Below are 57542 nucleotides of genomic sequence, written 5' to 3' on the forward strand. Positions count from 1 at the left end.
CGAACGCCGACAACTGGTCGACCATCGTGTTGATGGTGCTCTTCAGCTCCAGGATCTCACCACGAGCGTCCACGGTGATCTTCTGGGAGAGATCGCCCTTGGCGACGGCGGTCGCCACCAGCGCGATGTTGCGGACCTGGCCGGTGAGGTTGCCCGCCATGAAGTTCACCGAGTCGGTGAGGTCGCGCCAGGTGCCCTTGACGCCCTTGACGTCCGCCTGTCCGCCGAGGCGTCCCTCGGTGCCGACCTCGCGGGCCACCCGCGTGACCTCGTCGGCGAACGCCGACAACTGGTCGACCATCGTGTTGATGGTGCTCTTCAGCTCCAGGATCTCACCACGAGCGTCCACGGTGATCTTCTGGGAGAGATCGCCCTCGGCGACCGCCGTGGTCACCTGGGCGATGGAGCGGACCTGGCTCGTGAGGTTGCCCGCCATGTGGTTCACGGAGTCGGTCAGGTCGCGCCAGACACCGGCCACACCCGGCACCTGCGCCTGTCCGCCGAGGCGTCCCTCGCTGCCGACCTCGCGGGCCACCCGCGTGACCTCGTCGGCGAACGCCGACAACTGGTCGACCATCGTGTTGACGGTCTCCTTCAGCTGCAGGATCTCACCGCGGGCGGGCACGTCGATCTTCTGGGAGAGGTCGCCCTTGGCCACGGCCGTGGCCACCTGGGCGATGTCGCGGACCTGGGTGGTCAGGTTGCCCGCCATGGCGTTGACCGAGTCGGTGAGGTCGGCCCAGGTGCCCGAGACCCCCGGTACCTCCGCCTGCCCGCCGAGCGTCCCCTCGGTGCCGACCTCGCGGGCCACCCGGGTGACTTCGGAGGTGAACACGGACAGCTGGTCGACCATGCCGTTGAAGACCGTGGCGATGTCGCCCATGAGGCCGTCCGCGTCGTCCGGCAGCCGGGTGCCGAAGTCCCCGTCGCGAACGGCTGTCAGGCCGGCCAGCAGTCGGCGCAACTCCTGGTCGCCCGGCACCGCATCGACAACCCCAGTGCTGTCGCTGGTCATGCGCACCCTCGTTCCGCTCCCCTAGAGTCCTCGCGACGAGGACTCGGAACCCGCCGGACCGATGGGCGGCCCGGTTGTCGTGCATCATCTCCGCATTCACGGACGTGTATGCGATGTGGAAATACGCCGCAGGTTAACCCACGCTTCCAAACCTGAACAAAGCCGGAGCCGCCATCCTGACCGAACAGCGCGGCCAGGTCACGAGCTCCGTGGAGCGGCGGCGACGGGAACCCCCGTGGCAGCGCCGTCCGCCCTGAAGAAGCCCTGGTCACGCCCCGTGTACCGGGGGGAGGCCCGGCTCAGGGGGCGGCGTCGTCGACCGTGTCCCTGATCTCCAGGATGCCGTCGACCCCGGTGATCGCACAGAGCCGCCGCAACTGCGGTGACGGGGCGACCACGCGCAGCCTGCCCGCCTGGTGGGTGAGGATCAGCAGATTCAGCAGCGTCGAGTCCGCGAACGTGATCCCGGAGGCGTCCAGGATCACCTTCGGATGCCTCCTGATCGCGGTCCGCAGCGCATTCGCCAACGGTGTGATCGTGTCCATGTCGTAGGAGCCACGGGCGTTGACGACCCGGGCACCGCGCCAGTCGTACTGTGACACCGCGGCCGCTTCCGGGCCGTGCGCGGCGGCCGGTTCCGGCAGTGGCTCACCGCCGATGTCGCGCGTGAGCGCGGGCATGCCGGCATCGTCCCAGGGCACCTTGGGCTCCTTCTGCGCTTCTCCCCCAGGGGAGCACGTCATCTGTTGCATGAAAAGTATGTCACGTATCTACGTTCCGGCAATGATGGACCCCTAAAATGCCGCGCATGGTAGGAGTGCCCGAGTCCCACACCGGATGGACGTTCATCACCAGCCACGCTCGCGTCCTGGCCGTCATCGCCGACAATCCGAACGTCCGCATCCGTGACATCGCCGCCCGCTGCCGGCTCACGGAGCGCGCCGTCGCGCGGATCATCGCCGATCTCGAGCAGGACGGTTACCTGTCTCGCACCCGGGACGGGCGCACGAACACCTACCGCATCGAGCCGGACAAGGTGCTGCGCCACCCGGCCGAAGCGGGCCTCTCCGTGGCTGCGCTGCTCTCCCTGCTCGTGCAGGACGAGTCCGACCGCACGAGGAATCCCGTCGGCTCGTGACCGCCGACGACCCGGGCGGGCCCATCCGGACCGGCGCCCTCGTTCCGCTGACTCGGCCGGGCTGGGTCCAGGCGGGGCAGCACCTGCTCGCTGGGCTCGAATCGGCCGTACGGGACGTCGACGAGGACGGCGGTATCGCCGGAAGGCGATGTGAGGCTACGGCGAGGACAACACGGCCGACGTGATACGCGTCAATCGGGCCGCCACCGGTTCGGTGCTCATACTCCTCGCGGCCGCCAGCACGTTCCTCGCCCTGCGATCGCGTTCCTCTCCCGCACCCCGCTCCGACGACGACTGACACAGCGGCCGGCTGCGCAGGCGGCACCCCGGGCGTGTGCGGCGCGCGTCAGGTGGCCGTCGCCCCGAGGACGAGGGCGGCCGTGGATTCCGGATCGCTGTAGGGGAAGCCATGGGCTCCGGGCAATGTCACCGCGCGGCCGGAGGGAGTCTGCCGCGCCGCGTGTGCGATCCAGTCGGGCGGCGCCAGCGGATCGTGCGCACCGGCGGCCAGCAGGACAGGACAGCTCAGTTCCGCCAGGGCCTCCTCCGGGCGGTCGCCGAGGGCCGAGTCCAGATAGCGGGTCAGGCGCAGCGGGCCGGCCCTGAAGTAGTCCGGTACGACGGCGCCGAGCAGTCCGGCGGGTTCGCGCACGGCGGTGCGGGTCGCGGCCCGGAGCAGGGGTGCGGTGTGGCGCAGGTGGGGTGGGAAGGTCATCCCGAGCAGGACCAGAGCGCGCACCCGGCCCGGGGCGCGGGCCGCTGCGCGGAGCGCCACCTGGGCGCCGGTGGAATGCCCGGCCAGCACGACAGGGCCCTCGGGGACACGGGCGAGCCAGTTCGTCACGGTCTCGGCGAGCGGGCCGACCAGTGGCGGGGTACGGGCCCGTCTCCCGGGGGCCGAGAAGCCCGGGAGGTCGAGCAGATGGCAGGTGGTGTGCTCGGCGCATCGGCTGAACGAGGGAAGCAGAGCGTTCACCGCTCCCAGCCCCGGTATCCAGACCACGGGCAGGCGGTCACTTCCCACGGGGCCTGCGGCGTACAGGCGCCGTACCGGCCGGGTCCGCCGCACCGGACGAGCGGTGCGCGCACTGTGGTCGCTCGCGCCGGAGCTCACGGCCGTCGGCCGGCTCACCGGTGTCCTGCCGGGCCTGTGGCAGCCTGTTCCCGTTCGCCCCTCAGGCATCCGCCACTCCTTCCGGACACGCTCTCCGAGTCGGCCGTCGGCTGGATCAACAGCCCGGCCGATGCCCGTCACCGTCCTGTGCCGTACTCCCCCGCGACGGCAAGGCTCAGGATCGGTGGGGAAAGCGCGGCGCGACGTAGCCGGCGGTCCAGAAGGGGACGTAACCGTAGTGCGTGTAGAGGCGGTCGTAGAACACGTCCTGGTCGACGAGTTCGGGGTCGTATGCGGGGGCGTCGGCCGCCTCGTCCCGGGTTCGGTCGATGCGCACCGCGTCCTCGCTCACGTCCGCCACGGCGTCGACCGGGACGTAGCTCTTCTTCTCGCCGATGCCCAGGAAGCCACCGTGTTCCAGAAGGAGGAAACGGACTTTGCGTTCCCCCTCGTCGACGATCAGGTCGCCGACCTTGCCGAGTTCGTTCCCGGAGCGGTCGGTCGCCTTCCGGCCCCGGATGTCCTCATCGGCGGCGGGGATGACCTGCGGCGCATCGGAAAGCCTGGTCAGGACGGGGATGTCGCCGGACTTCATGGATTCTCCCAACATCACGACATGCAGAACAGCGGGCTCTCAGGCCCCGTTCTGCCCTTTCCGTCCCGGTTCCCTCCACTGACCGTGTCATGCCCTGTCCGGGGAAGCCGGGACGACTACGCCGGGAACCGGTTCTTCGTCGTCCGGGAGGCGGGCAAGGCGTCGCCACTCCGCTGCCCGTCGCCGCCGTCCAGGGCGCCGACCTCGTCTTCGCGGAAGGGCGACGACAGCCGACCCGCGCGGCATCCGGCCACACCGGTGTTCTCCGGTTGCCACCGACGCCGAGGTCTATAGCCTGAAACCGTGCCGAAGCCTGAGATCGCGCTGTCACCGCAGCGCTCCCTCCGCCTCCCCCGGCCGGCGATCCGCTCGCCCCGGTCCGGATGCCCGGCCCGCGTGACGCATGCCGATGCGTGACACGCTCCGGGTCCAGCTGTGGCCGCTGCCTACGCTGGGGATCGCACTCGCCGTCGTCGCCGGGGTGGGGCTGCCGCGGCTCGACAAGCGGATTCAGTACGACCTGCCGACCTGGTTGAGGGACTACCTGTTCGGCGGCAGCCCGGATGCCGCGCGCTCGGTGCTGGCCGCGATCGCCGGTTCCCTGGTCACGGTCACGGCGCTGACCTTCTCGCTCACCGTCTTGACGCTTCAACTGGCGAGCAGTCAGTTCTCCCCGCGCGTGTTGCGGACCTTCTCCGCGGACCGGTACGTCCAGACGACGCTGGCACTCTTCCTCACGACGTTCACCTTCGCCCTGACCGTGCTGCGCACCGTGCGCACCGGAGAGGACGGGCAGAGCGGTTTCGTGCCCCGGGTATCGGTCACCGCGGCCTTCGTGCTCACCCTGGCCAGCCTGCTCGGCCTGGTTCTGTTCCTGTCGCACCTTGCACGTGAGATCCGCATCGAGACGATGATGGGCAGTGTCCACTCCGCCGCCGACCACTCCATCAGTCACCTTCTCTCCATGAAGGAGGACGGTGACCGCGCGGATCCGGACGCGGGCGGACCTCCCGCCGCGCTACCGGAGCCACCGGACGACGCGCAGGTCCTGACCGCCGACCGCTCCGGCTTTCTCACGTCCGTGGACGAGGCGGCCCTGGTGAAGGCCGCTGTCGAAGCCGACGCGTTCCTGGTCCTCGACCGCTCCCCCGGGAGCTCACTGATCGCCGGCACACCCATCGGAGCCGCCTGGCCCCGCGCCGGGGAGCCGTTCTCGTCCGGTACACGTGAGGCGCTGGCCGAAGGAGTCGCCGAGGCGGTGCGGACCGGTCCCGAGCGCACCGAACTGCAGGACGTCGCCTTCGGGCTCCGGCAACTCACCGATATCGCCGCCAAGGCGCTCTCCCCGGGCATCAACGATCCGACCACCGCCGTGCACGCCCTGTCCCACTCCTCCGCCCTGCTCTGCGCGTTGGCGCGCCGTGACCTCGGCCCTCGTCCGCTGCGCGACGACCACCAGCAGGTCAGAGTCGTGCTGCGCCGTCCGGACCTGCGGGATCTGCTGGATCTGGCGGTGGACCAGCCCCTGCGCTACGGAGCCGCCGAGCCCGCCGTCCTGGTCCGTATCGCCATGCTGCTGCGCGAACTGGCCTGGCACGTCACGCCCGTTCAGCACCCGCCCGTCACCGCCGCACTCACCCGGCTGCGCTCCACCATCGACGCCCAAAACCTGCACGCCACCGAGCACTTCAAGCTCACCGAACTGACCCGGCTCGTCGACGACGCGCTGGCCGGGCGTTGGCCCCGCGGGCCCGGCAGCTGACCGCAGCACGTCACGAACACGGCCCGGGTATGGGGGCGTGTGGAGGCGGGGGCGGCCGGCGCCGATCGATCACGCCGCTCGTTGCGCGCAGGCCGCTCCTGGTGGGCAGGGCGGCCGGTGCATGCGCCGGGGCGTGCGCGACGGGGCGGGGGCGGCCGGCGCCGATCGATCACGCCGCTCGTTGCGCGCAGGCCGCTCCTTGTGGGCAGGGCGGCCGGTGCATGCGCCGGGGCGCGTGCGACTGCTGCATCCGCCATCGGAACCCGTTCGTCGGCTTGCCGCCTGGTGAGTCGTGATTCTGTTGGTCGCAGGGATCACCCATGTCGCGGTCCGGGTGTGCGTGGCGCTCCGGCCGGCCCGCGTCCCCGCGCTGCCAGGCCTGCTCGGCACCGCGTTGCTCCGCGCCCCGCACCGGTGGCCACGTCCCCGCCGACACGCCGGTTCCGCCTGTGACCGTTTGCGCGGGGGCGCACCGGCGCGCAGGCGCCCCCGTGCTGCCTCGGGGACCGCCACGGCTCGGCGTATTCCCCGGCCCGGCGCGCCCCTCTGGCGACCGTCCCGGCATGCGTGCGGGCAGGGGCAGGGGGAGGCTGTAGGTAGGCGTAGGCACGGGCTCCGCGATCAGTCACCGCCTGTTCGATCCACGATCCGGACGGGCTGCGAACCAGGCCCCGGGCAGTCCCGGTGGGCAGGGCAAGGGGTGTGAGGGGTGTACGGCAGTGGAGAAGCGGGTGAGGGAGCTCAGCGACAGCGATGACGATCCGCTCGGCCTGCAACTGGCCGCCCTGGGGGTACTCGACGACCTGGGGACCGTGGTGGGATGGAGCCGGCGTGCCCAGGACCTCACCGGTTACCCGGGCCACGAGGTGATCGGCCGCTCGGCCTTCGAGGTCCTGGTGGACCCCCGCGATCTGCCGGCCGTCAGGGATGCCGCGGCGGCCTGCCGGAAAGCCGGTGTCTGGTTCGGGATGCTGACGGTGCGGCACCGCGGCGGCGAGCAGGTGGAACTGGGGCTCAGGGTCTCCGAGTTCTCACGGGGCGATGCCCGCGAGTGGTGTCTCGCCGGGGCGCCCGCGGCCGATGTCCTGGAGTGGCGGAGGGACCGCGCGGTGCTCGACGGGTTGTACCGGCGGTGCCCCGTCGGCCTGGTCGTGCACGGTCCCGACATGCGGATTCTGCGGGTCAACCGGGCGATCGAGCGGTTCGCCGGGGTGACGGCCGCCGAGCTCCGGGACAGGCCCGTCGGGGTTCTGCTCGTTCCGGACGACGCGCGTAAGGCCGTGGACCGCGTACGCCGGGTGCTGCGGACCGGGAGGTCGTTGGTCTACTCCGAGCAGTACGCCCGTCTGGAGCGGGACCCGGCGCGAGAGCACGTCGTATCGGTGTCGTCCTTCCCCATGACGGATCCCGCGGGCCGGGCGCTGGGGGTGGCCGAGATGATCGAGGACATCACCGACCGCCACCGTGCCCAGCGGCGGCTGGCCCTCCTCGCCGAGGCCAGCTCGCACGTCGGTACGACCCTGGACATGGGGCAGACCGCGTGGGAACTCACCGACGTGCTCGTCCCTCACCTCGCCGACCACGCCTCGGTGGATCTGCTGGAGCCGGTCGTCCGGGGGGATGAACCGGCACGCGCCCTGATCGAGCCCGTGGTGCGGGTGGCCATGTGCAGCGCCGGCGGGCAGGAGCACTGCCCGCGCGCCCCGCGGGAAGAACCGCTCGACTACGCGCCGGGCACGCCTCAGGCCAGGTGCCTGACCGACGGCCGCCCTGTCCTGGCACCCGCGCTTCCGTCCGCGCTGTGGTCCCTGGAGCCGGGCATCGGCCAGACCCTGCCACCCGGCGCGCATTCCCTGATCGTCGTTCCGTTGGCGGCCCGGGGCCTGGTGCTGGGCGTGATGAGCCTGTGGCGCTCGCGGCGGCCCGATTCCTTCGAAGCCGATGATCTGACCCTGGCGTCGGAGCTCGCCTCACGCGCCGCCCTGTCCATCGACAACGCCCGGCGCTTCGCCCAGCAGCAGCAGACCTCGCTCACCTTGCAGAGCAGTCTCCTCCCCAGCGCGGTGCCCCAGCAGCCGGCCATCGAGGCGACGCCTCGCTATCTGCCGGCCGCGGCGGGCCCGGGCCTGGGCGGTGACTGGTTCGATGTCATTCCCCTGTCCGGGGCGAGGGTCGCCCTCGTCGTCGGGGACGTGGTCGGCCGCGGCCTGCACGCGGCCGCCACCATGGGGCGACTGCGTACGGCCGTTCACACTCTGGCCAGCCTGGACCTGGAACCGGACGAGGTGCTGTCCCGCCTCGACGACCTGGTGAACCTGCTGGCGGCCGAGGTGGAGACGGCCCGGGAACGTCCGGCCACCCAGCTGACTGTCAGCGCGACATGCCTGTACGCCGTCTACGACCCCATCTCGCGGCGCTGTTCCGCTGCGCGCGCCGGCCATCCGCCGCCGGTGGTGACGAGCCCGGACGGCCGGGCAGAGTTGCTCGACCTGCCCGCCGGCCCGCCGCTCGGCCTGGGGGGTCTGCCCTTCGAGGCGCGGGAGTTCGAGCTGGCCGAGGGCAGTCTGATCACGCTCTACACCAACGGACTGATCGGCGAGCGCACCCTGGACGCCGACGAGAGCCTGGCACGGCTGTGTGCGGCCGTGAGCCGCCCCGCGGACCCCTTGGAGGAGACATGCCAGGCGGTCGTGGAGGCTCTGGTGCCCGCTCGTCCGGCCGACGACATCGCTCTGGTCATCGCTCGCACCCGTGTGCTCCCGGAACGGAACGTGGCCTCCTGGCAGCTGCCCCAGGAGGCCACCGCGGCCACCCGGGCCAGGTCACTCGCCACCGCGAAACTGGCCGAATGGGGACTGGAACACCTCACGTTCACCACCGAGCTGGTCGTCAGCGAACTGGTGACCAACGCCTACCGATACGCCAGCGATCCGGTGACCCTGCGGTTGATCCGCGAGCGGTCTCTGGTCTGCGAGGTCAGCGACGGCAGCCATACCTCGCCGCACCTGCGCCGGGCCGGCAGCACCGACGAAGGCGGTCGCGGCCTGTTCCTGGTGGCCCAGATGACGGAGCGGTGGGGTACCCGCTACAGCCGCGACGGCAAGACCGTCTGGGCCGAGCAACCACTCGCCTCCGGGTAGGCCACCTGCGGTAACGCTGCCGGGCACCGGCAGCGCGGCCTGCCGTGTGGGTGAAGGATGACGTGCGGGGTACCAGGGTGCCGCGAGGTGGGCGCACCCGGTGACGGCCTTCTGCCCTCGGACGGCCGCTCCACCGCCCTGCCGCCTGTGCAAGACCGTCAGGGCACGTCCCGAAGATCCGACCGGGCATCCCACCCGGACGCCCCGCCCCGTTTCCGCATCGCTGCCCGAGTGTCCCCAGCCCGACAGGAGCGCGCCGTGATCTTCCAGGACCGCCCCCATGACCCTGCCATGCCCCCCGCGTCCCCCGTACGCCGGAGTCGGGCGCGCCGGAGGCGGAGCGGTGTGGCGGCGGGGCTGCTCGCGGTGCTGGCGGTGTCATGCACCAGCGGCTCCGCCGACTCCCCGAAGAGCACGGCCGGCACTTCCCCGCCCGTTGAAGAGCGTTCGGCGAGCAGCGAGCTGCAGAGCGACTACATGCGTGTCGTGAACGACGTCCTTCCCTCGGTCGTGGAAATCACGACCGAGGGCGGGCTGGGCTCCGGCGTCGTCTACGACAAGCAGGGCCACATCGTCACCAATGCCCATGTCGTCGGCGAGCAACGCCGTTTCACCGTCGATCTCGCCGACCGCCGGCAGTCCCTTCAGGCCGAACTGATCGGCCGCTACGCGGCCAACGACCTCGCCGTCATCCGTCTGGAGAACCCGCCGTCCGGACTGCGCCCGGCGACGTTCGCCGACAGCAAGGAGGTCGAGGTCGGACAGATCGTGCTCGCCATGGGCAATCCCCTGGGGCTGTCCAGCAGTGTCACCCAGGGCATCGTCTCCGCCATCGGCCGGACCGTCTCCAGGCCCGCCGACGGCGGCTCGGCGCCCGGCGCGATCCCCAACATGGTGCAGACGTCGGCCGCCATCAACCCCGGCAACAGCGGTGGTGCGCTGGTCGACCTCTCCAGCCGGGTGATCGGCATCAACACCCTGGGCGCCGTCGACCAGCGACTCGGCGGGGCCGCCCCCGGCATCGGCTTCGCCATCCCCAGCTCCGCCGTCACCCGCATCGCGGACCAGTTGATCGAAGACGGCAGGGTGACCAGCAGCGGACGCGCCGCGCTCGGTGTCACGGTGCGCACCGTCCTGGAAACCGACTCCGCTCCGGCGGGCGCGTCCATCGTCACCGTCGTGGAAGGCGGCGCCGCGGACGAGGCCGGCCTGCGACCCGGCGACATCATCACGGACCTCGGCGACACGCGGATCTCCTCCGTGCAGACGCTCGCCGAGGCACTGGCCGCCCACAGCCCCGGCGACAAGGTCTCCCTCACCTACTACCGCGCGGGAAGCTCCCACACCGTGCGGATGACCCTCGAGACCCTCAGGAGCCCCTGATCATCACGGGCCGTCGAGGTGTTTTCCTCGTGTGCCGGGGTGGTACCCACCGGTCCTGTTGCGGACAGCACACCACCAACTCCGGGAGGGAAACGGCTTGTCGGCCCGATTCGAGAGGTATCTGCTCCAGGACTTCCCGCTGATCCACCTGATCATCGGCGGATTCGGCAACACCACGTTCCTGGTGGGGAGTGTGTTCTTCCTGTTCCCCAGTCTGGAGCGGGTCGCTCTGTGGCTTTTTGTGGCCGGTTCGCTGGGCATGTTCGTGGGGACCGTGGGAGAGGTGTTCGTCCGGCACGCTCGCAGGAGCCGCGGTTCCCCCGGTTGAGCACGCCGGCCGGGGCAGGGGCGTGATCACCAGCTCCAACCGGATTGCCCCGTGTTGTGGCAACGCGCCCGAGACGTGCACGGTCCCCGCACGGCGGCTCGGACGAAGCAGCCGCCCTGTGCGCCGCACCGGACTGGCTCACCAGCGCGCAGTGCGATGAGGTGGCACAGGTCTACGTGCACCATCGACTCGAACTGACCCGCCGGATGCTCCGCACGACGGTCGCACGGGCCGAACAGCTCCGCGGCACGTGCGAAGCCCGGTATGCCTCGCTGCGGCGCGACCTGCTCAAGCCATGCCGCGGCTGCGGCGATGGCACTGCTCTGCGCCGTCCGGCCCGGCACGACCACGACCACGACGCCGCGCTGACCCGTCCGGGACACCGCCGCCCAATCCCGGACGCCAAAGTGCTCGGTTGAAAGACAGAAGATCCGCTCGGCCGGGTCAGGCCAGTCGCCGCCTGCGGTCGGTCGCGTAGGCGTGCAGGATCGTCATGGCGTCGTCCGTGTCCAGACGGAGGAACTCCCGGTTCAGAACCCTGGTGAAGTCTTCCAGGGCGCGGCCGAGGAGGGCGGCGCCGGTGCGGACCTCGACGCTGGCCGACATCTGCCCCTGGACGGCCAGGTCAGCGGCGTAGCCCGCCATCGCGGCCAGGGACGTGTCGTCCTCGGCATCGTGGAAGTAGTAGGCCTCGGCGTGCTGGTTGAGATCGACCCGGACCTGCGTCACGTCGGCGGCGAGGCTCGTCAGCAGGCTCGCCGTCATGGTGGGGCCGAACCGGTCGGCGGGGTGCCCGGCCCTCCGCAGTATCGCCAGACGCAGGGCGAGGGTCCTGCGGCGAGTGACCGCGGGATACACCTGGGAGATCCAGGAGACGACGGCCGTGAGCAGGGCGAAGCCGATGAGCGCTTCAAGAGGTGCGGCGATGCGCAGCCAGCCGTCGGCCGGAACGATGTCGCCGAACCCCAGGGTGGCCACCGTGACCGCGGACAGGTACAGCGCGTCGAGGAATCCGGTGCGTTCCGCCGGGTTCAGGTCGCTGGAATAGGAAAAGCCACCCGGCAGGTGCGGCCAGTAGATCAGCGCCCAGCCCAGGATCATCGTCATGGTCCAGAGGGCGGCCACCATGGCCAGCGCCAGCGGACCGGTCACCGAGACGACCCGGCCGCCGACGTCGATCCGGCGGGCCAACCGCCACAGCCCGGCTGTCACCCACCTGCTCGCCTCCCCCCGCCCGGTGGGGCGCCACAGGGTGTGGAACACGTCCCGCAGGACGGCCACGGCGAGTATCGCGCCGATCAGTGTGACGAGCCAGCCCACTGCCCCGCTCACCTGCGGCCCTCCGGACGCAGAACGCCGCGCACCGACACTCCTGCGGTGTGGCGCGCGGTGGCCAGTCCCGCGCTGATGAGTTTGCGTACGGCGACGACGGCGGCCGCGAGCAGGATGCCGTCCCAGGACAGGTCGCCGGCGAGGCGGACGAGACCGGCGGCGACCAGGAAGTCGAGCAGCACCGCCAGGGCGGAGCCGATGTCGCGCACCGTCCGGTAGGCCGCGACGGCCGACAGGAGCCCGAACGCGGTGATCAGCACAGCGGCGGCGTTCAGCCACTCGCTCACGTCTTCTTCCCTTCACCGTCGTGCCCGGCGTGAGACCGGGACGATTCGGCGTTCCGCAGCTCGGCGCGCTCCTGCGCGATCTCCCGGCCCAGGAAGTAGTTCAACGCGGTACGGATGGCCGCGATGGCGGCGAGCTGACCGATCTCGGCGAAGCTCGGCGCCACTGCCGTGCGCAGCACATCGCCCGCCAGCTGGAACTCGAGTCCGAGGACCAGGAAGCGTCCCAGTCGCAACCGGATCCGGTTGAACTCCTCGACTTGGCCACCGCCGCGCAGGCCCGAGGACACGAACCGCCAGAACGCCCAGACCGCTCCCACGAAGATGACCAGAGCACCGGCCGACTCGATCAGCCGCACGAGGAAGCCGATCGCCTCGCGCAGCGCGGACTCGGGCAACAACTCCAGCGACAAGGTCATGATCGATTGAGTACCCGCCCGTCCGCACTCGATACCGGTGGGTCCGGCACAGTGCAGCCGCCGTCTGTGGCGGCTGTGTCACGTGAGCCCGAAGACGGCCCGGCTTCCGCCGACGCACAGATCCCCGTCCTGCCGCGTGTCGACGCCGTGCGACGGCGGGTGTCCGGCCGTACCGGCCGGGCGGTTGCCGGAACCATGGCCGTGGCCTTGATGGCCGCGGCGGGCACGTTCCTTTTCCAGTCCGGCGCCAACTACCGGCAGCACGTGATCGACCTGGCGGTCGCGCACCGCGCCCCGGATGCCCCGGGCACAGTCGAGGAGGCCCGCGCCGAGGTCGCGGCGGTCATGGACAAGCGGGCCGCCGAGGACCTCCCGTACGTCTTCATCGGCCTGCCGACCACGATCAGCGGTCCCTACGACGACATGGTGCTGCCCTCTTGGGCCGAGAAGCCCGACTGGGAGCTGGAGCTGGCCGCGGTGATCTCCCACCCCGCCTACCGGGTCACCGTCGAGGAAGCCCTGGAGTACGTCGCGGGCTACACCATCGCCAACGACCTCACCGACCGCGCGACCGTCTTCCGCCGGGACATGCCCCCGATCGGCACCGACTGGTTGCGCAGCAAGAACGCCCCCGGTTTCACCCCGCTCGGCCCGTGGATCGTCCCGGCCGGCTCCATCGCCGACCCCTCCGACCTGCAGGTCACCCTCAAACTCAACGGCGAGACCATGCAGGACGAGTCCACCAACGACATGATCTTCGGCGTCGCACGGCTGGTCTCGTACATCTCCCAGACCGCCCGACTGCTCCCCGGCGACCTGGTCCTCACCGGCAGCCCGGCCGGCAACGGCATCCACTGGGGCCGGCTGCTGCGCGACGGTGACGTGATGGACGGCTCGGTCACCGGGCTCGGCGCCCAGCGCACCCGCTGTGTCGCGGAGGACGCACGATGACCGGCGCCCATATCGACCGTACGGATCCCGCGGCGGCGATCGCCGAGGCGGCGAAAGCGTACTCGAACTGGGGCCGCTGGGGCGAGGACGATGTACTCGGCACGCTCAACTTCCTCGACGAGGCCAAGCGCCGCGAGGGCGCAGCCCTGATCCGCGACGGCGTCAGCTTCTCCTTGTCCCAGGCCTTCGACATGGACGGCCCGCAGAAAGGCTGGCGGCGGCGTACGAACCCGGTGCACACGATGCTCGCCACCGGCACCGACGCCGCTCTGGGCGGCCAGGGCTTTCCGCACGGTTTCGGCGGCGCCGACGACGTGATCGCCATGCCCCTGCAGTGCTCCACCCGATGGGACGGCCTCGGGCACATCTTCGATCACGGCACGGCGTGGAACGGCCGCCCGGCGGAGAAGGTCGTCACCTCCGAAGGCGACCTGGTCACCGGCATCGAGCACATGGCACCGCACGTCGCCGGGCGGGGCGTCCTCCTCGACGTGGGCCTGGTCATCGGCCAGGACGGCGAACTGCCCGACGGCTTCGCCATCACCGAGGAGCATCTGACCGCAACCGCCGAGGCACACGGCGTGACCGTCTGTCGTGGCGACCTGGTCCTCGTGCGCACCGGGCGGCTGGCCCGCGCCCGTCACGAAGGCTGGGGCGACTACGCGGGCGGGCCGGCGCCGGGGCTGAGCTTCAGCACGGCCGGCTGGCTGCACCGGAGCGAGATCGCCGGGATCGCCACCGACACCTGGGGCTTCGAGGTGCGGCCCAACGAGTTCGACCACGCCTTCCAGCCGCTGCACCAGGTCGCCATCCCTCACATCGGTCTGCTCATCGGTGAGATGTGGGACCTCGACGCCCCCGCCGCACATTGCGCCGCCGACGGCCGGTACGCGTTCTGGCTCACCGCCGCGCCCCTGCCCATCACCGGGTCGTCGGCTCACCGGTGAATCCCATCGCCGTCAAGTAACGCCCTGGACCGCCGGGCGGGCCGCGCCCGGACGGCAACGCCACCCTCGCCCGCCCGGCCCGCAACACCCCCTCTGCCGCTCGAAGTCGCACGGCGCCATCTCAAGGAGAACCCATGAACGATCCCCGTCCCCGCAGCGTCCTCGTCATAGGCGGCGGCGCGTCCGGCAACGCCGTGACCGTGCTGCTGCGGCGGGCGGGCATCACCGTGGAACTGGTCGAGGCCGAACCCGACTGGAACGTGCTCGGCTCCGGCATCACCCTCCAGGGCAACGCGCTGCGCGTGCTGCGCGAAGTCGGCGTATGGGACGAGGTCCGGGAGAGCGGCTACGCCGTCCACGCCGTCGGTCTGGCCGCGCCCGACGGGACCGTGTTCCACGTCCAGCAGGACATCCGCACCGGTGGGGACGACCTGCCCCCGATCTTCGGCATGCAGCGGCCACGGCTGCAGGAGATTCTGTGTGAGGCCGTCCTCGAGAGCGGCGCGACGGTACCCCTCGGCACCACCGCCGAGGAACTGGTCCAGGACGCGTCCGGCGCCACCGCCCGGTTCAGCGACGGCACCGAGGGCCGCTACGACCTCGTCGTCGCCGCCGACGGCGTCGGCTCCCGCACGCGCGCGGTGATCGGCATCAGTGACAAACCCGAACCGACCGGCATGGCCATCTGGCGCGTCCCCGTGCCCCGCCCCGAGAGCGTGGAGCGCATGGGCCTGTCCTACGGCGGACCGTGCTACATCGCCGGCTACTGCCCCACCAGCGAGAACACCATCTACGCCTACCTCGTCGAGGCCAACCGCGACCGCGCCTCCATCGACCCGGCCTCGTGCGCGGACGAGATGCGGCGGCTCGCCGCGCCCTACGAAACGCAAGCCTGGACGTGCCGCGCGGCCCGCACGTCTCCCAGGTGCGACTGCTGCCGCCCCTCCAACCGCCGTCCGTACGCGACTTCGTCACGTTCGAGGAACACGTCGAGGGTGTACGACGCAGCATCGACGGAATCCCGGGAGCCCCGGACGCCTGGTACGACGCGCCCACTTTCTACTTCACCAACCCCTACGCGGTCATCGGCGCTCACGACGACGTCCCCGTGCCGCCCGGCAGCCAGGCACTGGACTTCGAACTCGAAGTAGCGGCCGTCATCGGCCGCGAGGGCCGCGACCTCACCCCCGAGCAGGCCCGCGACCACATCATCGGCTACACCCTCTACAACGACTGGTCCGCACGCGACCTCCAGTCCCGCGAGATGCAGGTCAGCCTCGGCCCCTGCAAGGGCAAGGACACCGCCACCACCCTCGGCCCCCACCTCGTCACCGCGGACGAGCTGGAGCCCTACCGCGACAGCGACGGATTCCTGCGCCTGGCGCTGACCGCCGAGATCAACGGCGAGGTCGTCGGCAAGGACCTGCTGTCCAACATGAGCTGGACCTTCGAGGAGATGACCTCCTACGCCTCCCGCGGCACCTGGGTACGCCCCGGCGACGTCCTCGGCTCCGGCAACGGCGGCTGCCTCGCCGAACTCTGTGGCGTACGCGGCCGCCAGGACCCGCCGCCGCTCAAGCCCGGCGACACCGTCACCCTCACCGTCGAGGGCATCGGCACCGTCTCCAACACCGTGGTACCCGGGGCCGAACCGGTGGCCCTCCCTCGCGCCCGTAGGCGCCCGCGAGCACGCCCGTGGACCGCGCACCGATCGCTCCCGATGACCTTCGGCTACGGCATCCACACCTGCCTCGGCGCCACTGGCCCGATTGGAGTCCCGCGTCGTCCTGGAACAGTTGCTGGAACGCTTCCCCGAACTGCGGCTCGCTCCCGGCTATCGCCGTGAGCCCGCTCCGGGCCTGGTGCCCGCCCCTCCTGGCGACGGTTCAGTCCAGCGGACGGACCGTCATCGGCAGCCCGCCCCGCATCCGCAGCGACATCATCGGCTCCGCATGGTCCGCCGCCCGGCTCGGCTCGACGTCGCGCTCTGATCTGAGTAGGGCGGCTCCCGAGGACGGTGCCGTGCTCATCGGCTACGACGCGCTCGGTAGGCCGGAAGACCGTCGCCCGCCACGAGGGCGTCGGCCGGGCCGGGGAGCAGTTCGGGGACCGGACAGCCGACGCTCACCACGCGATCAGCCGGCACGGTCATCGAGGGGGCGTGCTTGCCCGCAGGACGACGCTCGTGTCGATCGGTACGATCCGCGAGGAGTCATCGTCGGAGAGCGCGAGCTCCATCGCGAGGAGCCCGACCTGGTGCAGAGGAACGGTCACGGACGTCAGCTCCGGGACGACGTCCACCGCCGGGCCGATGTCGTCGAAACCGGCGACGGCGATGTCCCGGCCAGGGACAAGCCCGGCGTCGCGGAATGCGGTCATCACACCGATCGCCATGACGTCGCTCACCGCGAAGACGAGTTCCGTGCCGTCCAGTCCCTGCTGGACGAGCTCCCGGGCCGCCGCACAACCCCCTCGGCGGCTGAACTCGGCTTCCCTCACCAACCGTTCGTCGACGCCGATGCCGAACTCGCGCAGACCGTCCACGAAACCGCTGCACCGGTCACGGGACGTCCTGAGCGCGGATCCCGCGCGGACCAGCGCGAACCGCCGGTAGCCGAGCCCCACCAGCGCGCGGGCAAGCTGCCGCGCTCCACCGTAGTTGTCGATGCTGACGGTGTGGAACGGCAGGTCGTGCTGGCTGATCAGGACTACGCTGCCGCCCGCTTCCCGGTAGGCGTGGAGCTCCTCGACGAGTGGGTCGCGAGCATCGGCGCCGTCGACGCGGCTGCCGGCCATGATGATGACGCGGGGGCGTATGCCGCGCAGCGTCCCGACGATCTGGAGTTCGCGCTCCGGGGAGCGGTCCGCGACCGCCATGGTCACGATGAGTCCGGCCGCTTCGGCTGCCTGCGTCACACCTGCCGCGATAGAGGAGAAGTACGGGTCGTCGACACCACTGACGACCAGCGCGGCGATGTTCGTCGAACCCCGCGCGATCGCCTGGGCGGACAGGTGCGGTGCGTAGTCAAGTTCCGCGGCCGCGGTGAGCACACGGTCGACGTTCTCCTGCCGGACGTTGCGGACGCTGCCGTTGAGCACCCGCGACGCCGTCGCCTGTGAGACGCCCGCTGCCCGCGCCACATCATGCAGGGTCACCTGGTGCCCCTCGGATACGGCCTCCCCGCGACGCCTTACAGGCGCTGCCGCTCCCTCTTCCATGCCGCACATTGTGCACCGAGCCGCCCAGCGCCTGGAAGTCGCGGAATCACTACCGAGGGTCACTCCGGAGGCCGTGTGCTTACTGCGCCGCACATGCCTTGCGGAATCCAACCGGGCCGACGCGACCACCTTCGAGCCGGGCGACCGTATCCCGAGTCGGTCAGCGGCCCTTTCGTCCACACCTCGGCGACCTGGCCGGGGATATCCTCGGGTAGCGTCGGCGGCGGCTCGTTTTCGTGGTGCGGGAGGGACGGCACGATGCCCCATTCAGCGAGGCCGACCGTCACGCTGCGTGATGTGGCGGCTGCCGCCGGTGTGTCGGTCCCGACCGCGTCACGTGTGCTGGGCGGCAGTTCCCGGACAGTCGCGGAGGAATACCGGCAGCGGGTCCTCTCCGCCGCGGCCGCGTTGCGCTACACCGCGGACGCCTCGGCCCGGGCGATGCGGCGCGCGAACGACTCGATCGCGGTCGTCGGCGACGACCTCACGACCCCGTCGATGGGAATGGTCGCCGCGGCGATGGAACGGCGGGCACGCGACGCCGGGGCGTTCGTGACCGTCTCGTCGACCCACGGCACCGCCGAGCGGCAGCTCGAAACCGTCCGGGTGCAGCGTGCTCTGCGACCGCGTGCGCTCATTCTGACCTCGAGCCGCCTCGATACGAAGGTCCTCGGCGGGCGCCTGCTCGACGAGTTGCTCGGCTACGAACGCGAGGGTGGCCGGGTAGTGATCGTCGGCGACACCGACATGCCGTTCGACTCCATCAGCTTCGACAATCACGGCCCTGCGAAGGAATTGGCCACCTACGTCGCCGGGGCGGGGTTCCGGCACGTGACGATCCTGGCCGGCGCCCGCGGGCAAGGCAATGTCTCGGCCCGTACCGCGGGCTTCATCGCCGGTCTCCACCACGGCGGCATCGTGGAGCGGCACATCCGGATCTCGCACTGCGCGGTGAACCGCCAGGGGGGGTTCGACGCGGCGCGGCGGCTGGTCGCCGAGGGGCTGGAGCCGCCCCACGCGGTCCTCGCCGCCAACGACACCATCGCCATCGGCGCGATGTCCGCCTTCCGTACTGCCGGAGTGGCGGTGCCGGACGAGGTCGCGGTGACCGGTTTCGACGACATCGAGCTCGCGGTCGACGTGACACCGCGGCTGACGACCGTGTCGTTGCCGCTGGCGCAGGCAGGTGCCGAGGCGGTCCGCCTCGCGCTCGCGGACCGTACGAAAGCAGAGCACTTGATGATGCGCGGGCAGGTCGTGGTGCGCGACAGCACGACGACCCTCGTCGTCTGAACCGCCCCTGAGCCGATCACTCCCGCCGGCGCGCACAACGCCTTCGGGCCACCAGAACCTGCCACGTCAAGGTCACATGTTTGCCCGCTGACCGGCGCTTGACGCCTTCGATCACAGACGTACCCCCTATGCGGAATACGATTTCCCACGGAGAAGGGCGAGGTGAACTGCGTGGTCTGGGTGATGGACCAACGGTGCGGGCATGCTGTAGGCACCGGACCAGGGCTGGTTCGCCGTGTTCACCGCACCTGGCACCGGCCCTGGCAGAACCTGGCCCTGACCTTCCAGGACAGCACCATCACCGCCAAGATCAACGGGACCACCGTCGGTACGGTCACCGACACGAACAACGGCAGTAACGACCAGCGGCGGAAGCTGGTCAAGGTCTCGTGACCAGCTGAGGCTCCGACCGATCCCATGGGCGGGGCGCGCCCGAACCGCAGGTCTGCCCCGCCCATGCGCCGGGAGCCTTGAGCCGAAGAACCCCTGCATCACGTCGACACGTTCATCTGCTCGAAACCTTGACGCACTCGATCGCCGCTGGGCACACTGCGCGGAATACGTTTTCCCCCATGTCAGACCGGACACGCGCCCGTGTCCTCGGGCACCCGTCGGTGCGTCCCCCGCACGGCCCCCGACTGCCTGCGCCCCGAGCCGTCACGCGACCTCTCGACCGGACGCGTCACCGCAGGAGCCAGCACCTCACCACCACAGACGACAAGAAGAGGACCATGACCGGCAACCGAAGACTTGTGTCACGAGCGACAGCCGCCGCACTGTGCGCGCTGGCAGTCGTGCTCGCGTCGATCGTGCTCATTCCAGCGCAGCGGGCCTTCGCCGCGGGCACCACGTACTACGTGAGCGCGACCGGCAACGACAGCAACGCCGGAACCAGCACCAGCGCGCCCTGGCGCTCGCTGAGCAAGGTGAACTCGAAGACGTTCCAGCCAGGCGACACCATTCGCTTCGAGTCCGGTGACAGCTGGACCGGGCAGCTGTGGCCGAAGGGGTCCGGCACCGACGGCGCCCCGATCTCCATCAACAGCTACGGAACGGGCGCCAAGCCGAAGATCGCCGGCCAGGGCACCGTCGCCGACGCGGTGCGGCTGTTCAACCAGCAGTACTGGGAGATCCGCAACCTCGACGTGTCGAACGCGGTGCCCACCGGGACGACAGACGGTTCGAAACTCGGCGACTTCCGCGGTATCGGCGTGCACGGTGACAACGGCCAGACCCTGCACCACTTCGTGATCGACTCGGTCGACGTGCACGACGTCACCGGCGAGGTCAAATGGGTCGGCGGCAGCACCGCCGACAACAAGCCGGGCATCACCTTCGGGCAGGGCTGGGACCGTTCGAAGAACACCGGCGGCATCGCCTTCCTCACCGGCGTCCAGGACATCACCGCGCCCGGTGCCCCCACGATGCTCGACGGCATCACCGTGCAGAACTCCACCATCAAGAACACCTCATTCAACGGGATCGTCACGAAGCAGTACGCCGGTGACGCACCCGGTGCCGTCTACACCGGCTGGGGCAAGCGCGCCACGGCCAGCGACCCCGCTTGGAAGCCGTACACCAACGTCACGTTCCGCGGCAACTACATCACGCAGGCGAACACGCCCTTCGGCTGCAACGGCATCTACGTCACCGGCGTCCGAGGCGCACTCGTCGAAGGCAACGTGATCGACCGGGTCGGCGTCTCCGGCGTCGAGACCAACATGGCCGACAGCGTCACCGTCCAGCACAACGAGATCATGGGCACCCGCCTCTCGTCGGGCGGTGCCGACCAGAACGCCCTGGACCCCGACATCGGCACCACCAACCAGCTGTTCCAGTACAACTACCTCCACGACAACGGCGACGGCATCCTGCTGTGCGCGTGCAACTCCGCGGTCAAGTTCGGCAGCGTGGTGATCCGCTACAACGTCATCACCGGCAGCAAGCGGTGGAACATCCACATGTCGCAGCAGACCGGCTCGGTGGCGCACGTCTACAACAACACCTTCGCCAACACCGATTCGCAGACCATGGTGAGCGGCGGCGTCGGCGGCAAGGTAACGTTCACCAACAACCTGTTCGTCTCCGGAAACTCCGCACCCGAGTTCAGGCAACAGTCGAGCATCATCTACAACAACAACGGATACTCGTCCAACCTGACCACTCGGCCGGCGTCGGACGCGAACGCCGTGGTCGGCGCTCCGCAGTTCGTGAATGCCTCCGCCACGGGTCCGTACGGCGACGAGAACGGTCCGAGGCTCGGCACGGCGGCGAACTTCGCGCTCCAGTCAGGATCGGTGTTCGGCGACGCCGGCGCCACGGTCACCGGCAACGGCGGTCTCGACTACGCCGGGGCGACCGTGCCGATCGGGAACGGTCCGGAGATCGGTGCCTTCGAACGCGGCGCCCCCAACATCGCGTTCACGGACACCTTCGACGGACTGGCGACCGGCGCGCTCGCCAACGGGACCAACGGATGGCGGGTCATCTCGACCAACAACGACGTCTCCGTGGTGGGGACGCCGTCCGCCACCGACAAGAGTGTCCGGCTGACCCGCACCATCGAAGGCGGCGGCACCGACGGGACCAACCTCGCCCGGCTCTTCAGCACCCCTCTGCAGGGCGTGGTGACCATCGACACGCAGGTGATGCGCAACGACACGCAGGCCGGCTGGTTCGGGCTGCCCTACGTGTACAACGCCAGCGGTGCCCCAGCCGTCAGCGTCGCCTTCGCCCGCGGCCAGATCCACGCGTACAAGGGAACCACGGACACCGTGATCGGTACGTACACCAATGGCAAGTGGTACCGGGTCACGCTCACCGTGGACACCGTGAACCAGCGCTTCGACCTGGACATCGACGGCCGGCGCGTAGTGAGCGACGCCGCGTTCCGCACCTCGATGCCGGGGATCGCGAAGGTCGCGTGGTACTCGAACGGGGGCGAGCGCGGAGCGGTGCACGTGGATGACGTCCGGATCTCGCGCGGTACCGGATTCGGCCAGTGAAACAATGAGAAATCAGCTCTGCCGGGCCGAATACCGGCCCGGCAGAGCTGAAATTGCGGCCACGATCACCAGGGCGATATCTGTTCCAGTCTCGAGTTGACCACCGGTACATAGAAGGTGGTGATACCCGCCATATTCGGGTGCGTTCCGGATCCCTCCGCACCTGGCAATCCGTCGACCAGGTCATCGAAAGTGTACTGAGCCCGGTGGACGTCATCGCGCGTGTCGAACGGGGTGTCCCCGAAGACGTCGGCGATGGCGACATTCCCATTCCGGCAGACCCGCAAGGTTTCCTCGCGTAGTGCCACCTGGGTGTCCCAGTCCCTCGAACCGAGCTTGTGAGCGGACACGTACACGAGGTGGGCGGCAGGCCACCTGCGCTTCATCGTGCGCAGCGTCTTCTCGAGTGCGGCCGAGTAAGTCCCCACGTCATAGCGGCCGTTGAAGACCGACTCGGCGTCGTTGGTACCGCCGTCGAAGAGGATGAAGTCCGGCGCGGCTGCCGTGGCCTGCTCGACCTGCGCAAGGATCTGCCCGCCGGAAGCATGCCGGTCGGCGCCGATGGTCGCGCCGTTCCGGGCGAATTTCGAAAGGGCCATTCCAGTACGCTCGGCAACGATGTCCACAAAACTGCGCGGATACACGTGACCATACACGATACTGTCGCCGAAGGCGTAGACGCTCCTGCCCGCCAACCCCGTGCCCACATCAATCTCCTCATCACTCGACTCTTCAGCAGTCCGATTTTAATCAGGGCATTGACCCGTTGGTCCAGGAGCGCGTAAATTGCATTTGAGAAAGCGCTTACTATCACGAAAGCGGAGTGCTGACATCATGACCACAACGCATGCCGGCCTGCCCGGGGGCGTCGCCATCTCGCATCTGTCGGTGTACGACTGGCCTGCCGCCGACGGGGCGTGCGGTGGCACCCCTCACATGCACCTGGCCTGTTCGGAGGCCTACGTCGTCACCGGCGGACGTGGGGCCGTGCACACGCTGACCGCGTCCGGGTACGAGGTCACGCCGCTCCAGGCCGGTACGGTCGCCTGGTTCACGCCCGGCACCATCCACCGGCTGGTCAACGAGGGTGATCTGCGGATCACGGTACTGATGCAGAACAGCGGGCTGCCGGAGGCCGGGGACGCGGTCCTCACGCTGCCCCCGGAGTACCTGACCGATCCGGAGACGTACGCACGTGCCTGCGCCATCCCGGCCGACGCGCCCGAGGAGGAGCAGGAGCGGTTTGCCCGAGCCCGGCGGGACCTCGCCCTGAAGGGCTACCGGGAACTGCGCGCGGCCGAGGGACCGCAGGCCCTGGCCGCCTTCCACCGTGCCGCCGCCGCGCTCGTACGGCCGCGCATCGCCGAGTGGCGCGAGCGGTGGCGACAGGGGGCCGAGGCCTCCGCCGCAGCAACCGGGGCGCAGCTCGACTGGCTGGAGCAGGCAGAGGCCCCGCACCTCGCGGATGCTGCCGTGAGGGCCGAACAGCCCGTTGCCGGTGGGAAGTTCGGGATGTGCGGTCGGCTTGAGGTATACGAGAACTGATGACGATGTGCGCCTGAGACCGGGCGGCGTTCACGGCCGGTTCGGCCCGCATCTCCACGCCGGACCGGACGGGTGGTGCGGACAGAGCGGACGGACCTGGTCCGCCTGCCCCGCGCCCACTCCGGCAGCGGCGCCCCCTCGGTCACCGCTTGCGGCCGGCACGACCCGTCGCGGGCGGCTCGGCCGTCGACTCCCGCCAGATGATCCGGAAAAGGGAGCCCTCACTCGTCTCGGGCACGCTGTCCCTCAGACCCGCGATCAGCTTGGCCATGGCCGTGCTGCCGAGCTGTTCGAGCTCCACGTCGACGGTGGTCAGGGACGGGGTCATGAACTGCCCGACGCCCGCGTTGTCCCAGCCGGTCACGCTGAGGTCGCCCGGCACGTCCCAGCCGCGCTCCAGGGCGCCCCGGACGACGCCGGCGGCGACGAGGTCGTTGGCCGCGATCACCGCGGTCGGCCGCGCATGGCCCGGGAGCGACCGTATCGCCTCGATGCCGGACTCCCCCGACCAGTCCCCGTCGAAGACCCCGACGGACTCGACCCCGAGGCGTTCGACGGTGTCCAGATAGCTCTGCTTGCGCGCCCTCGCGGAAGCGAACTGCGCGTCGCCCGCCACATGAAGGAACCGGGAGTGACCGAGCGCCGCCAAGTGCTCGATCATCCGCACCACGGGCGTGGCGTCGGCCAACTGCCCGATGCCACGCATCTCGTCGTCGAAGTCGGCCGAGATCACCACGGTCGTCCTCTGGTGCAGTTTGCTCTCCACCGCGGGAAGCACGGGGGCGAGGGAGAGGATGCCCTCGAACTGTCCCGAATCTGCGAGCTCCAGCAGTCGTTCGCTCCTCGCACGTACGCCGCCCCCGGCGCTCACGACGTCCACGAAGAACCCTCCGGCCTGCGCCGTCGCGCTGGCCCCCGCCAGCATGCGAGACGGGTTGAAGGCCATGGCGGGCATGAGTATCGCCAGCCGGCCGGTCTTGCGCGTGCGCATCGACCGCGCCACCAGGTTGGGACGGTAATCCAGTTCACGGATCGCGCTCTCCACCCGCTCCACGGTCGCGGGCTTCAGTCCGCTGTTGAATCGCAGGTACCGCGACACCGTCTGGGGCGACACACCGGCGAGTCGCGCCACATCGGTGATCGTCGGCCGTCGTCGCGCCGTGTCAGCGCCGTCCATCCGCTTCTCCCACCCATCCGCCAACGTTCCGGAAATCAGAGAGTACACACTCTTGACGCAAAAAGTGAACGTTCACTATGGTCCTCGCAACCCGAAGAGTGAACGATCACTTTTTTGGTCGCACGGGGCCCGGGACGGGCCCGCACCAGTGTGTTTCGATGCCGCCGCTCAAGGGAGCAGTGCCGTGAGCTCCATCAACGAACTACGCCGGCTGCGCGGGTCCCAACGGGGCGCGCGCCAGCAGAACAAGGCGGCGTTCTTCTTCCTACTGCCATGGTTCATCGGGCTCTTCGGGATCACTCTCGGCCCGATGCTGGCCTCGCTGTACCTCAGCTTCACCAAGTACAACCTGCTGCAACCGCCGCAGTTCAGCGGACTGGACAACTGGACGCGCATGCTCTCCGACGAGCGCCTGCACAAGTCGCTCCAGGTGACGTTCAGCTATGTGCTGGTCTCCGTCCCGTTGCAACTGGCGATGGCTCTGGGGCTCGCCCTGCTGCTGGACAGGGGAGTGCGAGGCCTCGCCTTCTACCGCTCCGTCTTCTACCTGCCCTCACTGATCGGCGGCAGCGTGGCGATCGCGGTGCTGTGGCGCGCGATGTTCGGGACCAACGGCCTGGTCAACGAGGCCCTGGCCCTCGTCGGTGTCCAGGGGCAGGGCTGGATCTCGGAGCCGGGAACGGCGCTGTCGACCCTCGTCGTCCTGAACGTCTGGACCTTCGGCTCACCCATGGTGATCTTTCTCGCCGGGCTGCGGCAGATTCCGACCTCCCTCTACGAGGCGGCCTCCGTCGACGGCGCGAAGCACTGGCGCCAGTTCCGCAGCATCACCATTCCGCTGCTGACCCCCATCATCTTCTTCAACCTGGTGCTGCAGATCATCCACGCCTTCCAGACCTTCACCCAGGCCTTCGTGGTCTCCGGCGGTACCGGAGGGCCCGCCGACTCCACCCTCTTCTTCTCGCTGTACCTGTACCAGCGCGGGTTCGGCCACTTCGACATGGGTTACGCATCCGCGCTCGCGTGGGTCCTGCTCCTCATCGTCGCGGCCTTCACCGCCGTCAACTTCTGGGCCTCAAAGTACTGGGTGTTCTACGATGACTGACCGCACCGCAGCCGTACCTCGCTCGCTGCCCGCCCACCGCCCCCACGCGACGCGCCGGATCAGGCGTGCGGTGCGCGCCCCTCTCAAACACTGCCTGCTGGCTCTGTGTGCCCTGACGATGCTGTACCCCGTCCTGTGGATGGTGGCCAGTTCGCTGCGGCCCAACAACCAGATCTTCCGCAGCGCAGGAATCGCGGTGACGCACCCGCGCCTCGAGAACTACAGCAACGGCTGGAACGCCTTCTCCGAACCGTTCAGCCACTACATGATCAACTCGGCGATCGTGGTGACCGGTGCGATCCTCGGCAATCTCCTCGCCTGCTCCCTGGCCGCGTACGCGTTCGCCAGGCTGGAATTCCGGGCGAAGCGCATCTGGTTCGCCATCATGCTGGTCACCATCATGCTGCCGATCCACGTGATCATCGTGCCGCAGTACGTCTTGTTCTCGGAGCTCGGCTGGGTCAACACATTCCTGCCTCTGATCGTGCCGAAGTTCCTGGCGACCGACGCCTTCTTCATCTTCCTGATGGTGCAGTTCATCCGCGGCATCCCGCGCGAGATCGATGAGGCCGCACGGCTCGACGGCGCCGGGCACGCGCGGATCTTCTTCTCCCTCATCCTGCCGCTGATGGTCCCGGCCCTGGCGACCACGGCGATCTTCACCTTCATCTGGACCTGGAACGACTTCTACACCCAGCTCATCTACCTGACCGACCCGGACATGTACACCACGCCTCTCGCGCTGCGGACCTTCGTCGACCAGCAGACCGCGACGGACTGGGGCTCGGTGTTCGCCATGAGCGTCGTGTCGCTCGTACCCGTCTTCCTCATCTTCCTCGCAGGACAGCGCTTCCTTCTGCGTGGCATCGCGACCACCGGCGGCAAGTAACCGCGGGGGCTACTGCCGGACATGCGGAGGCGACCGGGCCATGGCCGCTCGGGAGCACCGCGGACATCAACCCGACCCACCCATCAGAATCAGGACAAGCCCATGAACCCCAGCCCCTTCAGACGCGTCGCGGTCGGAGCGATCGCCTCACTCTCGCTCGTACTGACCGCCTGCTCCGGCGGCAACGCCGAATCCGCTTCCGACCTCAGCGACAAGCCGGTCACCATCCGCGCCACCTGGTGGGGAGCGGACGCCCGCGCCCAGCTCACCGACGAGGTCATCAAGGCGTTCGAGAAGAAGTACCCCAACATCACGGTCAAGGGCCAGTACAAGGACTGGAACGGCTACTGGGACGCTCTCGCCACGACGACCGCGGCCAAGGACTCTCCCGACGTCGTCCAGATGGACGAGTTGTACCTCGCGTCGTACGCCGACCGCGGAGCGCTGTACGACCTCGGCAAGGCCAAGAAGCTCCTCAGCACGTCACAGTTCGACGACCAGGCCCTGGCCACCGGGCAGGTCGACGGGGCACAGTACGCGCTTCCCGTCGGCGTCGGCGTCATGTCCATCCTCGTGAACACGGACCTGTTCAAGAAGTACGGCGTGAAGGTTCCCGACGACACGACATGGACGTGGGACGACTACGCCAAGATCGGGAAGGAACTGACCGACAAGAGTGGCGGCAAGATCCATGGTGCCGCCGGCGCGCCCGGCTTCTCCGCCGGCGACGTCAAGTACTGGGCCCGTCAGCACGGTGAAAACCTCTTCGACAAGGACGGCAACGTCTCGTTGAAGCCCGACACGCTCGCCGGGATGTGGAAGTACGGTCTGGACCTGACCTCCTCGGGAGCCAGCGTCAAGGCCTCGACGATGGTCGAGGACATGACCGCGGGTGTCACCGCCGGCAGCTTCGCCACCGGCAAGGCGGCCATGATGGGGGCGTACAACACCCAGATCACCGCGATCCAGCAGGCCACGGGCGCCCATGTGAAGCTGCTGCAGATGCCCCGTGTCGGCAGCACCAAGGCCAACTTCTTCAAGCCCTCCATGTACTGGGCGGTCTCCAGCCAGAGCAAGCACCCGGCCGAGGCAGCTGCGTTCATCAACTTCATGCTCAACGACCAGAAGGCCGCCGACATCCTCAAGACGGAGCGCGGAATCCCCGCCAACAAGGAGATGCTGAAGCACCTCCAGCCGGGCCTGGCCGGGACCGACAAGGCGGCAGCCGACTACATGAAGGCCGTGACCCCGGGGGAGTCACCGGTCGTGACCCCCAACGGCGGAAGCGGCATCGAACCGCAGCTGCAGCGCTACAGCCAGGAGGTCTACTTCAAGAAGACCTCGCCCGAAGCCGCCGCTAAGGCCTTCGTCAAGGAGCTCCAGGGCGAGATCGACGCGGCCAAGTGACCTCCTTCCCGGGGGCCGGCGCCGCTGCCCACGGCCCCCGGGAGGCCCCGCGAGAAGTGGGGCAGGAACCAAGAGAGAGAAAACACCCATGCCAAGCCCCCGGCCGCCGTACCGCGTGGCCATCATCGGCACCGGCGGTATCGCCCACGCTCATGCCGAAGCCCTCAGCGAACTCTCCGAACGCGCCCGGCTGGTCGCCGTCGCCGACGTCGACCCCACCCGTGTCGCCGAGTTCGCCGACCGATTCTCCGTGCCGCACCTCTTCAACGACACGCAGGCTCTGCTGGAGAGCGAAGACCTCGATCTCGTACACATCTGTACGCCCCCGCAGACCCACGCACCCCTGGCGTCCATGGTGATGCGGGCCGGCGTCACCGCGCTGGTGGAGAAACCGACGGCGCTGAGCCTGCGCGAGATGGACCGGCTGGCCACAGTGCAGGAACAGACCGGCTCCAAGGTCCTGACCGTCTTCCAGCACCGCTACGGCGCGGCGGCCGTACGCCTGCGAGAGCTGGCCCGGTCCGGCGCGCTGGGCCGGCCGCTGGTCGCCACCTGCGAGACCCTCTGGTACCGGCCCGACGCGTACTTCGAGGTGCCGTGGCGGGGGCGCTGGGACGTCGAGGGAGGCGGCCCGACCATGGGACACGGCATCCATCAGTTCGACCTGATGCTGTCGGTTCTCGGCCCCTGGTCGCAGATCACCGCACTCGCCGACCGCCAGACCCGGCCCACGGACACCGAGGACGTCTCGATCGCCGCCGTCCGGTTCGACAACGGAGCCCTCGCCACGGTGGTCAACTCCCTGCTGTCCCCCCGGGAGACCTCGCGCCTGCGCTTCGACTTCGAGTACGCCACGGTAGAACTCGAGCACCTCTACGGCTACCGCGAGGAACACTGGCGGTTCACGCCGGCCTCCGGCCACGAGGAGCTCTCGGACCTCTGGGCCAGTGGTGACGAGCCGGACATCACGAGTGGTCACCGGCTCCAGATCGAGGCCGTGTTCGATGCCTGGGAGGCCGGTGAGGAACCCGGTGTCTGCCTGCCGGACGCGCGTCGCACGCTGGAGTTCGCGGCGGCGACGTACGCCTCGGCCTTCCGCGGTGTCCGCGTCGCCGCGGGCGAACTGACCGACGACGACCCGTTCGCGGAAAGCATGGACGGTGGCGCAGTGCCGTGGGAGCCGGTCAAGGAGGCCCTCGCATGAACGCTCTTGAGATCCGCCACGACCTCGGCACCTCGGTCACGGTACGCGACGGCGGCACCGAGTTGTTCCGCTACGTGTACCAGCCTGACACCGTCCAGCTGGAATCCCCCAAGCCCTACATCCATCCCCTGCGCACCCGGGCCGGCAAGGTCGTCAGCCTGTTCCGTCCCCACGACCACGTCTGGCACAAGGGCATCGCGTGGTCCCTGCCCCACGTCGGCGAGGAGAACTTCTGGGGCGGTCCCACGTACATCCACGGACGCTTCTACGTCCAGCTGGAGAACAACGGAACCCAGGCCCACCGCCGAGTTGTCGACCTGGACAGGACCGACGGAGCGGCGACGTTCACTCACGACCTGGACTGGACCACCCAGGCCGGCGCGCTCTTCTTCACCGAACGCAGGACGCTGCGAGCGAGCGTGATCTCCCCCCACGCTTGGGCGTTGACGTTCGAGACGCGGATGACGAATGTCTCCGGAACGGACGTCGCCATGGGATCGCCGACCACCAAGGGACGGGAGAACGCCGGCTACGGCGGCCTGTTCTGGCGTGGCCCGCGGTCATTCACCGGCGGGCGGTTCGTGACCGAGGAAGGCATGGGTGGTGACGAGGTTCGTGGGCGGCGCATGGAGTGGATGGGCTTCGCGGGCCGCCACGACGAGACAGACGCGCAGTCGCTCGTACTCATGCTCGACGACACGGCCAACCCGAGTCACCCGCCGCAATGGTTCGCCCGGACCGAGGAGTTCGCCTGCCTCAACCCGGCACCGTTCTTCAGCGAGGAGCTGACCGTCGAGGACGGCGCGACCGTGCGGTTCCGCTACGGTGTCGGGATCGCCGATGCCGACGCGACCGCGGCTCCCGCACTCGCCGATGCGGTACGCCGGGTGCTCACACCGTCGGATACGCCGTCCGCACGTGCCGCGGAATCGTCTTCGGGGAGCTTCGCGACGGAGTGATCCGACCCTGCTCGCTGTGCAAGCCCCAGGCGTGCACTCCCCGCTCACCAGGGGGTGCACGCCTTCCTGGCCACGCGGTGATCGGTGGGCCGGGGCTGGTCAGCGCGGTCATGGCGCCGACGCTGGCCCTCGCCTTCGCCGGTTTCGCCGTCGCCGGGGTCGATCCGGCGTAGGCGTCCCCCGTCGTCATGGAGTTGAGCGGCACGGCTGGGTCACGGGCCGACGGGGCCGCGTCGGGCGCGAGGTCGCGATCGCGACGTCCATTGCCTGCCCAGGCCGCCTCCACTTCGTCATAGTGACGAGTCGACACGAAGAGCGACGGACTGTTCGCTGCACATCGCCCTCCAGGTACACCGGTGTCACACACCTGGGCACTGCCGGGGCGCCTTCGCCTGCGCGCGGAGATCCCGCCTGGTGGAGCAATCGCGGCGGAGCTACACCCGGCGATTTCACAACCGCTACAGTGATGCCGACCCTGTCCACCGCGCCGGAGCCCACCTTGCCGAACCTGTCCCACCTCGAGGAGATCTTCTCCGACGAGGGTGACGGCGCCGTCGGCCCCGTGCGATCGCCCGGCTGGCAAAGCAACGTCTCGCCGCAGGGACTCACAGTGACATTGATCGCCGACTACACGTTCCCCGTCCGGGCGTGGTTGCCGTCGGCGGCGATCGTGGCGTTGCTCGGCGAGTTCCACGTGACCGCGGGCGCCGCCCGTACGACGATCAGCAGGCTGATGCGCCGCGGGGTGCTGGAGAGCAGCCGGCAAGGACGGTACAGCTCCTACCGGCTGACGTCGCAGGCCGCCGTCGACCTGTGGAGCGGCGCCAGCTCGATCGCCACCTTCACCACCCAACCCGACTCGTGGGACGGTCGGTGGACACTGATCGCCTTCTCCGTCCCCGAACAGGAGAGCACGCGGCGGCGCGCACTGCGCGCCGCGCTGCGCTGGCGCGGATTCGCGCCGCTGTACGACGCGCTCTGGGTGTCGCCGCACCCCCTGACCCCCAAGGGGCGGATCGAGGTGGCCGACCTGGCGCGGGGAGCGGTGACCGTGTTCCGCGCGCGGCAGGAGGAACTGGACACAGAGGTCGACCGCAACCCGGTCCAGGCGTGGGACCTGCCCGGCATCGCCGAGCACTACCGGGCTTTCGTCGATCGTTGGAGCGGCTTGCTTGCGCACATCAGCGCCGACCGCGTCAGCGGTGCGGACGCGGTGCGTGCACGGACCGAGGTCATGCACGCCTACCGGCACTTCCCCATTCTGGACCCGCTGCTCCCCATCGGGCTGCTGCCGCCCGGCTGGCCCCGGTCGCGGGCGCGGGCAGTCTGCGTCGCGGTGTACGACGGTCTGCTCCAGCCGGCCCAGGACCACGTCCGCTCCGTGGTGACCCGATGCGCGCAGGGACCGCACCCCGACATCAGGGCCCACACGATCGCCGGCATGAGTGCGGGGATCGGCCACGGCTGACTGCGGGCCGCCGCGAGTGTGATCGGGCGGGCCTCAAAGACGTCACACCGTGCCTCCTGAGCCTGCGATCTGTCGAATGCGCGTCGAAGACAACAGAGTTGAGCGCCAATGATTGACAGATCGGCACCCGGTCGGGAATGTACCTGTTGCAAGGCATGTGGGAACGCTCCCAGAGGTGCAGCACACGGCGAGTGGAAGGAGAGGCACCCCTGCGCCGTTTCCGCAGAATCGACACCTCCCCGTCAGACAGGCGGGCGGGTGGGCGCGGAGGGCTGCTCCCTCAACCAGCCACGGTTCGGCCGGTGTTCAGCGGCTCGCCGCGTCTGTGTCGGCAAGTCCACACCACGCCGATGACCACCACGGGCAGGCCGGAACGGCCTGCACCGTGCGCGATTCGCCGACCTGACCACCCCACGACCACTCCCCCACCACCTAGGTCAGCCTCACCGCCGCGGCATCACCGACGCCTCTTCCCGGCACCTGGCCGAGCAGCGCTCCGCACCCCCCACACCAGGAGTCTTCATGACCATGCAACGGCGTAGTTTCCTGACCCTGAGCGCAGCCGGAGCCGCGAGCGTCCGCATGTCCCTGCTCAGCACGAGCCACGCAGGTGCCACCGCGAGCGCCGGCGCCCCGACCCAGCGGTTCGCGGTCGGCGTACGTCAGTACGCCTGGAGCCGCGGCAGCCGACGGTGGACCACCTACGTCCACTACCCCGCCACCGGCACTCCCGGTGGCTCCCCGGTCACCAGCGCCCCCGTCGCCCAGGGCGTCTTCCCGGCCTGCGAGTTCATGCACGGCTTCAGCAGCAGCCCGCAGAAGTCCCTGGCGATCAGCCGCCCCGGGCCCCGTGGCCGGTGCAGCCACCTCCAACACGCCACCTGGGAATCCACCCTGAGTTGAGGAGCAACCACGCACGGCCCGAGTTCGCGCGGTGGCCGCCCACGGACGCGCGTGAGGTCAGCCGCTGCGCAATCGACTGTGCTCGTCCAGGCCGGCGTGGACGCCACCGACCGAACAGCCGGCGGCTCCGGCCCTCCCACTCGTAGAGATGGATCCACTTGAGGGTCCGACGCCCTCAAGGACACAAGAGAGGAAAGCTCATGGCGTCACTAGCAGGGAAGATCAGAGTCATTTTCCTTGCCGTCCTGTTGGCGGTTGCCGCATCGGTGTACGGCACGGCGCCGCAGGCATCGGCCGATACCGCGGCACAGTCGAGCGCCTCACAGATCGTGGCCGACATGGGCGCGGGATGGAATCTGGGGAACCAACTCGAAGCCACCACCAACGGATACCCCAGCGAAACAGCGTGGGGCCAGCCGAAGGTGACGCAGGCCCTCATCGACAAAGTGAGGGCGGCCGGGTTCAAGACGATCAGGATCCCTGTCTCCTACCTCGGATACATAGGGCCCGGCCCGAATTACACGATCAACGCCTCCTGGCTGAACAGAGTCCAAGAAGTCGTCAACTATGCCTACAACAGGGGTCTGCATGTGCTGATCAACATGCACGGCGACGGGTACAAGACTGTCAACGGCTCCTGGCTGATCTGCGATTCACCTTCCCAGGCGACGATCAAGGCCAAGTACGAGAAAGCCTGGCAGCAGATCGCGAACAGGTTCAAGAACTACGACCAGCGCCTGATCCTGGAGTCCATGAACGAGGAGTTCGACGGGCAGTACGGCCGCCCGACCCAACCGTGCTACTCGAACATCAACAGCTACAACCAGATCTTCGTGGACACCGTGCGGAAAACGGGCGGAAACAACAGTTCGAGGTGGCTGCTCGTGGCCGGCTGGAACACGAACATCGATTACACCGCGGGGAACTACGGCTTCGCGCTTCCGTCCGACCAGTACCGCTCCCCCTCCATTCCCGCGAATGAGCGTCGGATCATGATCTCCGTTCATCACTACAGCCCCTGGGACTTCGCCGGAGAGGAAAGCGGCACCATCACGCAATGGGGTCGAGCAGCGACCAACCCGTCGAGGACGTCGACCTGGGGACAAGAGGACTATCTCGATGCGCAGCTCAAGATGATGCGCGATGTGTTCGTCACGAAGGGGTATCCGGTAGTGGTGGGCGAGTACGGTGCCATCGACAAGTCATCGTTCGATTCGTCGAACAACAGGTATCGCGCGGACTTCGCACGGGCCGTCGTGGCCACGGCCAAGAAATACGGCGCGGCCACCGTCTACTGGGACAACGGCACAACCGGTCGGTACGGGTTCGGGCTGTTCGACCGGCGCTCCCTCACGGTCACCCAGCAGGGCATCATCAACGCCATCATGACCGGCGCCAGCGGCAGTGCTGCCGGCTCCGGCCTTCCGTCCGGCACGTAGCAGGACCCGAATCTCGGCGACGGGTACGTACCTCTGCATACCACCTCCTCGACAGGCTCGGCGGGCCCGCCTTCGCCGTCAGCCGGCGCCTGGACATCCGGCGCCTGCTCGATGCCGTTCACCACCGCGCGCACCGTGTAACCGGCCGAGTCCGGGGCGCCGGCGTCCGAGTAGTTCGTCGAGGTGGTCAAAGGCGAGGAAGGGGAGACGCGTTCATTGATGGCCCGTCAAGCATTCTGTTGGCTCTTTCTGTTCGAGTGTGTGCGGGTACGAGCCAACGAGAGGTCCCGTGCGTGGCCCCGTCCTCAGCGCCGCACTCCTCCTGAAAGGGCACTTGAACTGGGCTTGTCCCCTGCCGTATCAGACAGCTCACGGCCGAGGCACCGCGAACCCCTGACCCACAGGATCGCACTGCTTCTTCCGTGGATGCCTGAGCAATGGTTGACAGCTTGGCGCCCGATCGAGAGGCTGCGCGATGTACCTCAAGTTCGTCGTGATGTGATTGCGCACTTCCGTCGCAACAGCTCTGTGATCGCTCACAGTCACGATCTGGAGGAGCGCCCTGGCACGCCAAGGCCGCCCCCTTCGACACGTGCATGTCCCCGTTCACCGGCTACACCATGGGCGCTTGGGACTTCTCCAGCAAGCGGCCCACCGTGATCATGAACGGCTTCATCCAGGCCTGAGCAACGGGCCATGGACCTCAACCCGGGCAACTCTGCGGTCAAGAACTGGGATTGGTGATTGTAATGGGCATGACACTACGTCTGGAAGGGCACGGGGTCAGGCTGGGAGCAGTGGGTCTGCTGACCCTTGCGACGCTGGTCGGCACCGGTGCGGCGCATGCCGATGCCGCCACGCGGGCACTGCCGGCCGGTTGTTCCGGCACTGCGCCGATCAAGTGTCACTACGCGGTCTCACCCGGCAACTACGACGTGACGGTCTCCCTCGGTGGTGCCTCTGCCGCCGCGACCGACCTGTGGGTGGAGGCCCGGCGCATGATGCTTCCGGCGACGAAGACGGCTGCCGGTGCCGCCGCCACGTACTCGTTCACAGTCAACGTGCGGCAGCCGGAGGGGCAGCCGACCGGCCAGGGCGGCACCGGAAACCCTGGTCTTGACATCCGGTTCGCGGGGACCAACCCGCAGGTGTCGGCCGTCTCCGTGAAACCGGCGACCCAGCCGCTGGTCGCCTACCTGGCCGGTGACTCGACCGTGTGCGACCAGCCCGTGGCCCCGTACACGGGATGGGGCCAGATGATCACGCCGACGGTGGGTCCCGGAGCGTCCGTCGCCAACTACGCGGACTCGGGGGAGAGTTCGGGCAGCTTCCTGAGGAACTCGGCGCTCTTCCCGGCACTGCTGTCGAAGGTCAAGGCGAACGACGCGGTCATCATCCAGTTCGGCCACAACGACAAGCAGACCAGCGCGTCGGCCTTCCGCAGCAACCTCACCTCCATGATCACGCAGGTCCGCGCGAAGGGCGGCGTCCCGGTTCTGGTGACCCCGCCGGTCCGCCGGCAGTTCAACGGCAGTCGGCTCACGCCCACAGCGCTGCACGTCAACGGCCTTGGAGTGAACCTGCCCGCCGAGATGCGCCAGGTCGGCACTGTGCAGAACGTGCCAGTGATCGATCTGACCACCAAGAGCAAGACGCTGGTCGAGTCCCTCGGCCCGTCCGCCTCCGCACAGCTCTTCCTGCGCTCATCCGTCGACGGTGTCACGGACAACACCCACTTCTCGCAGTACGGCGCGAGCCAGATGGGCGAGCTGGTGCTCCAGAGCATCCGCGAGCAGCGCCTGCCTCTGGCCGCGTACCTGCGCTGACCGACGCCCGGCGCCAGTCCCAAGGAGGGACTCGTTGAGGAACTTACGGATTCTCATCACGACCGCGCTCGTGATCGCCTTGTCGAGCCTCGGTGTCAGCGCCGCATCCGCGGCGGACCGCGTCGCCACGAACTGCACCAGTGCCTCCCGCGCCCAGGTCCCGGCCGCACGGGCGATCGCCGCGCCGGTCACCGTGTGGCTGGCCGGCGACTCCACCATGGCCAACCCGAGTTCCGGCCGTTGTCCGGTCGGCTGGGGCAGCCGGTTCGACGCCCTGTTCAACAGCGACGTGACGGTCAGGAACCAGGCGGTGGGAGGCCGCAGCATCCAGACCTGGCTGTACGAGGGGAACGTGAGCAGCACCAAGGGCTCGGACGGTGAGTGCCGCCTCACGTCCACCACGTACTCGTCCCGCTGGCAGGCGATGCTGAACTCGAGCACCGGAATGAAGGCCGGTGACTACCTGTTCATCCAGTTCGGCATCAACGACTCCTCCTCGACCTGCCCCCGGCACGTCGGCCCGGCCCGGTACCGGCAGTTGATGACCATGATGGCCCAGGCCGCCCTGGCCCGGGGCGCTCACCCGGTGCTGCTCACCCCGGTGGCTGCCATCACCTGCTCCGGCGGCACAGCGACCAAGAACCGCGGCTTCGTCAATGAGACCTTCGCCGCCGGATCCGCCACCAGGGCCCCCGTCATCGACCTGCAGACGCTCAGTGTCTCGCTCTACAACAGCCTCCGCTTCTGCCCGAACAACGGCGACTACGGAGGCAGCGGTCCCCTGGGCACCTTCTTCTGCAACGACCACACCCACTTCGACACCTACGGCGCCCAGCGGGTCGCAGGGCTCGTCGCCGGTGACGTGCGCCGCCAGAACCTCCCGCTCGCCGCGTATCTCACGTAGCACGCGGCGATGGCGCGCGAACCGAGGCCTGTCGGTTCGCGGGTGGCCTCCATGACAGCGGGACAGCAGACCTAGGACGCAGTCGTCCCTACCGACCTGTGCATCCCCTCGTCGAGCGGCTGGGCCAAGCGCGAGCTCACCGGCATAGGGCTGCCCGGCGGGGCCGCCACCGTCACCGTGCGGGCGTCGGGTTCGGGCGGCGTCACCGTCGACCAGCTCTCACTCGTCAAGACCTCTGCCGGCACACCAGTGCCTTCGGGGCGTTACGAGGCAGAGACCGCTCCGGCACAGTGCCGGGGCACGATCGACTCGAATCGAGCCGGCTATTTCCGGCACCGGGTTCTGCAACGGCGACAGCGCTGTGGGGGCCTTCGCGGAGTTCACCGTGAACTCCGAGACTCCCCGCACGGCGACGCTGGGGATCCGGTTCGCCCATGGCGCCACCACCGGTGCCAGGCCCGCGAACCTTGTCGTCAACGGAGCCACGGCAGGGGCGCTTTCGTTCGAGTCCACCGGTGCGTGGACGACGTGGACGACCAAGACCGTGACGGTCCCGTTGAACGCCGGCAGCAACACCATCCGGCTGGATCCGACCACGGCAGCCGGACTGCCCAACGTCGACCACCTCGATGTCGGCTGACTGACACCCCCGTGCTCTGCCGGTCTCTGCGACCGGCAGAGCGTACGGAACAGCCCATGCCGCCCGTACGTGACATCGTCAGGAGAAGGACATGAGCAGAACGCGTCTGCCCCGCGCCATCGCGGTCACGACGACGTTGGCCGCCATGGTGTCCGCGAATTTACTCATGGTGCCCGAGTCGGCCCACGCAACCTTCGGAACCGCGGACATCAAGCCGATCGAGAGCAATATCGCTGCCAAGCCCTGGGCCTCGGCAACGGCCGGCAACGGCTCGCCGACCGCCGGGCTGGCCATCGACGGCGACCCGACGACGTCCTGGCAACCCGGTCGTGCCGGCGCCCGGCAGTGGCTCACCGTCGACCTCGGTGGAACGTACGACAACCTGCGCAAGGTCAAGGTGCTCTTCCCGGATCGTGGCGTAGCGCATCAGTACGTCGTCGAGGCTTCATCCGACGGCCGCCGGTGGAAGACCATCGCCGACCGGTCCCGTGACCGAGCCGTGGTGCGCGGGGAAGTGCACCTGTTCACCCGTCCGGCAACGCGCTTCGTCCGGCTGACCTTCGCAGGTGGGCCGGGCCGGGCCCGGGCAGGTGTCAGCGAGCTCCAGATCTTCAACTACCTGCGCGACGACCTCACCCTCGGTGCCGATCTGTCCTGGGTGGACGACGTCCAGGACCGGCAGTACTGGGTCGATCCCCTGGCCGAGGATCGCGGCGCCGGCCCACACCTGCTCGACGTGGCCAAGGACCGTGGCATGCAGTACGCCCGGCTGCGGATCTTCAACGAGCCGCGCAGCGAGAGCACCGGTCAACGGACACCGGTACCGCGCCAGGGCCCGGAGCGCTCGCTGGCCTCAGCCAAGTGGATCAAGCAGCGGGACATGGGCCTGGGCATCGACTTCCACTACGCGGACTCATGGGCGGACCCGAGCAAGCAGCCGAAACCACGCGCCTGGGCCGAGCTGGAGTTCGCGGACCTGTCCCGTGCCGTGTACGACTTCACCGCCGACTATCTGAAGCGGTTGATCCGGCAGGGCACCACGCCGGAGAAGGTGGCCGTCGGCAACGAGATCATCAATGGCTTCATGTACGGCAGCGAGGCGGCCCACATCGGCACGACGAATCCTCCGTATTTCGTCGACCAGGCCGATGTCTACCAGTCCCAGCCCGGCGGTGGCCTGCTGTGGAAGTACTGGCGGTCGACCGACCCGGTGGAGCGGCAGCTCTACGACCAGTCATGGGACCGGTTCACCACCCTGGCCGCGGCCGGGATCAAGGCCGTCCGCGACGCGTCACCGAAATCCAAGGTCGAGATCCACGTGATCGTCGGCAAGGACCGGCTCGCCAAAACCATGGAGTTCTGGCACCAGTTCCTCACCCGGGTGAAGGCAAAAGGCCAGAACCCCGATGTGCTGGCCATCTCGTACTACCCGGAATGGCACGGTACGCCCGAGGCGCTGGATCTCAACCTCAACACCATCGCCACCACCTACCCCGGCTACGAGATCGACATCGCAGAAACCGCCTACCCCGCGTCGGGCGGCGAAGGCTCGCCGTTGCCCAACTCGCCGTACCCACGCACCATTCAGGGGCAGGCGGACGCGATCCGGAGGGTGTTCCAGGCCGCCAACGACGTGGTCGACAACCGAGGTTCAGGGGTCCTGGTGTGGGAGCCGGCCGGCTACCAGCCCATGTTCCGGGCCGTGCCCCAACTGACGAACACGTGGGAGCCGCACGCGTCCATCAACGTCTTCAACGCCAGCCGCGCCAAGCACATCCTCCAGGACACCGTCCACACCGCCACCGTGGCGGGAGCCGCCCCGAAGCTGCCCTCCTCCATCCACCTGCTCACCACCGCCAACAACACGATCACCCGTGTCCCCGTCCGCTGGCAGCCGTTGCCGCCTGGCGCGACCGACAGGCCGGGTGAGGTGACCGTCACCGGGACGACCGGCACAGGACCGGTCACGGCGGTCATCGACGTCATGCCCCGCCACGGTGAACACGACGTGACCACCTCATAGCCTGCTTCACCGACGTCGTACCGCCCAGACCACGACGGCACCGGCGACACCAGCACTGCTTCACAGCAGTGCTCCGCTCACTCGGTGGCCGACAGCGACAACTGCGGCAGCGCCTGGGGAAAACCAGGCCGTGTTCGACCGGAACGGCCACACTCTCCCCGACCATCCGGTGCGTCCGACCAACCGCACGCCACTCCTGCCGCCCGTCGCGAAGGGCAGGAGCACCCACACCCCTGTTGCGCCGTGCGCCCCGCCGACCTGTCGTCCTCTGTCGCCGGCGGGACGCACCCGGCAACGGGACCAGCCGAACGCAAAAACCCCCACCCATCCCCGCCCTCAGGGAGTCACCATGACCTTGCGACGACGGACATTCCTCAGCATGAGCGCGGCCGGAGCGACGGGCGTGGGCCTGTCCCTGCTCGGCGCGGGGCAGGCACCGGCCGCGGCCGGGCCACTGGACACGGCGCCGACCACGCCGTTCGCGGTCGGCGTGCGCCGGTACAACTGGACCCGCGGCAACCGCCCGTGCACCACCTACGTCTACTACCCCGCCACCGGCACCCCGGGCGGCAACCCGGTGACGAACGCCCCGGTCGCAGGCGGTGTCTTCCCCGTCTACAACATGACCCACGGCTACGGAAGCAGCCCGCAGAACTCCCTGTTCATCATCCGGGCCCTGGCCTCCGCGGGCTTCATCGTCCCGCCCCGCACTTCAACCACAACTTCACCGACGTCAACAACGGCAACACCTCGAAGGACGTCTCGCAGATCCTCACCAACACCCTCGCGCTCAACGCGAGCGGACCGCTGGCCGGGCACATCAACACCGGCATCGGCGTCGGCGTCGCGGGCCACTCCCTGGGCGGCATGGTCACCCACGGTCTGCTGACCTCCTGGCCCGACAGCCGGATCGTCTCCGCCAACCCGCAGTCCTGCGTGGACATGGGCAACCCCGCCGCCTCGGTCTCGGCCAAGGTCCTGTTCGTGCACGGCGACCGGGACTCGACCACGCAGTACTCCTCGGCCCGGCAGGCGTACTCGGAGATCACCTGGCCCAAGGCGTTCCTCACCTTCGTCGGCGGCAGCCACACCAGCTTCTGGAGCGACCAGCGCTTCCCCAGGACCGTCGTCGACTGGGCCCGCTGGACCATGTACGGCGACACCGCCGCCCGGGACCGCCTCCCCGCCGACGCGTCCGGGTCCAACACCAGGTGGGAAGCCCAGCTGGGTGACTCGCCCGGCGGCCCGGGCCTCTACACCCTGCTGGCCCAGCACAGCGGCAAGGCCGCCGACATCAACGGGGCCTCCACCGCCGCCGGCGCACAGCTCGTTCAGCGGACCACCAACACTCGCCCCAACCAGCAGTTCGAGTTCGTCGACGCCGGCGACGGCCACGTCCGCGTCAAGGCACTGCACAGTGGCCTGTGCCTCCAGCCCGCGGGCACCGCGACCGGCGCGGACATCGTCCAACAGGCCGACACCGGCGCCACCAGTCAGCAGTGGCGCGTGGTCGACCACGGCGGTGACGTGATCAGCCTCGTCAACCGGCAGTCCGGCCTGGCCATGGACGTCTGGGAATACTCGACCGCCGACGGCGCCCGAATCTCCCAGTACACCTACAGCGGCAACCCCAACCAGCGCTTCACCCGCCGCCGCGCCTGACCGGGACCTGTCGGAGCACCGCTCGGGCAACAGGGCGGGCGGTGCCCCGACAGGGCGGCGGCAATCCTTCGCGCACCCGTCTGAAAGGTCATCACAACGACCGCCCCGGGATCGACTGGAAGACTCTGTCCATGGCACTCCGTCCCGATGGCCGCACGATCGCCGCGGCAGCACCGACGGCACCACTCGCCTATGGCACGTCGCCGCTCCCCTGAATCCGGCATCTCGGCCGGCAACGCCCACGACAGCGAAGGGCTGAAGCCCATGATCGAGGGTCACCGAACGAGACATGACCCGCGCAACGGCAGGTACTTCAAGTCCCGACGCCTTCACGCGGACAAAGCCTACGACCGTGCCGACCTGCGCAGATGGCTCAGATGGAAACGAATCGGAGTACGCATCGCCCGCAAAGGGATCGAGTCCAGCGAACGATCAGGAATGACGCTGGGTCATCAAGCGGACCATGTCCTGGCTGTCCGGCTACCGCAGACTCAGCCCACGCTACGAACGCCATCCCCGCAACCACCTGGCTTTCCTCGGCCTCGCCGCAGCCATGTGCTGCTACAAGCGCCCTGTCCGCCTCACCACGTAGGACACGGCCTTAGGGGTCCTTTCACTATGCCCGTCCGGGTCGCGCGGCCTGGCACCGCACCTCGCCGCGTTGCCGAAACGCCCTAGTAGCTCCGCTACGAGGGCTTCCCGGCGCCTTGCGATGCACGGCACCAGACCACGTGCCCTGATCGGACGCTCATAGTGAAAGGACCCCTTAGTCAGCACCAAACCAGCCCGGGAGTCAGCACGCCACCTCCAAAACATGCCCGAAAAGCGCAACTCGGACAGTACTCTCGCGGGCTCGATCGGGGCTCTCGCAGAGCCCCCGGCGACGCCCTCATGGTGGCCGCACGCACCTCCACACCCAGAACTGTGGTGTCCCACCACATACGCCTCTGACCTGCAGGTTCCTACGGTATGGCGACACGAAACTGTCCCCGCCAACCGCCAGGAAGTGGTGCCGATGTCCTCCTCCGCGACCGCTCCCCCGCCCCCCGCCAGCCTCAAGCGCATCGTCACCGCCAGCCTCATCGGCACCACCATCGAGTGGTACGACTTCTTCCTCTACGGCTCCGCCGCCGCTCTCGTGTTCAACCAGCTGTTCTTTCCGGACTCCGACCCGCTCGTCGGCACGCTGCTGTCGTTCCTGACGTACGCGGTCGGGTTCGCCGCCCGCCCGCTGGGCGCGCTGGTGTTCGGGCACTACGGCGACCGGCTCGGGCGCAAGAAGCTGCTGGTGCTGAGTCTGCTGCTGATGGGCGGGGCGACCTTCGCGATCGGGCTGCTGCCGACGCACGCCTCCATCGGGACGGCCGCGCCGGTGCTGCTCACCGTGCTCCGGCTGGTCCAGGGTTTCGCGCTCGGCGGTGAGTGGGGCGGTGCCGTACTGCTGGTGTCGGAGCACGGGGACGCCCGGCGGCGCGGGTTCTGGGCGTCGTGGCCGCAGACCGGCGCACCGGCGGGGCAGCTCCTCGCCACCGGTGTGCTGTCCCTGCTCACGGCCCTGCTGTCGGACGCCGCGTTCGGCAGCTGGGGCTGGCGGGTGCCGTTCCTGCTCTCCGGTGTGCTGGTGATCGTCGGTTTGTGGATTCGTCTGTCTGTCGATGAATCGCCGGTGTTCAAGCAGGCGTTGGCGCAAGCCGCGGCCCGCAAGGCGGACCGTGCGCCGGGAGCCGAGAGTCTGCCGCTCGTCTCCGTGCTGCGGCACCACTGGCGTGACGTCCTGATCGCGATGGGGGCGCGCATGGCGGAGAACATCAGCTACTACGTCATCACCGCGTTCATCCTCGTCTACGCCACCACCTCGGCCGGAGTCTCCAAGCAGACCGCACTCAACGCCGTACTGATGGCCTCCGCCGTGCACTTCGTGGTCATCCCGGCGTGGGGCGCGCTGTCCGACCGGATCGGCCGCCGGCCCGTGTACCTGATCGGTGCCGTCGGTGTCGGGCTGTGGATGTTCCCGTTCTTCTCATTGATCGACACCGGCGGCTTCGGCAATCTGCTCCTCGCCGTCACCGTCGGGCTGGTCCTCCACGGGGCGATGTACGCGCCGCAGGCCGCGTTCTTCTCCGAGATGTTCGCGACGCGGATGCGCTACTCCGGCGCCTCGATCGGCGCCCAGTTCGCCTCGGTCGCGGCGGGCGCGCCGGCGCCGCTCATCGCCACCGCCCTGCTGGCCGAATACGGCGGCTCCACGCCGATCGCCCTGTACGTCATCGCCGCCGTCGTGCTCACGGTCGTCGCGGTGGTGGTGGCCGAGGAGACCCGTCACCGGGACCTGGCCGATGTCGTTCCGGCCACCGAGCCGAGGGCCGACCGGACGAGCGCCACCGTGGAGGACGTCCGCAGCGTCTGATCCCGCGAGCGTGTTCTGCGGCCCCCGTACGTCCGCGCGTACGGGGGTCAGTGCCGTGCCGGCGCCGACAACCGGTGCAGGCGCAGGGCGAGCTGGATCTCCAGGGCGCGCGCCGGGCTCTGCCAGTCGTCGCCGAGGAGGCGGCCGACACGCTCCAGGCGCTGGGCGACCGTGTTCACATGGACGTGCAGCTCGTCCTTGGTGCGGGCGGGACTCATGCCGCACGCGAAGTACGCGTCGAGGGTGCGCAGCAGCTCCGTGCCACGTCGCCGGTCGTAGGCGAGGACCTGACCGATGGTGCGGTCGACGAAGCCCGAGATGTCCCGGTCGCCGGCCAGGAGCAGTCCCAGGAAGCCGAAGTCCTCGGCAGCGGCCCCATCGCCACGACGGCCGAGGACGCGCAGGGCTTCGAGGCAGCGCCGGGCCTCCGCGTAGGCCGTGGCCACGGTCTCGGGACGGAGGGCGAGGTCGTCGGCGGGTGCGGAAGCCCCGACGGTGACCGGTGCGTGGACCGCGGTGCCCAGGTGCCGGGCGGCGCGGCGGGCCAGGCCGGTCGCCGTGTCCCCGGGGCCGAGGGGCAGCAGCAGGACGGTGCCCCCGTCCCGCGCGGCGGCCAGGCCGTGCCGGGTGGCGGCCAGGTGGGACGCGGCCGCCGCCAGGCGTCTGCGGGCGTCCGCCTCTTGGTCGGCATCGGCCGCGCAGCTTTCCGTCCGCGCGGCCAGGACCACGTGGAGCGCGTCGAGGTCGGCGTGGAGCCGGGCCGCACGCTCCCGCAGCAGGCGCGGGTCGCGGTCACGGGCGTCCAGCAGGTCGTCCAGCAGTTCGCCGCGCACGCGTTGTTCGGCCTCGGCGGCGGATCTGCGGGCCAGGAGCAGCAGGGAGGTGACCATGGCGGCACGTTCCAGGGTGCGCTGGTCGACGGGGTCGAGTCCCGAGTGGCCGCGCAGCACCAGCGCGCCGAGCAGTTCACCGCCCGCGGTGACGGCCGCGATCCAGTCGTCCTCGTGCCGCACCGCGTGACCCTCCGCGCGGGACGTCTCCAGCGCCCCGGCCGGTGCGGCGGTGGGCTCGGCGAACCGGACCGTGCCGTCGAGGATCTCGGAGACGGCCGCGGCCACGTCGTGCACCCCGCCGCCGCGCAGGACGAGCTCGGCCAGCCGGTCGTGCACGTCGGACGCGCGTTCTATGACGCCGCTGCGGTCCCGGATGATCTCGTTGGCCCGCTCCAGACCGGCGAGCGCCGACCGGGTCTCGGCGAGCAGGTTGGCGGTGTCGATGGCGGCCGCGGCGAGGGCGGCGAACGAACCGAGCAGGGCGATCTGCTCCCGCTCGAAGACCCGGGCGCGGCGGTCCGCGGCGAACAGCACGCCGATGACGTGGTGCCCTAGGGTCAGCGGCACCCCGAGGATGGCCACCAGTCCTTCGTCCCGCACGCCCGCGTCGATGGTGAGGGTGTGCTGGAAACGGTCGTCCTTGAAGTAGTCGTCGGTGACATAGGGGCGCGCGGTCTGGGCGACCAGGCCGCCGAGCCCCTCCCCCATGCCGAGCCGCAGCTGCTGGAACCGGGCCGCGACGGAGCCCTCGGTGACCCGCATGTAGGTGTCGCCGCGCTCGGTGTCGTGCAGGCTGAGGTAGGCGACGTCCGTGCCCAGCAGCGAGCGGGCACGCTGCACGATCGCCTGGAGCACGGCGTCGAGGTCGCGCAGCCCCGCGAGGTCGTGGGCGGTCTCGAACAGGGCGGACAGCTCGGCCTCGCGCCGGCGCCGCCCCTCCAGCTCGGCGCGCACGCGCAGGGCGAGCGGCTTGGCCTGCCGGAGCGCGGCGATCCACTCCGCCGGGCGCCCCTCGGCACGCGCGAGCAGCTCCGGCTGCTCGTAGGCGTCGGCCGACGCGCCCCTGGCCAAGAGCTCGAGGAACGGCATCTCGGCGGACTGCACATGATCGCTGGACATGCTCACAGGATTCACCATGACCGGGCCGTCCCGTCAGCCCTGTGGACAACTCCCCGGGCCGACGGAAGCGGCGGCTCAGTGGGCGGTCCAGCCACCGTCGAGCACGAGCGAGGTGCCGGTCACGAAGGACGCCTGCGGACCGCACAGATACGCCACCGCCTCGGCGACTTCCTCCGGTTCGATGAGCCGCTTGACGGCACTGTCCCGCAGGAGCACCTCGGTCAGGACCCGCTCCTCGGGGATGCCGTGCGCCTGCGCCTGTTCGGCGAGCTGCTTCTCGACCAGGGGGGTGCGCACATAGGCGGGGTTCACACAGTTCGAGGTGACTCCGTGGGGCGCGCCTTCGAGGGCGGTGGTCTTGGACAGTCCTTCCAGACCATGTTTGGCGGCCACATAGGCCGACTTGTAGGCCGAGGCGCGCAGCCCATGGACGGATGACACGTTCACGATGCGGCCCCACCCCTGCCCGTACATGCGGGGCAGGGCTCCGCGGATCAGCCGGAACGGCGCTTCCAGCATCACGGTGAGCACCGTGTGGAACACGTCGGGCGGGAACTCCTCGATGGGTCGCACCAGTTGGATCCCGGCGTTGTTGACGAGGACGTCGGTGCCCGCGGCGGCGAGTTCGGCGGCGTCCAGGTCGGTGAGGTCCAGGACGTGCGGCTCCACCGTGCCGGCGAGACCGCGACCCCGGTCGGCCAGTGTCGCCAGCCCCGCGGCGTCCCGGTCGACGGCTCTCACCTTGGCCCCGGCGGTCGCGAGCCGCAGAGCGCAGGCACGTCCGATGCCACCGGCGGCGCCGGTGACGAGCGCGGTGCGTCCGCCCAGGTCGAGCGGAACGGCGTGGGGGGCCAGGTGGGCACGGGGCACGGTCATGGTGCGACCCTAGGCAGCGCCCCCGCCCCACCCCATGTGGTCAAGCCCCATAGTTCAACCCGAGGCAGTGGGGTCGAACCATGTGGGGGCGTCCGACAGGGCCTGCTTGATCCTGAGCAGTCCGAACTCGTTCAGTTCGGGCAGGGCGTCCACGTCGAACCAGGCCACGTCCAGCGACTCGTCGTCGTTGACCCGCGCCTCGCCGCCGACGGCCCGGCAACGGAAGGTGATGTCCATGTACTGGCAGGTGTCGCCGTTCTCGTAGGTGACCGGCTCCAGGGCTTGGACGACGACGACCCGCTCGGCGACGCAGCGCACGGCCGTCTCCTCGTAGACCTCTCGTACCGCGCAGGCCGCGGGCTGCTCCCCGGGGTCCGGGATGCCGCCGATCACGGACCACTTGCGGGTGTCGGCGCGGCGGTTGAGCAGCACCTTGCCCTCGTCGTCGAAGACGAGAGCGGTGACCCCGGGGAGCCAGAGCAGCTGATGACCGGCGGAGGCTCGGAGGGTGCGGATGAAGTCGGGAGTAGCCATGCCGTCGACCCTAAGGGCCGCTTTCGGTGGCTCGACGCGATTCGGCGGCGTGCGACCGGCGTACCGCTACACGTCACCGGCGCGTCGTCCGCGCAGCCCGGTGGCGACGGCCCGGCCGAGTCCGCCGGCCGCGACCAGCACGAGCGCGATCTCCGGGAGGACGCCGAGCCGGGTGGCGGGAGTCTGCGAGGACCGCAGCGGCACCTTCTGCACCAGGGAGTCGGCGACGAACAAGCCGGTCTTCTGGGTGATTCTCCCGTCCGGCATGATGATCGCGCTGACACCGCTGGTCACCGGCACCGTGACGGTCCGGCTGTGCTCGACCGCGCGCACCCGGGACATGGCGAGCTGCTGGTAGGTCATCTCGCTGCGGTCGAAGGTGGCGTTGTTGCTGGGCACGGAGATCATCTGGGCGCCGTCGGTGACCTCCGAGCGCACGGTCCAGTCGAAGGCGGCCTCGTAGCAGGTGACGAGGCCGACCTTGGTGCCGTCCATGGTGAACACGCCCGGCTTGGTGCCGCGGCTGAAGTCCTGGCGGACCATCGCGGTCCAGTCGTTGTTGATCGCGCCGACGAGCGAGCGCAGCGGCAGGTACTCGCCGAACGGCTGGATCTGGCGCTTGTCGTAGGTGTCGACGGGGCCCTTCGCCGGGTCCCACAGGATCTGCTCGTTGTACAGCCTGCCGTCCCGCTCGACGACGCCGCCGACCGAGATGGGCACACCGATGGACCGGGCCGCGGTGTCGATGACGGCACGGGCGTCGGGGTTGGCGAAGGGGTCGATGTCGGAGGAGTTCTCCGGCCACAGCACGAAGTCGGGCCGCTCGGCCTTGCCGGCCTTGACCTGGGCGGCCAGACGTTCCGTCTCGCGCGCGTGGTAGTCGAGGACGGCACGTCGCTGGGAGTTGAAGTCGAGGCCGGCGCGGGGCACGTTGCCCTGGATCACCGCGACCGTGGCGGTGCCGTCCTGGGCCGTGTCGCTGACCAGCGGCCGGGCCGAGACGGCGCCCACGACCGGGACGGCAAGGCTCAGCAGGCCCACGGCCGCCGCTGCGCGCCGCACCTCACCGGTCCGCCGCCGGCGCACGGCCAGCCGGACGACCTCGTACAGTCCGAAGCCGCACAGGACCACAGCGAAGCCGAGCACCGGGGTGCCGCCCACCGCGGCGAGCGGCAGGAACACGCCGTCCGCCTGCCCGAACGCGATCTTTCCCCAGGGGAAGCCGCTGAAGGGCGCACGCGCGCGGGCCGCCTCGCCGGCGATCCACACGGCGGCCGCCCACACCGGCCAGCCGGGCAGCTTCGACACCGCCGCCACACCCACACCGACCACGGCGATGAAGAGGGCCTCGATCGCCACCAGAGCGAGCCACGGTCCCGGCCCCACCTCCACTCCGGTCCACACCAGCAGCGGCAGCAGGAAGCCGAGGCCGAAGAGGTAGCCGAGGCCCAGGGCCGCCTTCCAGCCGCGGCCGCGCAGCACCCAGCCGAAGACGGCGAACGCCGGCAGGGCCAGCCACCACAGCGTGCGGGGCGGGAAGGAGACGTAGAGGAGCAGGCCGGAGAGCGCGGCTGCGGCGGCCGGAAGGAGACGCACGAGCCGCTCGGCCCAGGTCCGCGCCGCGGGCGCGGTCCGCGACTCCAGCTGGTCCGACTCGCCGACGGAGGTTGCGGTGACGGTCACTCCCGGAGTCTAAGGCGCGTGGCCTCGGGCCGAACAGCGCGGTCTGCGGGGCGGACTCCCTGTTCATTTCGTCACGACACATCCCCAAACCCCTCACCAGCCGTTACGGTGTGCCAAGCCTCAGTCGTACGGCCCGTCGGGCCCGTTCCGGCCGAGGTCTTCACAGGTCGGGGCACGGGGCGCCGGGGGGCGGGCGGGGTGGGTTCCACAGGGGTGACGTCCTCGTCCGGAACGGACGCGGACGGCGAGAGACGAATCGTTTCTGACGCGGCGGGCGTCGTAGTGCTGGGGGCCTGCGCCGGCTGGTCCCTGATCACGGCCGCCGTGCACGACGGCAGGCCCGAGGGGGTACTCCTGGCGGTGCTGGCCGTGGCCGCCGGGTATGCCGCCGGGCGGATCAGCGGGACGCTGCTGCCCGTCGGGGCACCGTTGGCCGGTGCGCTGGCCGGGATCACGCTGGCCGTGGCCGTTCCGCACCTCGCTCCGGGCCCGCAGATCGCCGCGCCCCTGGGGCACGCCGGGGGGACCGCCGCCGTACTGACGCTGTCGGCCGGTGCAGCCTGCTGCGCGGCCTGGGCCGCGCCGGTCCCGGCCGTGCGGTTCGCCCTGCGTCTGCTGGCCGCCGCGATCGCGGCGCTGGCGGCCGTGCTCGGCTCGACCGGTGGCTTCGTGACCTGTCTCGCGGTGCTGGTGGGCTCGCTGGCCGTCGGCCGTACCCGTCACCGCGGCGCCGGGATGGCCGTACTGGCGGCCGTCGCCGTCCTGGTGACCGGCGTGATCTGGGCGATCGCCGCGCATGCCGTGCCGGGAGGTGTCATGGCCGCGCTGGAGGGGCGGCTGACGCCGCACCGCGTCCGGCTGTGGCACGAGGCGTGGCAACTGATGGGCGAGGACACCGCTCTGGGAGCCGGCCCGGGCCGTTTCGGGGAGCTGAGCGCGACATCCGCCGAGTCACTGCTGTCCGACGGCAAGCCCCACTCGGCGCTCCTGCAACAGGCGGCCGAACAGGGCGTCGTGGGTGTGCTCCTGCTGGCGGCGGCGTTCTGCTGGATGCTCTACGCGCTGTGGCGCGGCCCGCGCCCGACCCCGGTGGCGCTCACCGCGGGCGCGGCCCTGACGGCGCTCGCCGCCATCGCCGCGATCAGCAACGCGCTCAGCTTCACCGCGGTGTCGCTGGGAGCGGGCCTGCTGGCGGGCATGGCCACGGCGCGCCCCCTGGAACCGACGAGCCGCGCTCCGGAGAGCCCCGCGCACGGGGCGAACGGCACCACTGCGTGGTGACGGCGCACCACCGCGTGCCGACCGGCACGGCGTCCGGTCCCCGACGACGGCCGCGCGGCGGCCCGATGATCACCGCCGTCGATCACCGCCGTCGATCACCGTCGGTGCGGCGGCGCGGTCGCATTCGGCGGGCAGGAACCCTGAGCGGTTCAGCGGGCGGCACGGTCGGTGGGCCGGGCTGATGGACACCATGAGCGCCCGGCGGTTCAGTGCGCGGGGGCGCCCGGCTTGGTGGGCCGCAGGCGGGCCTCGATCACCCGTACGGCCGCCTCCGCGTCGTCCACGGTGATCGTGAAGGTGTGCCCGTCCCACAGCTCCAGCTCCACGCCCTCCCCCCGGCGTACGACCACCGCGGTGCCCTTCTCGGGCCGCCACCGGTAACCCCAGCCGCCCCAGTGGCGGGGGGTGACATGGGAGATGTAGGTGGCGCCGACCACCTGGGAGAGCGGGATGCGGCGGCGGGGCACGCCGATGTGGCCGCAGCGCACTTCGAGGTGCTCCTCGTCGACCCGCAGGGCGACGTGCACGAAGGCGAGTGTTCCGAAGAGGACCAGCAGCCCGGCGGCGATGCACCCCACGACGGCCATGACGAGCGGGGCGAGGCCGGACCTCCAGGCCGAGTCGACGGCCAGCTCGATGCCCAGCGCCATGCAGGCGGCACCCGCGAGCGCCAGCAGCCACTGCGCCCGGTTGGTGGCACGGCCGGTCCACACCTCCGAGTGCGGGTGGGGAGCGTTCTCGCCGTGGCGGTGGTCCCTCATGTCTTTGAGGGTACTCAGGATTCGCTCCGCTGGTACCTCGTGGCGGAGCGTGACGCCGCCGGCCGGGCGGCGGGCTGCCCCGGGACGACGACGACCGTCGGTGACGGGTTCCGGTCAGCCGGCGGGGGTGACCGCCTGCAGCAGGCGGCCCTCCGCGTAGGCCAGCGCGGGGGCGGGCAGCGCGCCCTCGCGTCCGCTGAGCAGCACGGTGAGCGTGCCGTGCGGTGTGGCTCCCGGCGCGGGCTGCTCGCCGAGCCGGCGCAGGGCCTGGGCGGCCACGGCACCCGCCGAGCCGTGCAGCACGAGCGGCGGTCGGCCGGGGCGCTGGACGGCGGTCCGGATGCGCTCGGCGACCAGTTCGTAGTGGGTGCAGCCCAGCACGACGGTCGTCACCTCGTCCGGGGTGAGGGCGGCGGCCGCGGACACGGCCGCGTCGATCGCCGCCTCGTCCGCCTGTTCCACGGCTTCGGCGAGCCCCCAGCACGGCACCTCGGTGACGGGCACGCCGCCGGCGAAGTTCCGGATCAGGTTCCGCTGGTAAGGGCTGCCGGTGGTGGCCGGGGTGGCCCAGATGGCGAGGTGCCCGCCGCCGGCCGCGGCCGGTTTGATCGCCGGGACGGTGCCGACGACCGGGAGCCCGGGTTCGAGGCGGGCGCGCAGGGCGGTGAGCGCGTGCACGGTCGCGGTGTTGCAGCCGACGATCAGGGCGTCGGGGCGGCGCGCCGCGGCGGCCTCGGCGACGGCCAGGGCACGCCTGGTCAGGTCCTGCGGGGTGCGCGGGCCCCACGGCATGCCCTCGGGGTCCAGGGAGAGCACGAGATCGGCGTCGGGGCGCAGTCGCCGTACCGCGGCGGTGGCCGCCAGCAGACCGATTCCGGAGTCCATGAGCGCGATCTTCACCCGATCACGATAGACGATGAGCGGTCCCGGGCAGGTCCCGTGGGGCAGACTGCGCGCGTGAGCGCTGTTGTGTGGACCTCCGCTGGATCACTGCTCGCCTGGCTGTGGCTGCTGCTCTGCCAGGGCTTCTTCTGGCGCACCGATGTGCGACTGCCTTCGCGCGAGGAGCCGGACGCGTGGCCGGCCGTGTGTGTCGTCGTCCCCGCGCGCGACGAGGCGGCCGTGCTGCCCGCCGCGCTGCCGTCGCTGCTCGTCCAGGACTATCCGGGGCGGGCGGAGATCTTCCTCGTCGACGACGGCAGTTCGGACGGCACCGGTGATCTGGCGCGTGAGCTGGCGCGCCGGCACGGTGGGCTGCCGCTGACCGTGGGCTCGCCGGGCGAGCCCCCGGCGGGCTGGACCGGCAAGTTGTGGGCGGTGCGCCACGGCATCGGGCTGGCACGCGCGCGCGAGCCGGAGTACCTCCTCCTGACGGACGCCGACATCGCGCACGCGCCGGACAGTCTGCGGGAGTTGGTGGCGGCGGCGCGTTCGGGAGGGTTCGACGTCGTCTCCCAGATGGCCCGGCTGCGGGTGGAGAGCGTGTGGGAGCGGCTCGTCGTGCCGGCGTTCGTGTACTTCTTCGCACAGCTCTACCCCTTCCGCCGGATCGGCGAGAAGGGCCGGACGGCGGCCGCGGCCGGGGGTTGTGTCCTACTGCGGACGGATGCGGCCGAGGCTGCGCGGATCCCGGACGCGATCCGACACGCCGTGATCGACGACGTGGCGCTCGCCCGGGCCGTCAAGCGGGGCGGCGGCCGCGTCTGGCTGGGACTCGCCGAGCGGGTGGACAGCGTGCGGCCGTATCCGCGGCTGCACGACCTGTGGCGCATGGTCTCGCGCAGCGCGTACGCGCAGGTGCGGTACAGCCCTCTGCTGCTGGCCGGGACGGTCGCCGGGCTGGCGCTGGTGTACCTGGTCCCGCCCGTGGCCGTCCTGGCCGGCCTCGTCGGCGGCCACACCCCGGCGGCGGTCCTCGGCGGTCTCGCGTGGCTCGTCATGGCGGGGACGTACGTCCCGATGCTCCGTCACTACCGGCAGCCGCTGTGGCTCGCTCCCCTGCTGCCGTTCACCGCGTTCCTCTATCTCCTCATGACGGTCGACTCGGCGGTGCGGCACTACCAAGGGCGCGGCGCGGCCTGGAAGGGCCGCACCTACGCCCGTCCGGACGCCGTGCCCGACGAGGGCTGACGGCGGCCGGGCTCGGTCACTTGCGGCCGGGGGTCCAGTTCATGCCCCACCCGTAGGCATGGTCGACGGTCCGCTGCGGGCTCACCCCGCGGTCGGGCACCAGATAGCGCGCCTCCCGCTGGACGACCAGGTCGCCGCCGCTGTTGGTGATCAGGGCGAGCGCGCACACCAGCGAGGGGACCGTGCACTCGTCGAGGGAGAACTCGATCGGCGCCCCGTACTGGGGCCGGAGCGTCACCGACGCGTTCAGTTCGGCGAAGGAACGGGCGCCTTGATAGATGGTGACGAAGACGAGGATCCGCCGGAAGGCCTCCTTGTGGTCGAGGTTGACGGTGAGGTTCTCACCCGTCGACACGGCACCGGTGCGGTCGTCTCCGTCGAGGTGGATGTACGGAGGCTGGTGCAGCGCCCCGAAGCTGTTGCCGAGGGCCTGTACGACGCCCTTGCTGCCGTCGGCGAGTTCGTACAGCGCGCACAGGTCGAGGTCGAGGTCGGAGTGCATCGCGGTCGGGCGTCCGAACTTGCTGCTCCACCCCGAGAACTGCTTGCGCACCTGCCAGTTGAGGTTCACCTCCAGCGCGCCGGAGGTGCCGCCCTGCTTCGTGAGCGAGACGGAGGGGGCCGCCTTGGTGAGCGTCACCTTGGTGAGGCGGACGGGCGCGGGCGGCGCGGCGGGCGGGGGCGGGGCCACGGGCCGCGGCGCCGGCGGGGGCGTGTACGGGGCGGGCGGTGGGACGGGTGGGGGTGCCGGAGCCGTGGCCGCGTTGGCCTGCTGCGGTTCGTCCACCGTGATGCCGTAGTCCGTGGCCAGCCCTTCGAGTCCGCTGTTGTAGCCCTGGCCGACGGCGCGGAACTTCCAGGCGCCCTGGCGGCGGTAGAACTCGCCCAACACGAAAGCGGTTTCATCGGTGGCGCCCGGGTTGTCGAAACGGGCCACCGCCGTGCCCTGGGCGGCGTCCTGGACCTCGATGTACAGGTCGGGAACCCGCCCGAAGGGGCCGCCGTCGGAGGAGGCGGCCAGGACGATCGTCTCAATCGCGGGCTCTACGCGCGCGAGGTCGATGAGGAGCGTGTCGGTCACCCGGCCGCCGGCGGTGCGCTTGCCCTCATGCCGGATGGCTCCCGAGGAGTGCGCGGGCTGGTTGTAGAAGACGAAGTCCGCGTCCGAGCGGACCTTTCCGCCTGCCAGCAGCAGAGCGGAGGCGTCGGCGTCCGGCACTCCGGGGCCGGTCCGCCATCCCCATTCCACCCGCAAAGCCGCAGTGGGCACCGGAGTATTTGAACCTTTCAGCATTTGCATGTCCGCCCCCATCGAGTGTCACCGCGCCAGGCCCGCCCCAGCCGTCGGTCCGGCTCCGTCCGCACAACCTATTCCTTGCCGCGGCGAAGTCCCAGGCACGAGCGACCGGAAGCCCGAGCGCCAACCGCCGGCAATCCGCCCGGAACTCGGCCTTTACACGATCAAGCCCTCGTTCGCCGCCCCTTTTTGCCGAGTTCGCTCGCATTGGGGATACCGGGTCACTGCGGACACGGAAAACAACCCTCTTATCGGTCTCCCCAACCAGCACATCGTGGGCTTAACTTATGTGCCATGACCTCCCCCCGCTCCACCTATGGCGGCGGCTACTACTCCGCCTCCTTCCCGGACACCCCGATCTACGACAAGCTCGTCGCCGAGCGGGGCACCCCGCAGATCGCCCCGATCCGGGTCCCCGCTCAGTACGACATGCCGGGCGGCAACCTGCCCGCCCTCCCGTCGGCGCTGCCCGCCCTTCCGGCAGCTCCTTCCCAGCCCTTCCACGGCTATCCGCAGGCGCAGCAGCCCGCACCGCTGCAGCAGGCGCCCGCGGCGTACATCCCGCAGCAGGCCACCGCTCCGCGCGGCTACCCCGGCCCCCAGCCGCAGCAGCCGCGTCCGGCGGCCCCCGCCGGCTACGAGGCGATGCGCCCCGCGGCTCCCCGGCCGGCCCCGGCCCCCTATCAGGAGCCGTACAACAACCAGCAGTACCGCGGGTACTGAGCCGCCCCCGAGGGCTATCGGTGCCGCCTGGCACGATGGCCCCATGGGGAACGCTCACCTGCACGCGCTTCACATCCATCCGGTCAAGGCGGTCCGGGGCCCGGCGCCCCGGGAGGCCGTCGTGGAGCCCTGGGGGCTGGCCGGTGACCGGCGCTGGGTGCTGATCGACGACGGGGGAAAGGTCGTCACACAACGCCTGCTGCCGCGCCTGGCGCTCGCCGCCGCCGAGCTGCTGCCCGGTGGCGCCGTCCGGCTGTCCGCGCCCGGCATGCGGCCGCTGACGGTGCCCGTCCCCCGGCCCCTCGCCACCGTGACGGTGGAGATCTTCCGCGACAAGGTCGAGGCGGCCCCGGCCGAGGACGAGGCCGCGCACGCCTGGGTCAGCTCCTTCCTCGGCATCGACGCGCGCCTGGCGTACATGGACGAGCCTGCCACGCGCCGGCCCGTCGCCCCGCAGTACGCGCGGCCCGGTGAGACCGTCTCCTTCGCCGACGGATTTCCGCTGCTGCTCACCACGACGGCCTCGCTCGACGCCCTCAACTCCCTCATCGCGCGGGGCGAGCACGCCGGTGAGGGCCCCCTTCCCATGAACCGCTTCCGGCCGAACGTGGTCGTGGCGGGCACCCCCGCGTGGGCCGAGGACGACTGGTCGCGCCTCGCCGTCGGGGAGGTGCACTTCCGCGTGGCCAAGCCCTGCGGCCGGTGCGTGGTCACCACCACCGACCAGGGCACCGGCGAGCGCGGCCGCGAGCCCCTGTTCAGCCTGGGGCGGCACCGGCGGCTCGGCGGCAAGCTGGTCTTCGGGCAGAACCTGGTGCCCCTCTCCCGGGGCACGATCCGGGTGGGTGACCCGGTCAGGATCCTCGAACAGCGCTCCGACCGCCGCGGGAACCGCGCCGCCGGCCCGGGCGTTGGCGTGGTGTGAGAACTTGCTGAGAGGCGGCCCTGGGGAGAGGTGATGTCGCTCCCTCTTCGAGAGGTCCGCGCGCGGACGGCTCCGACGGGGAGTGTCACGGAGCGGGGAAGGGGGTGCGGGCGGTGCGAGCGATCAGTGGACTCTGGCGCTGGCGGCGCAATCCACTGTGCCGCGCGACCGACCTCGCCGAGGCCTGGGTGGCCCTGGCCGCCCTGCTGCTGATCCTGTCGGCCGCACCGGTGGTGGGCTCCCTCGTCGGAGGAGCCGCGCAGGACGCGCTGCAGCGCTCCGTCCGGGCCCAGCACGAAGCGCGGCATCCGGTGACGGCCACCGTGGTCCGCAAGCTGGACAGCTCCCCGCTGGACGCCGACCCGGAGACCTCGTCGGGCAGAGATCTGCGCAACCGCGTCCTCGCCGGCTGGACCGCGCCGGACGGCTCCCCGCACCGGGGGCCCGTCCTGGCGAGTCTCAAGGACCCGCGGCAGGGCGACGAGTTCCCCATATGGACCGACCGGCAGGGCCGGTTGGTGGCGCGCCCGCTCGACTCCGCGACGGCCTCGACGCACGCGGTCCTGGCCGGCTTCGGCGCGGCCCTGGTGACGGGCGGCCTCATCGAGGGGGGCAGACGGCTGATCGTCTGGCACATGGTCCGTCGCCGGTACGCCCGTTGGGACCAGGCATGGGACAGGGCGGGTCCGGACTGGGGCAGGACGGGCGCCGGCAACTGACGGCCTTCCGGCTCTGGTCAACCCACCACCCGCGCGCACGCTACGGTGGTCCGGCCGAACCGTTCGGCACAACCCGCGCGCGAGCGAGCCCCAGGGACGCGCCGGTGTCGGTGCCGCGTGCGCGCCCGGGCCACCACGGCCGGGCTCGGTCGCGGTCGCGACCCCGGCCGGAGCGCCCCGAGGGCGGACGAGCCATCAGTACGACCGAGGTGGGGGCACAGCTACACCATGGCACAGGGCACGGTCCAGGTGACGCACACCGGCACGTCGCGGTGGCGGCGCCGCACGGGTGAGTACGCATCGCTCGCCGCCGCCCTGGAGGCCGCGGCCGACGGAGACGTCCTCACCGTCGCCCCCGGCACCTACCGGGAGAACCTCGTCCTGCAGCGCGCGGTGACCCTGCGGGGTCCCGAGGGCTCCCCCGGCTCCGTGCGGATCGCGCCCGTGGACGGGGTGCCACTGACCGTGCGGGCCTCGGCGGTGGTGCAGGACCTCCATGTCGAGGGCCAGGACGCGGCCACTCCCGCCGTACTGGTGGAGGAGGGCACCCCGGAGCTGCGGGACGTGCGGATCGTGACCCGGTCGGCGGCCGGGATCGAGGTCCGCGGAAGCGCGCGGCCCACGGTGCGGCGCTGCGCGGTCGACAACCCGGCGGGCATCGGCATCGCCGTACTCGACGGCGCGGGCGGGGTGTTCGAGGAGTGCGAGGTCGTCGCGGCCGGCCAGGCGGGCGTGGCGGTGCGCGGCGGCGCCCACCCTCGCCTGGAGCGCTGCCGGATCCACCACACCTCGGGCTCGGGACTGTCGGCGACCGGGGAGAACTCGGCGCTGGAAGCGGTGGGTTGCGAGATCTACGAAGTGCGGGGCAGCGGTGTACAGATCACCGGCCGGGCCACCGCGCACCTCACCGACTGCGATGTGCACCGCACGACGGCCGACGGGGTCACCCTCGACACGGACGCCGTACTGACGCTCGCCGACTGCCGTATCCACGACATCCCGGAGAACGCGGTCGACCTGCGCTCCCGTTCCGTTCTCACGCTGACCCGCACCACCGTGCGGCAGTTCGGGCGCAACGGCCTGTCGGTGTGGGACCCGGGCACGCGCGTGGACGCCAACCAGTGTGAGATCTTCGACAGCACCGGCGACTACCCGGCGGTGTGGGTGAGCGACGGGGC

The 57542-nt window shown here is 70.1% G+C and carries 48 protein-coding genes and 6 pseudogenes (1 of these 54 cut by a window edge); 36 read left to right on the plus strand and 18 right to left on the minus strand.

Annotated elements, in window-relative coordinates; all coding sequences use genetic code 11:
• Together ABTX62_RS11660 and ABTX62_RS11665 are read right to left on the minus strand one after the other, a co-directional pair.
• On the minus strand, positions 1 to 1015 hold a 1015-nt coding region (locus tag ABTX62_RS11660; RefSeq protein ID WP_352115985.1), incomplete at its 3' end, for a HAMP domain-containing protein.
• A 299-nt stretch (positions 1016 to 1314) separates the two neighbouring features.
• Positions 1315 to 1716, minus strand: a complete 402-nt coding sequence (locus ABTX62_RS11665) for an STAS domain-containing protein (protein WP_352115986.1) — start codon at positions 1714 to 1716, stop codon at positions 1315 to 1317.
• Between the two features lie 107 nt (positions 1717 to 1823).
• Between ABTX62_RS11665 and ABTX62_RS11670 the strand changes: the two genes are divergently transcribed.
• Positions 1824 to 2153 carry a helix-turn-helix transcriptional regulator gene (locus tag ABTX62_RS11670; RefSeq protein WP_352115987.1) on the plus strand — a complete coding sequence of 110 codons (330 nt, stop codon included), beginning with the start codon at positions 1824 to 1826 and terminating at the stop codon, positions 2151 to 2153.
• Positions 2150 to 2326: pseudogene (locus tag ABTX62_RS11675) on the plus strand (ABC transporter substrate-binding protein); the annotation flags it as partial. The gene ABTX62_RS11670 and the pseudogene ABTX62_RS11675, both read left to right, overlap by 4 nt.
• Before the next feature lie 173 nt (positions 2327 to 2499).
• On the opposite strand, the gene ABTX62_RS11680 reads toward ABTX62_RS11675, so the two are convergent.
• Together ABTX62_RS11680 and ABTX62_RS11685 are read right to left on the minus strand one after the other, a co-directional pair.
• Entirely contained in the window at positions 2500 to 3336 is an 837-nt protein-coding gene (locus tag ABTX62_RS11680) for an alpha/beta fold hydrolase (protein WP_352115988.1), read from the minus strand.
• A gap of 106 nt (positions 3337 to 3442) precedes the next feature.
• Complete coding sequence (locus ABTX62_RS11685) at positions 3443 to 3862, minus strand: PRC-barrel domain-containing protein (RefSeq protein WP_352115989.1); 420 nt, start codon at positions 3860 to 3862, stop codon at positions 3443 to 3445.
• 409 nt (positions 3863 to 4271) lie between these two features.
• Between ABTX62_RS11685 and ABTX62_RS11690 the strand changes: the two genes are divergently transcribed.
• The 5 genes from ABTX62_RS11690 (at position 4272) to ABTX62_RS11710 (ending at position 10894) form a co-directional block, all read left to right on the plus strand.
• A complete protein-coding gene (locus ABTX62_RS11690; RefSeq protein ID WP_352115990.1) occupies positions 4272 to 5624 on the plus strand; it encodes a DUF2254 domain-containing protein in 1353 nt (450 codons plus the stop codon).
• A 731-nt stretch (positions 5625 to 6355) separates the two neighbouring features.
• Positions 6356 to 8764 carry a SpoIIE family protein phosphatase gene (locus ABTX62_RS11695; protein ID WP_352115991.1) on the plus strand — a complete coding sequence of 803 codons (2409 nt, stop codon included), beginning with the start codon at positions 6356 to 6358 and terminating at the stop codon, positions 8762 to 8764.
• 291 nt (positions 8765 to 9055) lie between these two features.
• Positions 9056 to 10147 carry a S1C family serine protease gene (locus ABTX62_RS11700; RefSeq protein ID WP_352116117.1) on the plus strand — a complete coding sequence of 364 codons (1092 nt, stop codon included), beginning with the start codon at positions 9056 to 9058 and terminating at the stop codon, positions 10145 to 10147.
• A 97-nt stretch (positions 10148 to 10244) separates the two neighbouring features.
• A complete protein-coding gene (locus ABTX62_RS11705; protein ID WP_352115992.1) occupies positions 10245 to 10475 on the plus strand; it encodes a YrhK family protein in 231 nt (76 codons plus the stop codon).
• A 161-nt stretch (positions 10476 to 10636) separates the two neighbouring features.
• Positions 10637 to 10894 (plus strand): hypothetical protein, encoded by a 258-nt coding sequence (locus ABTX62_RS11710; RefSeq protein WP_352115993.1) that lies wholly within the window; start codon positions 10637 to 10639, stop codon positions 10892 to 10894.
• 25 nt (positions 10895 to 10919) lie between these two features.
• Here ABTX62_RS11710 and ABTX62_RS11715 read toward each other — a convergent pair whose 3' ends face one another.
• From ABTX62_RS11715 to ABTX62_RS11725, 3 genes are read right to left on the minus strand one after another with little or no spacing between them, the layout of a single operon-like run.
• Positions 10920 to 11807 carry a potassium channel family protein gene (locus ABTX62_RS11715; protein ID WP_352115994.1) on the minus strand — a complete coding sequence of 296 codons (888 nt, stop codon included), beginning with the start codon at positions 11805 to 11807 and terminating at the stop codon, positions 10920 to 10922.
• The gene (locus ABTX62_RS11720; RefSeq protein ID WP_352115995.1) at positions 11804 to 12094 is read right to left on the minus strand and encodes a hypothetical protein; all 291 of its coding nucleotides are present in this window, start codon (positions 12092 to 12094) and stop codon (positions 11804 to 11806) included. Before ABTX62_RS11720 ends, ABTX62_RS11715 begins: the two co-directional genes overlap by 4 nt.
• Positions 12091 to 12510 (minus strand): DUF1622 domain-containing protein, encoded by a 420-nt coding sequence (locus ABTX62_RS11725; protein ID WP_352115996.1) that lies wholly within the window; start codon positions 12508 to 12510, stop codon positions 12091 to 12093. The genes ABTX62_RS11720 and ABTX62_RS11725 overlap by 4 nt, the downstream gene beginning before the upstream one ends.
• A gap of 195 nt (positions 12511 to 12705) precedes the next feature.
• On the opposite strand from ABTX62_RS11725, the gene ABTX62_RS11730 reads away from it, so the two are divergent.
• The 4 genes and pseudogenes from ABTX62_RS11730 to ABTX62_RS11745 form a co-directional block, all read left to right on the plus strand.
• Positions 12706 to 13461 carry a fumarylacetoacetate hydrolase family protein gene (locus tag ABTX62_RS11730; RefSeq protein WP_352115997.1) on the plus strand — a complete coding sequence of 252 codons (756 nt, stop codon included), beginning with the start codon at positions 12706 to 12708 and terminating at the stop codon, positions 13459 to 13461.
• Positions 13458 to 14428: pseudogene (locus ABTX62_RS11735) on the plus strand (cyclase family protein). Before ABTX62_RS11730 ends, ABTX62_RS11735 begins: the two are co-directional and overlap by 4 nt.
• Positions 14429 to 14542: 114 nt before the next feature.
• A pseudogene (locus ABTX62_RS11740) lies at positions 14543 to 15289 on the plus strand (FAD-dependent monooxygenase); the annotation flags it as partial.
• Positions 15253 to 16104, plus strand: a pseudogene (locus ABTX62_RS11745) (fumarylacetoacetate hydrolase family protein); the annotation flags it as partial. The pseudogenes ABTX62_RS11740 and ABTX62_RS11745, both read left to right, overlap by 37 nt.
• A 452-nt stretch (positions 16105 to 16556) precedes the next feature.
• Here ABTX62_RS11745 and ABTX62_RS11750 read toward each other — a convergent pair.
• Positions 16557 to 17564 carry a LacI family DNA-binding transcriptional regulator gene (locus ABTX62_RS11750; RefSeq protein ID WP_352115998.1) on the minus strand — a complete coding sequence of 336 codons (1008 nt, stop codon included), beginning with the start codon at positions 17562 to 17564 and terminating at the stop codon, positions 16557 to 16559.
• Positions 17565 to 17885: 321 nt separating this feature from the next.
• Between ABTX62_RS11750 and ABTX62_RS11755 the strand changes: the two genes are divergently transcribed.
• The 3 genes from ABTX62_RS11755 to ABTX62_RS11765 all read left to right on the plus strand — a co-directional run bounded on the left by ABTX62_RS11755 (position 17886) and on the right by ABTX62_RS11765 (position 21925).
• Positions 17886 to 18920, plus strand: coding sequence for a LacI family DNA-binding transcriptional regulator (locus ABTX62_RS11755; RefSeq protein WP_352115999.1), 1035 nt, complete (start codon positions 17886 to 17888; stop codon positions 18918 to 18920).
• A 162-nt stretch (positions 18921 to 19082) separates the two neighbouring features.
• On the plus strand, positions 19083 to 19313 hold the full coding sequence (locus ABTX62_RS11760; RefSeq protein WP_352116000.1) for a hypothetical protein: 231 nt from the start codon (positions 19083 to 19085) through the stop codon (positions 19311 to 19313).
• 338 nt (positions 19314 to 19651) lie between these two features.
• Complete coding sequence (locus ABTX62_RS11765) at positions 19652 to 21925, plus strand: right-handed parallel beta-helix repeat-containing protein (protein ID WP_352116001.1); 2274 nt, start codon at positions 19652 to 19654, stop codon at positions 21923 to 21925.
• 65 nt (positions 21926 to 21990) lie between these two features.
• On the opposite strand, the gene ABTX62_RS11770 is transcribed toward ABTX62_RS11765, so the two are convergent.
• The gene (locus tag ABTX62_RS11770; protein WP_352116002.1) at positions 21991 to 22632 is read right to left on the minus strand and encodes an SGNH/GDSL hydrolase family protein; all 642 of its coding nucleotides are present in this window, start codon (positions 22630 to 22632) and stop codon (positions 21991 to 21993) included.
• Positions 22633 to 22759: 127 nt separating this feature from the next.
• Here ABTX62_RS11770 and ABTX62_RS11775 point away from each other — a divergent pair, with 127 nt between their 5' ends.
• Positions 22760 to 23470, plus strand: a complete 711-nt coding sequence (locus ABTX62_RS11775) for a cupin domain-containing protein (RefSeq protein ID WP_352116003.1) — start codon at positions 22760 to 22762, stop codon at positions 23468 to 23470.
• Positions 23471 to 23612: 142 nt separating this feature from the next.
• Here the strand turns inward: ABTX62_RS11775 and ABTX62_RS11780 are convergent, their stop codons facing one another.
• Positions 23613 to 24647, minus strand: a complete 1035-nt coding sequence (locus ABTX62_RS11780) for a LacI family DNA-binding transcriptional regulator (protein WP_352116004.1) — start codon at positions 24645 to 24647, stop codon at positions 23613 to 23615.
• A gap of 184 nt (positions 24648 to 24831) precedes the next feature.
• Between ABTX62_RS11780 and ABTX62_RS11785 the strand changes: the two genes are divergently transcribed.
• The 8 genes from ABTX62_RS11785 (at position 24832) to ABTX62_RS11820 (ending at position 34021) form a co-directional block, all read left to right on the plus strand.
• Entirely contained in the window at positions 24832 to 25752 is a 921-nt protein-coding gene (locus ABTX62_RS11785; RefSeq protein WP_352116005.1) for a carbohydrate ABC transporter permease, read from the plus strand.
• Complete coding sequence (locus tag ABTX62_RS11790; RefSeq protein WP_352116006.1) at positions 25745 to 26641, plus strand: carbohydrate ABC transporter permease; 897 nt, start codon at positions 25745 to 25747, stop codon at positions 26639 to 26641. Before ABTX62_RS11785 ends, ABTX62_RS11790 begins: the two co-directional genes overlap by 8 nt.
• Before the next feature lie 102 nt (positions 26642 to 26743).
• Entirely contained in the window at positions 26744 to 28048 is a 1305-nt protein-coding gene (locus tag ABTX62_RS11795; protein WP_352116007.1) for an ABC transporter substrate-binding protein, read from the plus strand.
• Between the two features lie 88 nt (positions 28049 to 28136).
• A complete protein-coding gene (locus tag ABTX62_RS11800; protein ID WP_352116008.1) occupies positions 28137 to 29252 on the plus strand; it encodes a Gfo/Idh/MocA family protein in 1116 nt (371 codons plus the stop codon).
• Entirely contained in the window at positions 29249 to 30211 is a 963-nt protein-coding gene (locus tag ABTX62_RS11805; RefSeq protein WP_352116009.1) for a DUF6807 domain-containing protein, read from the plus strand. The genes ABTX62_RS11800 and ABTX62_RS11805 overlap by 4 nt, the downstream gene beginning before the upstream one ends.
• A gap of 466 nt (positions 30212 to 30677) precedes the next feature.
• A complete protein-coding gene (locus ABTX62_RS11810) occupies positions 30678 to 31679 on the plus strand; it encodes a PaaX family transcriptional regulator (protein ID WP_352116010.1) in 1002 nt (333 codons plus the stop codon).
• A gap of 522 nt (positions 31680 to 32201) precedes the next feature.
• Positions 32202 to 32582: a hypothetical protein gene (locus ABTX62_RS11815; protein WP_352116011.1), complete on the plus strand. Its 381-nt coding sequence runs from the start codon at positions 32202 to 32204 to the stop codon at positions 32580 to 32582.
• Positions 32583 to 32782: 200 nt separating this feature from the next.
• On the plus strand, positions 32783 to 34021 hold the full coding sequence (locus tag ABTX62_RS11820; RefSeq protein ID WP_352116012.1) for a glycoside hydrolase family 5 protein: 1239 nt from the start codon (positions 32783 to 32785) through the stop codon (positions 34019 to 34021).
• Positions 34022 to 34107: 86 nt separating this feature from the next.
• On the opposite strand, the pseudogene ABTX62_RS37880 reads toward ABTX62_RS11820, so the two are convergent.
• Positions 34108 to 34221, minus strand: a pseudogene (locus ABTX62_RS37880) (rhamnogalacturonan endolyase family protein); the annotation flags it as partial.
• A gap of 555 nt (positions 34222 to 34776) precedes the next feature.
• Here ABTX62_RS37880 and ABTX62_RS11825 point away from each other — a divergent pair.
• From ABTX62_RS11825 to ABTX62_RS11855, 7 genes and pseudogenes are all read left to right on the plus strand, one after another.
• Entirely contained in the window at positions 34777 to 35847 is a 1071-nt protein-coding gene (locus tag ABTX62_RS11825; RefSeq protein WP_352116013.1) for a rhamnogalacturonan acetylesterase, read from the plus strand.
• Between the two features lie 34 nt (positions 35848 to 35881).
• The gene (locus tag ABTX62_RS11830) at positions 35882 to 36751 is read left to right on the plus strand and encodes an SGNH/GDSL hydrolase family protein (RefSeq protein WP_352116014.1); all 870 of its coding nucleotides are present in this window, start codon (positions 35882 to 35884) and stop codon (positions 36749 to 36751) included.
• 361 nt (positions 36752 to 37112) lie between these two features.
• Positions 37113 to 37391, plus strand: coding sequence for a carbohydrate-binding protein (locus tag ABTX62_RS11835; protein ID WP_352116015.1), 279 nt, complete (start codon positions 37113 to 37115; stop codon positions 37389 to 37391).
• A gap of 91 nt (positions 37392 to 37482) precedes the next feature.
• Positions 37483 to 39414 carry a glycosyl hydrolase 53 family protein gene (locus ABTX62_RS11840; protein ID WP_352116016.1) on the plus strand — a complete coding sequence of 644 codons (1932 nt, stop codon included), beginning with the start codon at positions 37483 to 37485 and terminating at the stop codon, positions 39412 to 39414.
• Positions 39415 to 39939: 525 nt separating this feature from the next.
• A complete protein-coding gene (locus ABTX62_RS11845) occupies positions 39940 to 41076 on the plus strand; it encodes an RICIN domain-containing protein (protein ID WP_352116017.1) in 1137 nt (378 codons plus the stop codon).
• A gap of 219 nt (positions 41077 to 41295) precedes the next feature.
• A pseudogene (locus ABTX62_RS11850) lies at positions 41296 to 41668 on the plus strand (transposase); the annotation flags it as partial.
• Positions 41669 to 42091: 423 nt separating this feature from the next.
• Positions 42092 to 43483, plus strand: coding sequence for an MFS transporter (locus ABTX62_RS11855; RefSeq protein ID WP_352116018.1), 1392 nt, complete (start codon positions 42092 to 42094; stop codon positions 43481 to 43483).
• A 47-nt stretch (positions 43484 to 43530) separates the two neighbouring features.
• On the opposite strand, the gene ABTX62_RS11860 is transcribed toward ABTX62_RS11855, so the two are convergent.
• From ABTX62_RS11860 to lnt, 4 genes are all read right to left on the minus strand, one after another.
• A complete protein-coding gene (locus ABTX62_RS11860; RefSeq protein ID WP_352116019.1) occupies positions 43531 to 45435 on the minus strand; it encodes a helix-turn-helix domain-containing protein in 1905 nt (634 codons plus the stop codon).
• A gap of 75 nt (positions 45436 to 45510) precedes the next feature.
• Positions 45511 to 46311: a 3-hydroxybutyrate dehydrogenase gene (locus tag ABTX62_RS11865; RefSeq protein ID WP_352116020.1), complete on the minus strand. Its 801-nt coding sequence runs from the start codon at positions 46309 to 46311 to the stop codon at positions 45511 to 45513.
• A 54-nt stretch (positions 46312 to 46365) separates the two neighbouring features.
• On the minus strand, positions 46366 to 46845 hold the full coding sequence (locus tag ABTX62_RS11870; RefSeq protein WP_352116021.1) for an NUDIX hydrolase: 480 nt from the start codon (positions 46843 to 46845) through the stop codon (positions 46366 to 46368).
• A 66-nt stretch (positions 46846 to 46911) separates the two neighbouring features.
• Positions 46912 to 48528, minus strand: a complete 1617-nt coding sequence (gene lnt, locus ABTX62_RS11875) for an apolipoprotein N-acyltransferase (RefSeq protein WP_352116022.1) — start codon at positions 48526 to 48528, stop codon at positions 46912 to 46914.
• A 255-nt stretch (positions 48529 to 48783) separates the two neighbouring features.
• Here lnt and ABTX62_RS11880 point away from each other — a divergent pair, with 255 nt between their 5' ends.
• Positions 48784 to 49809 carry an O-antigen ligase family protein gene (locus tag ABTX62_RS11880; RefSeq protein WP_352116118.1) on the plus strand — a complete coding sequence of 342 codons (1026 nt, stop codon included), beginning with the start codon at positions 48784 to 48786 and terminating at the stop codon, positions 49807 to 49809.
• A gap of 206 nt (positions 49810 to 50015) precedes the next feature.
• On the opposite strand, the gene ABTX62_RS11885 is transcribed toward ABTX62_RS11880, so the two are convergent.
• Together ABTX62_RS11885 and ABTX62_RS11890 are read right to left on the minus strand one after the other, a co-directional pair.
• Positions 50016 to 50570 carry a hypothetical protein gene (locus tag ABTX62_RS11885; RefSeq protein ID WP_352116023.1) on the minus strand — a complete coding sequence of 185 codons (555 nt, stop codon included), beginning with the start codon at positions 50568 to 50570 and terminating at the stop codon, positions 50016 to 50018.
• Positions 50571 to 50684: 114 nt separating this feature from the next.
• Entirely contained in the window at positions 50685 to 51470 is a 786-nt protein-coding gene (locus ABTX62_RS11890; protein ID WP_352116024.1) for a glutamate racemase, read from the minus strand.
• A gap of 39 nt (positions 51471 to 51509) precedes the next feature.
• On the opposite strand from ABTX62_RS11890, the gene ABTX62_RS11895 reads away from it, so the two are divergent.
• The gene (locus tag ABTX62_RS11895) at positions 51510 to 52700 is read left to right on the plus strand and encodes a glycosyltransferase (protein WP_352116025.1); all 1191 of its coding nucleotides are present in this window, start codon (positions 51510 to 51512) and stop codon (positions 52698 to 52700) included.
• A 16-nt stretch (positions 52701 to 52716) separates the two neighbouring features.
• Here ABTX62_RS11895 and ABTX62_RS11900 read toward each other — a convergent pair whose 3' ends face one another.
• Positions 52717 to 53994: a TerD family protein gene (locus ABTX62_RS11900; RefSeq protein ID WP_352116119.1), complete on the minus strand. Its 1278-nt coding sequence runs from the start codon at positions 53992 to 53994 to the stop codon at positions 52717 to 52719.
• Between the two features lie 297 nt (positions 53995 to 54291).
• Between ABTX62_RS11900 and ABTX62_RS11905 the strand changes: the two genes are divergently transcribed.
• The 4 genes from ABTX62_RS11905 to ABTX62_RS11920 all read left to right on the plus strand — a co-directional run.
• Entirely contained in the window at positions 54292 to 54720 is a 429-nt protein-coding gene (locus ABTX62_RS11905) for a DUF6643 family protein (RefSeq protein ID WP_352116026.1), read from the plus strand.
• A gap of 43 nt (positions 54721 to 54763) precedes the next feature.
• Complete coding sequence (locus tag ABTX62_RS11910) at positions 54764 to 55645, plus strand: MOSC domain-containing protein (RefSeq protein WP_352116027.1); 882 nt, start codon at positions 54764 to 54766, stop codon at positions 55643 to 55645.
• 113 nt (positions 55646 to 55758) lie between these two features.
• The gene (locus ABTX62_RS11915) at positions 55759 to 56364 is read left to right on the plus strand and encodes an Rv1733c family protein (RefSeq protein WP_352116028.1); all 606 of its coding nucleotides are present in this window, start codon (positions 55759 to 55761) and stop codon (positions 56362 to 56364) included.
• Between the two features lie 228 nt (positions 56365 to 56592).
• A protein-coding gene (locus ABTX62_RS11920; protein WP_352116029.1) for a right-handed parallel beta-helix repeat-containing protein crosses the window boundary here: on the plus strand, positions 56593 to 57542 show its beginning. 1486 nt of this gene lie beyond the right edge of the window; 950 of the gene's 2436 nt are visible here — the first part of the coding sequence; its start codon is at positions 56593 to 56595; its stop codon lies beyond the right edge, outside the window.

Source organism: Streptomyces sp. NPDC096046 (assembly GCF_040303285.1).
In the GTDB taxonomy this organism is placed as follows: Bacteria; Actinomycetota; Actinomycetes; order Streptomycetales; family Streptomycetaceae; genus Streptomyces.

What these genes read in the sequence shown, in the direction of transcription:
- ABTX62_RS11670 (WP_352115987.1), top strand. Translation starts at nt 1,824, where the DNA reads ATGGTAGGAGTGCCCGAGTCCCACACCGGATGGACGTTCATCACCAGC.
- ABTX62_RS11680 (WP_352115988.1), bottom strand. Translation starts at nt 3,336, where the DNA reads ATGCCTGAGGGGCGAACGGGAACAGGCTGCCACAGGCCCGGCAGGACA.
- ABTX62_RS11685 (WP_352115989.1), bottom strand. Translation starts at nt 3,862, where the DNA reads ATGAAGTCCGGCGACATCCCCGTCCTGACCAGGCTTTCCGATGCGCCG.
- ABTX62_RS11690 (WP_352115990.1), top strand. Translation starts at nt 4,272, where the DNA reads ATGCGTGACACGCTCCGGGTCCAGCTGTGGCCGCTGCCTACGCTGGGG.
- ABTX62_RS11700 (WP_352116117.1), top strand. Translation starts at nt 9,056, where the DNA reads ATGCCCCCCGCGTCCCCCGTACGCCGGAGTCGGGCGCGCCGGAGGCGG.
- ABTX62_RS11725 (WP_352115996.1), bottom strand. Translation starts at nt 12,510, where the DNA reads ATGACCTTGTCGCTGGAGTTGTTGCCCGAGTCCGCGCTGCGCGAGGCG.
- ABTX62_RS11730 (WP_352115997.1), top strand. Translation starts at nt 12,706, where the DNA reads ATGGCCGTGGCCTTGATGGCCGCGGCGGGCACGTTCCTTTTCCAGTCC.
- ABTX62_RS11755 (WP_352115999.1), top strand. Translation starts at nt 17,886, where the DNA reads ATGCCCCATTCAGCGAGGCCGACCGTCACGCTGCGTGATGTGGCGGCT.
- ABTX62_RS11765 (WP_352116001.1), top strand. Translation starts at nt 19,652, where the DNA reads ATGACCGGCAACCGAAGACTTGTGTCACGAGCGACAGCCGCCGCACTG.
- ABTX62_RS11775 (WP_352116003.1), top strand. Translation starts at nt 22,760, where the DNA reads ATGACCACAACGCATGCCGGCCTGCCCGGGGGCGTCGCCATCTCGCAT.
- ABTX62_RS11780 (WP_352116004.1), bottom strand. Translation starts at nt 24,647, where the DNA reads ATGGACGGCGCTGACACGGCGCGACGACGGCCGACGATCACCGATGTG.
- ABTX62_RS11790 (WP_352116006.1), top strand. Translation starts at nt 25,745, where the DNA reads ATGACTGACCGCACCGCAGCCGTACCTCGCTCGCTGCCCGCCCACCGC.
- ABTX62_RS11795 (WP_352116007.1), top strand. Translation starts at nt 26,744, where the DNA reads ATGAACCCCAGCCCCTTCAGACGCGTCGCGGTCGGAGCGATCGCCTCA.
- ABTX62_RS11800 (WP_352116008.1), top strand. Translation starts at nt 28,137, where the DNA reads ATGCCAAGCCCCCGGCCGCCGTACCGCGTGGCCATCATCGGCACCGGC.
- ABTX62_RS11805 (WP_352116009.1), top strand. Translation starts at nt 29,249, where the DNA reads ATGAACGCTCTTGAGATCCGCCACGACCTCGGCACCTCGGTCACGGTA.
- ABTX62_RS11810 (WP_352116010.1), top strand. Translation starts at nt 30,678, where the DNA reads ATGCCGACCCTGTCCACCGCGCCGGAGCCCACCTTGCCGAACCTGTCC.
- ABTX62_RS11815 (WP_352116011.1), top strand. Translation starts at nt 32,202, where the DNA reads ATGACCATGCAACGGCGTAGTTTCCTGACCCTGAGCGCAGCCGGAGCC.
- ABTX62_RS11820 (WP_352116012.1), top strand. Translation starts at nt 32,783, where the DNA reads ATGGCGTCACTAGCAGGGAAGATCAGAGTCATTTTCCTTGCCGTCCTG.
- ABTX62_RS11825 (WP_352116013.1), top strand. Translation starts at nt 34,777, where the DNA reads ATGACACTACGTCTGGAAGGGCACGGGGTCAGGCTGGGAGCAGTGGGT.
- ABTX62_RS11840 (WP_352116016.1), top strand. Translation starts at nt 37,483, where the DNA reads ATGAGCAGAACGCGTCTGCCCCGCGCCATCGCGGTCACGACGACGTTG.
- ABTX62_RS11855 (WP_352116018.1), top strand. Translation starts at nt 42,092, where the DNA reads ATGTCCTCCTCCGCGACCGCTCCCCCGCCCCCCGCCAGCCTCAAGCGC.
- ABTX62_RS11860 (WP_352116019.1), bottom strand. Translation starts at nt 45,435, where the DNA reads ATGTCCAGCGATCATGTGCAGTCCGCCGAGATGCCGTTCCTCGAGCTC.
- ABTX62_RS11865 (WP_352116020.1), bottom strand. Translation starts at nt 46,311, where the DNA reads ATGACCGTGCCCCGTGCCCACCTGGCCCCCCACGCCGTTCCGCTCGAC.
- ABTX62_RS11870 (WP_352116021.1), bottom strand. Translation starts at nt 46,845, where the DNA reads ATGGCTACTCCCGACTTCATCCGCACCCTCCGAGCCTCCGCCGGTCAT.
- ABTX62_RS11885 (WP_352116023.1), bottom strand. Translation starts at nt 50,570, where the DNA reads ATGAGGGACCACCGCCACGGCGAGAACGCTCCCCACCCGCACTCGGAG.
- ABTX62_RS11900 (WP_352116119.1), bottom strand. Translation starts at nt 53,994, where the DNA reads ATGCTGAAAGGTTCAAATACTCCGGTGCCCACTGCGGCTTTGCGGGTG.
- ABTX62_RS11905 (WP_352116026.1), top strand. Translation starts at nt 54,292, where the DNA reads ATGACCTCCCCCCGCTCCACCTATGGCGGCGGCTACTACTCCGCCTCC.
- ABTX62_RS11910 (WP_352116027.1), top strand. Translation starts at nt 54,764, where the DNA reads ATGGGGAACGCTCACCTGCACGCGCTTCACATCCATCCGGTCAAGGCG.